At 44.7% G+C, this 57,671-nt stretch carries 50 protein-coding genes (2 of these 50 cut by a window edge); 11 read left to right on the top strand and 39 right to left on the bottom strand.

Annotated elements, in window-relative coordinates; translation table 11 throughout:
- Positions 1–709, top strand: partial view of a Trk system potassium transporter TrkA gene (trkA, locus tag A4V09_RS00495; RefSeq protein WP_065540620.1) — the 3' portion only. It extends 653 nt beyond the left edge of the window; only the last 709 of its 1,362 coding nucleotides appear in the window; its start codon lies beyond the left edge, outside the window; the stop codon is at positions 707–709.
- Between the two features lie 15 nt (positions 710–724).
- Entirely contained in the window at positions 725–2,167 is a 1,443-nt protein-coding gene (locus tag A4V09_RS00490; RefSeq protein ID WP_065540619.1) for a TrkH family potassium uptake protein, read from the top strand.
- A gap of 65 nt (positions 2,168–2,232) precedes the next feature.
- Here the strand turns inward: A4V09_RS00490 and A4V09_RS00485 are convergent, their stop codons facing one another.
- Together A4V09_RS00485 and A4V09_RS24785 are read right to left on the bottom strand one after the other, a co-directional pair.
- Positions 2,233–2,844, bottom strand: a complete 612-nt coding sequence (locus A4V09_RS00485) for a manganese catalase family protein (RefSeq protein WP_065540618.1) — start codon at positions 2,842–2,844, stop codon at positions 2,233–2,235.
- Complete coding sequence (locus A4V09_RS24785) at positions 2,844–3,263, bottom strand: spore coat protein CotJB (RefSeq protein WP_242963909.1); 420 nt, start codon at positions 3,261–3,263, stop codon at positions 2,844–2,846. The genes A4V09_RS00485 and A4V09_RS24785 overlap by 1 nt, the downstream gene beginning before the upstream one ends.
- Before the next feature lie 179 nt (positions 3,264–3,442).
- On the opposite strand from A4V09_RS24785, the gene A4V09_RS00475 reads away from it, so the two are divergent.
- Genes A4V09_RS00475 through A4V09_RS00465 form a run of 3 tightly spaced genes read left to right on the top strand, consistent with a single transcriptional unit; the run spans position 3,443 to position 5,408 of the window.
- Positions 3,443–3,796: a PadR family transcriptional regulator gene (locus A4V09_RS00475; RefSeq protein ID WP_065540617.1), complete on the top strand. Its 354-nt coding sequence runs from the start codon at positions 3,443–3,445 to the stop codon at positions 3,794–3,796.
- Positions 3,786–4,448 (top strand): permease prefix domain 1-containing protein, encoded by a 663-nt coding sequence (locus A4V09_RS00470; RefSeq protein ID WP_065540616.1) that lies wholly within the window; start codon positions 3,786–3,788, stop codon positions 4,446–4,448. The genes A4V09_RS00475 and A4V09_RS00470 overlap by 11 nt, the downstream gene beginning before the upstream one ends.
- Positions 4,449–4,454: 6 nt before the next feature.
- Positions 4,455–5,408 carry a DUF4097 family beta strand repeat-containing protein gene (locus A4V09_RS00465; RefSeq protein WP_065540615.1) on the top strand — a complete coding sequence of 318 codons (954 nt, stop codon included), beginning with the start codon at positions 4,455–4,457 and terminating at the stop codon, positions 5,406–5,408.
- 65 nt (positions 5,409–5,473) lie between these two features.
- Here A4V09_RS00465 and A4V09_RS00460 read toward each other — a convergent pair whose 3' ends face one another.
- The 7 genes from A4V09_RS00460 to deoC form a co-directional block, all read right to left on the bottom strand.
- The gene (locus A4V09_RS00460) at positions 5,474–6,802 is read right to left on the bottom strand and encodes a sensor histidine kinase (RefSeq protein WP_065540614.1); all 1,329 of its coding nucleotides are present in this window, start codon (positions 6,800–6,802) and stop codon (positions 5,474–5,476) included.
- On the bottom strand, positions 6,799–7,473 hold the full coding sequence (locus tag A4V09_RS00455) for a winged helix-turn-helix domain-containing protein (protein WP_065540613.1): 675 nt from the start codon (positions 7,471–7,473) through the stop codon (positions 6,799–6,801). Before A4V09_RS00455 ends, A4V09_RS00460 begins: the two co-directional genes overlap by 4 nt.
- Positions 7,474–7,545: 72 nt before the next feature.
- The gene (locus A4V09_RS00450; RefSeq protein WP_065540612.1) at positions 7,546–9,315 is read right to left on the bottom strand and encodes a Na/Pi cotransporter family protein; all 1,770 of its coding nucleotides are present in this window, start codon (positions 9,313–9,315) and stop codon (positions 7,546–7,548) included.
- A gap of 354 nt (positions 9,316–9,669) precedes the next feature.
- A complete protein-coding gene (locus A4V09_RS00445; RefSeq protein WP_065540611.1) occupies positions 9,670–10,416 on the bottom strand; it encodes an N-acetyltransferase in 747 nt (248 codons plus the stop codon).
- 701 nt (positions 10,417–11,117) lie between these two features.
- Positions 11,118–11,936: a purine-nucleoside phosphorylase gene (locus tag A4V09_RS00435; protein WP_065540609.1), complete on the bottom strand. Its 819-nt coding sequence runs from the start codon at positions 11,934–11,936 to the stop codon at positions 11,118–11,120.
- Positions 11,937–11,952: 16 nt separating this feature from the next.
- Positions 11,953–12,681, bottom strand: coding sequence for a Crp/Fnr family transcriptional regulator (locus A4V09_RS00430; RefSeq protein WP_065540608.1), 729 nt, complete (start codon positions 12,679–12,681; stop codon positions 11,953–11,955).
- Positions 12,681–13,346, bottom strand: a complete 666-nt coding sequence (deoC, locus tag A4V09_RS00425) for a deoxyribose-phosphate aldolase (protein WP_065540607.1) — start codon at positions 13,344–13,346, stop codon at positions 12,681–12,683. The genes A4V09_RS00430 and deoC overlap by 1 nt, the downstream gene beginning before the upstream one ends.
- 366 nt (positions 13,347–13,712) lie before the next feature.
- On the opposite strand from deoC, the gene A4V09_RS00420 reads away from it, so the two are divergent.
- On the top strand, positions 13,713–13,946 hold the full coding sequence (locus tag A4V09_RS00420; protein WP_065540606.1) for a helix-turn-helix transcriptional regulator: 234 nt from the start codon (positions 13,713–13,715) through the stop codon (positions 13,944–13,946).
- 152 nt (positions 13,947–14,098) lie between these two features.
- On the opposite strand, the gene A4V09_RS00415 is transcribed toward A4V09_RS00420, so the two are convergent.
- From A4V09_RS00415 to A4V09_RS00390, 6 genes are all read right to left on the bottom strand, one after another.
- Positions 14,099–14,602: a GreA/GreB family elongation factor gene (locus A4V09_RS00415; protein ID WP_065540605.1), complete on the bottom strand. Its 504-nt coding sequence runs from the start codon at positions 14,600–14,602 to the stop codon at positions 14,099–14,101.
- Positions 14,603–14,632: 30 nt separating this feature from the next.
- Positions 14,633–15,157 carry a transcription repressor NadR gene (locus tag A4V09_RS00410; protein WP_065544564.1) on the bottom strand — a complete coding sequence of 175 codons (525 nt, stop codon included), beginning with the start codon at positions 15,155–15,157 and terminating at the stop codon, positions 14,633–14,635.
- Positions 15,158–15,241: 84 nt separating this feature from the next.
- Positions 15,242–16,099, bottom strand: a complete 858-nt coding sequence (gene nadC, locus A4V09_RS00405; protein ID WP_065540604.1) for a carboxylating nicotinate-nucleotide diphosphorylase — start codon at positions 16,097–16,099, stop codon at positions 15,242–15,244.
- Positions 16,096–17,409, bottom strand: a complete 1,314-nt coding sequence (locus tag A4V09_RS00400) for an L-aspartate oxidase (RefSeq protein ID WP_065540603.1) — start codon at positions 17,407–17,409, stop codon at positions 16,096–16,098. The genes nadC and A4V09_RS00400 overlap by 4 nt, the downstream gene beginning before the upstream one ends.
- Positions 17,410–17,471: 62 nt before the next feature.
- Positions 17,472–18,380 (bottom strand): quinolinate synthase NadA, encoded by a 909-nt coding sequence (gene nadA / locus A4V09_RS00395; protein WP_065540602.1) that lies wholly within the window; start codon positions 18,378–18,380, stop codon positions 17,472–17,474.
- Between the two features lie 133 nt (positions 18,381–18,513).
- Positions 18,514–19,095, bottom strand: coding sequence for a TetR/AcrR family transcriptional regulator (locus A4V09_RS00390; protein WP_065540601.1), 582 nt, complete (start codon positions 19,093–19,095; stop codon positions 18,514–18,516).
- Between the two features lie 159 nt (positions 19,096–19,254).
- Here A4V09_RS00390 and A4V09_RS00385 point away from each other — a divergent pair, with 159 nt between their 5' ends.
- Positions 19,255–20,265 (top strand): NAD-dependent epimerase/dehydratase family protein, encoded by a 1,011-nt coding sequence (locus tag A4V09_RS00385; protein WP_065540600.1) that lies wholly within the window; start codon positions 19,255–19,257, stop codon positions 20,263–20,265.
- A 282-nt stretch (positions 20,266–20,547) separates the two neighbouring features.
- Here A4V09_RS00385 and A4V09_RS00380 read toward each other — a convergent pair whose 3' ends face one another.
- From A4V09_RS00380 to A4V09_RS24055, 3 genes are all read right to left on the bottom strand, one after another.
- Positions 20,548–21,876, bottom strand: a complete 1,329-nt coding sequence (locus A4V09_RS00380; RefSeq protein ID WP_065540599.1) for an MATE family efflux transporter — start codon at positions 21,874–21,876, stop codon at positions 20,548–20,550.
- Positions 21,877–21,985: 109 nt separating this feature from the next.
- Positions 21,986–22,693 carry a metallophosphoesterase family protein gene (locus A4V09_RS25845; RefSeq protein WP_330396482.1) on the bottom strand — a complete coding sequence of 236 codons (708 nt, stop codon included), beginning with the start codon at positions 22,691–22,693 and terminating at the stop codon, positions 21,986–21,988.
- Positions 22,694–22,879: 186 nt separating this feature from the next.
- Positions 22,880–23,020, bottom strand: coding sequence for a hypothetical protein (locus A4V09_RS24055; protein WP_157123423.1), 141 nt, complete (start codon positions 23,018–23,020; stop codon positions 22,880–22,882).
- 208 nt (positions 23,021–23,228) lie between these two features.
- Here A4V09_RS24055 and A4V09_RS00370 point away from each other — a divergent pair, with 208 nt between their 5' ends.
- Positions 23,229–23,381, top strand: a complete 153-nt coding sequence (locus A4V09_RS00370) for an ATP-binding protein (RefSeq protein WP_242963908.1) — start codon at positions 23,229–23,231, stop codon at positions 23,379–23,381.
- On the opposite strand, the gene A4V09_RS00365 is transcribed toward A4V09_RS00370, so the two are convergent.
- Together A4V09_RS00365 and A4V09_RS00360 are read right to left on the bottom strand one after the other, a co-directional pair.
- Positions 23,369–25,114 (bottom strand): hypothetical protein, encoded by a 1,746-nt coding sequence (locus tag A4V09_RS00365; protein WP_065540598.1) that lies wholly within the window; start codon positions 25,112–25,114, stop codon positions 23,369–23,371. The two genes, A4V09_RS00370 and A4V09_RS00365, sit on opposite strands and share 13 nt — an antisense overlap.
- Before the next feature lie 166 nt (positions 25,115–25,280).
- Complete coding sequence (locus A4V09_RS00360) at positions 25,281–25,970, bottom strand: YoaK family protein (RefSeq protein WP_065540597.1); 690 nt, start codon at positions 25,968–25,970, stop codon at positions 25,281–25,283.
- A gap of 180 nt (positions 25,971–26,150) precedes the next feature.
- Here A4V09_RS00360 and A4V09_RS00355 point away from each other — a divergent pair, with 180 nt between their 5' ends.
- On the top strand, positions 26,151–27,065 hold the full coding sequence (locus tag A4V09_RS00355; protein WP_065544563.1) for a LysR family transcriptional regulator: 915 nt from the start codon (positions 26,151–26,153) through the stop codon (positions 27,063–27,065).
- Here the strand turns inward: A4V09_RS00355 and A4V09_RS00350 are convergent.
- The 18 genes from A4V09_RS00350 to rplM form a co-directional block, all read right to left on the bottom strand.
- The gene (locus tag A4V09_RS00350; RefSeq protein ID WP_065540596.1) at positions 27,040–29,739 is read right to left on the bottom strand and encodes a translation factor GTPase family protein; all 2,700 of its coding nucleotides are present in this window, start codon (positions 29,737–29,739) and stop codon (positions 27,040–27,042) included. The genes A4V09_RS00355 and A4V09_RS00350 overlap by 26 nt on opposite strands.
- A 214-nt stretch (positions 29,740–29,953) precedes the next feature.
- Positions 29,954–30,175 carry a hypothetical protein gene (locus tag A4V09_RS00345; RefSeq protein WP_065540595.1) on the bottom strand — a complete coding sequence of 74 codons (222 nt, stop codon included), beginning with the start codon at positions 30,173–30,175 and terminating at the stop codon, positions 29,954–29,956.
- A 194-nt stretch (positions 30,176–30,369) separates the two neighbouring features.
- Complete coding sequence (locus A4V09_RS00340; protein ID WP_065540594.1) at positions 30,370–31,851, bottom strand: RNA-binding domain-containing protein; 1,482 nt, start codon at positions 31,849–31,851, stop codon at positions 30,370–30,372.
- A 14-nt stretch (positions 31,852–31,865) separates the two neighbouring features.
- The gene (gene pglZ / locus A4V09_RS00335; RefSeq protein WP_065540593.1) at positions 31,866–34,433 is read right to left on the bottom strand and encodes a BREX-1 system phosphatase PglZ type A; all 2,568 of its coding nucleotides are present in this window, start codon (positions 34,431–34,433) and stop codon (positions 31,866–31,868) included.
- Positions 34,434–34,454: 21 nt separating this feature from the next.
- The gene (gene pglX / locus A4V09_RS00330) at positions 34,455–38,075 is read right to left on the bottom strand and encodes a BREX-1 system adenine-specific DNA-methyltransferase PglX (RefSeq protein WP_065540592.1); all 3,621 of its coding nucleotides are present in this window, start codon (positions 38,073–38,075) and stop codon (positions 34,455–34,457) included.
- A 14-nt stretch (positions 38,076–38,089) separates the two neighbouring features.
- The gene (brxC, locus tag A4V09_RS00325; RefSeq protein ID WP_065540591.1) at positions 38,090–41,719 is read right to left on the bottom strand and encodes a BREX system P-loop protein BrxC; all 3,630 of its coding nucleotides are present in this window, start codon (positions 41,717–41,719) and stop codon (positions 38,090–38,092) included.
- A 20-nt stretch (positions 41,720–41,739) separates the two neighbouring features.
- Complete coding sequence (locus A4V09_RS00320) at positions 41,740–42,321, bottom strand: DUF1788 domain-containing protein (RefSeq protein WP_065540590.1); 582 nt, start codon at positions 42,319–42,321, stop codon at positions 41,740–41,742.
- A complete protein-coding gene (locus tag A4V09_RS00315) occupies positions 42,318–42,938 on the bottom strand; it encodes a DUF1819 family protein (RefSeq protein WP_065540589.1) in 621 nt (206 codons plus the stop codon). Before A4V09_RS00315 ends, A4V09_RS00320 begins: the two co-directional genes overlap by 4 nt.
- 20 nt (positions 42,939–42,958) lie before the next feature.
- Positions 42,959–43,177, bottom strand: a complete 219-nt coding sequence (locus tag A4V09_RS00310; protein WP_065540588.1) for a helix-turn-helix domain-containing protein — start codon at positions 43,175–43,177, stop codon at positions 42,959–42,961.
- Between the two features lie 342 nt (positions 43,178–43,519).
- Positions 43,520–44,287 carry a helix-turn-helix domain-containing protein gene (locus A4V09_RS00305; RefSeq protein ID WP_065540587.1) on the bottom strand — a complete coding sequence of 256 codons (768 nt, stop codon included), beginning with the start codon at positions 44,285–44,287 and terminating at the stop codon, positions 43,520–43,522.
- An 83-nt stretch (positions 44,288–44,370) separates the two neighbouring features.
- A complete protein-coding gene (locus A4V09_RS00300) occupies positions 44,371–46,422 on the bottom strand; it encodes a DUF4118 domain-containing protein (protein WP_065540586.1) in 2,052 nt (683 codons plus the stop codon).
- 106 nt (positions 46,423–46,528) lie between these two features.
- Positions 46,529–47,176 (bottom strand): potassium-transporting ATPase subunit KdpC, encoded by a 648-nt coding sequence (gene kdpC / locus A4V09_RS00295; RefSeq protein ID WP_065540585.1) that lies wholly within the window; start codon positions 47,174–47,176, stop codon positions 46,529–46,531.
- Positions 47,177–47,189: 13 nt separating this feature from the next.
- Positions 47,190–49,256 (bottom strand): potassium-transporting ATPase subunit KdpB, encoded by a 2,067-nt coding sequence (gene kdpB / locus A4V09_RS00290; RefSeq protein ID WP_065540584.1) that lies wholly within the window; start codon positions 49,254–49,256, stop codon positions 47,190–47,192.
- Between the two features lie 27 nt (positions 49,257–49,283).
- Positions 49,284–50,999, bottom strand: coding sequence for a potassium-transporting ATPase subunit KdpA (gene kdpA, locus A4V09_RS00285; protein ID WP_065544562.1), 1,716 nt, complete (start codon positions 50,997–50,999; stop codon positions 49,284–49,286).
- 94 nt (positions 51,000–51,093) lie between these two features.
- Positions 51,094–51,171, bottom strand: a complete 78-nt coding sequence (locus A4V09_RS26630; RefSeq protein WP_408606846.1) for a potassium-transporting ATPase subunit F — start codon at positions 51,169–51,171, stop codon at positions 51,094–51,096.
- Positions 51,172–52,845: 1,674 nt separating this feature from the next.
- Positions 52,846–53,286, bottom strand: a complete 441-nt coding sequence (locus A4V09_RS00275; protein ID WP_065540582.1) for a hypothetical protein — start codon at positions 53,284–53,286, stop codon at positions 52,846–52,848.
- Between the two features lie 548 nt (positions 53,287–53,834).
- Positions 53,835–54,227, bottom strand: coding sequence for a 30S ribosomal protein S9 (gene rpsI / locus A4V09_RS00270; protein WP_065540581.1), 393 nt, complete (start codon positions 54,225–54,227; stop codon positions 53,835–53,837).
- A gap of 16 nt (positions 54,228–54,243) precedes the next feature.
- On the bottom strand, positions 54,244–54,672 hold the full coding sequence (gene rplM / locus A4V09_RS00265) for a 50S ribosomal protein L13 (protein WP_065540580.1): 429 nt from the start codon (positions 54,670–54,672) through the stop codon (positions 54,244–54,246).
- 561 nt (positions 54,673–55,233) lie between these two features.
- On the opposite strand from rplM, the gene A4V09_RS00260 reads away from it, so the two are divergent.
- A complete protein-coding gene (locus A4V09_RS00260; protein WP_065540579.1) occupies positions 55,234–57,150 on the top strand; it encodes an OPT family oligopeptide transporter in 1,917 nt (638 codons plus the stop codon).
- Positions 57,150–57,509 (top strand): PqqD family protein, encoded by a 360-nt coding sequence (locus tag A4V09_RS00255; protein ID WP_084043372.1) that lies wholly within the window; start codon positions 57,150–57,152, stop codon positions 57,507–57,509. The genes A4V09_RS00260 and A4V09_RS00255 overlap by 1 nt, the downstream gene beginning before the upstream one ends.
- Before the next feature lie 93 nt (positions 57,510–57,602).
- On the opposite strand, the gene A4V09_RS00250 is transcribed toward A4V09_RS00255, so the two are convergent.
- Positions 57,603–57,671, bottom strand: the 3' end of a protein-coding gene (locus A4V09_RS00250; RefSeq protein ID WP_065540577.1) for a rhodanese-like domain-containing protein. It continues 369 nt past the right edge of the window; only the last 69 of its 438 coding nucleotides appear in the window; its start codon lies beyond the right edge, outside the window; it ends in the stop codon at positions 57,603–57,605.

Below are 57,671 nucleotides of genomic sequence, written 5' to 3'. Positions count from 1 at the left end.
CAAGCGAATCGGCATTCATACCCACCAGGTCAAGAGTACCATGATCGTGGGCGGCAGCACCCTTTCCTTTTATCTGGCTAAGCTGCTGCTTGCTATGAAGATCCGGGTATTGATCGTGGAGGCCAGCCAGGAGCGCTGCGAACAGTTGAGTGAACTTCTTCCTGAGGCCACAATCATTAACGGCGACGGCACCGATAAAAATCTTCTTCTGGAAGAAGGCCTGACACGTGTTGAATCCTTTGTAACACTCACTAATCTGGACGAGGAGAACATTCTCCTGGCTCTGTTTGCCAAAAAAAACAGCAATGCCAAGCTGATATCAAAAGTAAACCGTATCGCTTTTGACGATATCATTGAAGGCCTGGACATCGGCAGCGTTATATATCCCAAATATCTGACCGCTGATTACATCCTGCAGTATGTGCGGGCCATGCAGAACAGCATTGGAAGCAATGTGGAAACTCTCTACCAGATCCTGGACAACAAAGCGGAAGCCCTGGAATTCTCTGTACACGAGGACTGCACCTTCTTAAATATACCGCTTGCCGACCTGAATATCCGGGACAACCTGCTGGTCACCTGTATCAACAGAAAAGGAAAAATCACCATTCCCCGGGGACAGGACAGTATTCAGCTGGGGGACACTGTGATCGTGGTCACCACTGTGAAGGGGCTGCACGACATTAAAGATATACTGAAAAATAAATAATTTACGAGGGATGAAATGAATTACTCAATTATTTCCTATATTATAGGATGGATCTTAAATTTTGAGGCACTTTTTATGCTCCTTCCCTGTATTGTCGCCATGATATACAAGGAATCCAGCGGGTGGGCTTTTGTGCTGGCCATGCTTCTGTGCCTCCTCATCGGCATACCTCTGACTCAGAGAAAGCCAAAGAACAAAATATTTTATACAAAAGAAGGCTTTGTCACCGTAGCGCTGAGCTGGATCGTGCTCAGTATCATGGGAGCGCTGCCGTTTATATTCAGCGGCTCCATTCCCAATGTTATTGATGCTGTTTTTGAAACAGTGTCCGGCTTTACCACCACGGGAGCCAGCATTCTGCCGGATGTGGAATCCCTTCCCTACTGTCTCCTGTTCTGGCGGAGTTTTACCCACTGGATCGGAGGTATGGGTGTACTTGTATTTCTGCTCTCCCTGCTTCCTCTGACCGGGGGCGGCTACCATATGAATCTTATGAAAGCGGAAAGCCCGGGCCCCTCTGTAAGCAAGCTGGTTCCAAAAGTACAGTCCACCGCTAAAATTCTGTACGGCATTTATCTGGCCCTCACCCAGCTGGAGATTCTTTTCCTTCTCTGCGGCGGTATGCCTGTGTTCGATGCACTGACCACCGCTTTCGGAACGGCAGGTACCGGTGGATTTGGTATCAAAAATGACAGTATTGCCAGCTATTCCACCTACATTCAGGTGGTTGTCACAGTATTCATGATATTATTCGGCGTCAATTTCAGTGCTTATTTCCTTATAATAAGCGGCAAGCTTAGACAGGCTCTCCATATTGAGGAAGTGCGCTGGTATCTGGCTATTATTGCAATTTCCATCATTACTATTACATTTAATGTATACCACATTTACGGAAGTATCGGTGCATCCCTGCAGCAAGTGTCCTTCCAGGTAGCTTCCATCATCACAACCACCGGATTTGCCACCACGGACTTTAACACTTGGCCGGAAATGTCCCGAACGATTCTGGTCATTCTGATGTTTGTGGGGGCCTGTGCCGGCAGTACCGGAGGGGGTGTGAAGGTATCACGTTTTGTCATTCTGATGAAGACCATCCAAAAAGAACTGCGCCAGTTCCTGCATCCGCGCAGCATCAAGAAGATTAAAATGGATGAAAAACTGGTTGAGCATGAAGTAGTCCGCTCCACCAATGTATTCATGATCGCCTATGTACTGGTGTTTGCTTTCTCTGCACTGTTGATAAGTTTTGACAATCATGATCTGATAACCAATTTTACCAGTGTTGCCGCTACTTTGAACAACATTGGACCTGGGCTTGAACTGGTTGGTCCTACCCAGAATTTCTCTATCTTCTCCGGTGGAGCCAAATTGATCCTGATTTTTGATATGCTTGCGGGAAGGCTGGAATTATTCCCCATACTCCTGCTGTTTACCAGGGACACCTGGAAAAAGTTCTAAAAAAGGCCGTTATCTGATAACCTTAAATGTTTCAGATAACGGCTTTTTTTATTGTACTAATCTTATTAGTTCTGAAGAAACTTCTTATCGAACTCCGGATTAAAATAATAATAATTATTGGAATCCAGTCTCTCTTTTGTCCTCTCCAATGCCTCTCCGAAACGCTGGAAATGCACAATCTCTCTTGTTCTTAAAAATTTCAGCGGTTCTCTCACTTCCGGGTCTGTTATCATGCGCAGAAGGTTGTCATATACTACCCTGGCTTTCTGCTCAGCCGCCAAATCCTCTGTCAGATCCGCAATGGCATCACCCTTTGACTGAAATTCTAAGGCAGTGAAAGGAACGCCTGCTGCTGCCTGAGGCCACAGGGCTTTTGTGTGGTCAATATAATAGGCGTCAAAACCCGACGCCTGGGCCTGCTCCACTGTCAAATCCCTGGTAAGCTGATAGACCATGGCACATATCATTTCCATGTGGGCCAGCTCCTCCGTGCCGATATCGGTCAAAAGTCCGCCCACTGACTTGACTGGCATGGTGTAACGCTGCGCCAGATATCTCATGGAAGCGGATAATTCTCCGTCAGGACCGCCATACTGACTGATAATAAGCTGAGCTGTTTTGGGGCACGTTTTCGTGATCTTCACCGGAAACTGCAGTCTCTTCTCATAAGTCCACATCAGATACACGCTCCTTCCCATGGCATTGGGCCTTCTCCCCAACACCCAATACAGTCTTTTGTCAGAGCATAGTATTTCTCATCAAAATCTTTCAAAAGACTCTTTCTCTGTTCAATGAGGTTTTTCCTAAGTTCCATAGCCTCTGCGGATTCCGGATGGGTATCCAGATACAGGACTGTGTCATCCAGGGCAAAACTCAGCGCGCTGATTTCCTTCATCAGCTTCTCTCTCTCCTGCTGCTTGGGTGACGCATTTTCGTCAGGTTTAAACCCTGTCTCAAACGGGGTTTCTTCCAATACATAGAAAGGTTTGTTCAGCCCCGGAAAAATAGTTCCAGTTGCTAGTGCCTGTTCCCAATCGTATAGAGTCTCCCAACTCTGCATGGGAACGGAGGCAATTGCCAAGTGCTGCTGTTCCATATCATCGTCTCCTTTCTGATACAAAGACATTGTTTGACAAAAACTATCAAATTTTCTCTGCATTGTTAGTATGTGCAGAAAAAATCGTTTCACAAAGGTAGTTTTTTCAATTTTAAATATACCTTGACAGGCGATGTATATTTATGTTTAAATGTAACTAAGAAAGGGAGGTATGCTATATGTCAATCGCTTCTGATTTGATCCGCGGCCATACCGATACTATTATTCTGGCACATCTGCTGGAAGGCGACAGCTACGGATATAAAATCAATAAAGAGATACAAAGAAAGACAAATCAACAGTACGAACTAAAAGAAGCCACCCTCTACACTGCATTCAGACGTCTGGAAGAGGCTGGCTGCATATCATCCTATTGGGGCAATGAGCTGACAGGTGCCCGTCGGCGATACTATTCCATCACCCCTGAGGGAGAACGGACATATGAACGTCTGAAAGAAGAGTGGGACACCGCGAAACAATTAATTGATGTTCTGATCCAAGCAAAAAAGGAGGAAGTAAAAGATGGAAAATAGACTCAGGGAATATATGGACAATTTATTCGGGGAAATCCCCCCCACCAAACAGGCAGTGGAGCTGAAAGAAGAGATTCTTCAGAACCTCATAGACAAATACCATGACCTTCTGGCTGAGGGCAAAAGCCCGGAAGCAGCCTTTAATATTTCTGTAGCCAGCGTAGGAGACGTGGATGAGCTGCTGTCAAATCTGACTGCCGGCTACAATCCCCACCCCTTCCCTGATGAAGAAAGCCATAAAAAACAGAAGCGCAAATCCGCGATCCTGTTCTCCTCAGCCATTATGCTTTATATCACATGTGTGGTTCCTGTTATCATAGCGGATAGTTTAGGCCACGATACCGTAGGCGTATGCCTTATGTTTCTAATGATCGCCGCTGCCACCGGTCTGCTGCTCTTTCACAATATGACCCGCCCCCGCGATACTGCCAATGACGGCACTATCGTAGATGATTTCAGAGAATGGCAGGAATACAACGCCGGCAGCCGCCAGACTTTCCGGGCAGTCAACAGTGCCTTATGGAGTCTTGCCACTGTACTGTATTTGATTATCAGCTTCAGTACCATGCGGTGGAATGTAACCTGGATCATTTTTCTGATAGCCGCTGCGGTACAGTCTATCATCCGAGCAGCCTTTGAGCTGAGAAAGTAGGTAACCATGAATAGAAAAACATCTGCCGTTATACGCATAGTTTCCTGGTCTATTGTGGCTGTTATTCTGACAGTTGTACTTATTATGGGCGTTTTAGGCAACTGGAGTGTCACCCTGTTTCCTTTTGGCAATCACACCACTTCCGGAGGCTGGACCTACGCGGAAAGCGGCAAATACACTGCCGGGCCCGCCGAACTGCCAGCGGATAAAATAAAAAACATAAGGGTAAACTGGTTAGACGGCAGTATCACTTTGTCTGCCGCAGATACCGATCAGGTCATTGTTAAAGAAACATCTTCACAGAAATTAAGCACCAAAGAACAGCTGCACTATTACCTGAAAGGTGACACGCTTCTGATCGAATACCGCGGTGCTACCAAAAATATCATAACCGCTTTTGCCAACGGTCTTTCAAAAAAGCTGGAGATCCAGATTCCCAGGAAATACGCGGACTCCTTCCAGGAAATTCTTGTGGATGGTGTCTCCTCAGATATCAACCTGGATAATTTGAAAACAAAAAAATTGTCCCTGGATAATGTGTCCGGAGATATCAGTCTTAAAAATGTGGAGTCTGACACTCTTTCCGCGAACACCACCAGCGGCTCCCTGAATTCCACAAATCTGATCGTCAGCGAAAATGCAGTTACCAATTCTACCAGCGGCGACGTTATCCTGGATGGTTCTCTGACTGCTGTGCAGCACGACAGTGTATCGGGAGATTTACAAATCACCTCTGCTGCCTGCCCTGAAAATATCCAGGCAGGCACCACCAGCGGAAGCGTAACCCTGAACATCCCCGCTAATTCCGGTTTTACATTGGAATATGACACAGTAAGCGGCGACCTGGAGAGCGACTTCCCGACTACCGGTTCTGACTCCCGCCGCACCTACGAGTCCGGCAAGAGCCACTTCCGGATCGACACGGTAAGCGGCAGCATGAAACTGAGCAAAACAAAATAATATTGCGCTAAAACAAAATTGAGGAGCCCGCCAATACAGGCGGTCTCCTCAGTCTTTTACATCCACTAAAATCTCAATACTATCTTACTGCCCTTCCCAGGCTCACTGTTCAGCACAATCTTGGCATGATGCAGCGCGGCTCCATGCTTCACAATGGAAAGCCCCAGTCCTGTTCCCCCGGTCTTTCTGGAATGGCTCTTGTCCACACGGTAAAACCTCTCAAAGATTCGCTCCTGCTCCTCTTTCGCTATACCGATCCCGTTATCCTCCACGCTCCACCGCACCCCGCCTTTTTCCCGGGCGAGCAGAACCTTCACGTATCCACCTTCTTTATTATATTTAATGGCGTTATCCACAAGGTTATACAGCATTTCATATAACACGTGCCTTACCCCCTGAATTGTCATGTTCTTTCCTTCCATCAAAACTGTCACCCGTTTCTTTTTGGCCGGAAGCATAAGGGTCTGGCAGATATCCTGGGTCATCTCATACAAATCCACCTCTTCCAAAGGCATATTCCTGCTCTCATCCAGTTTTGAGATTTCAATAATGTCCTGCACAAGGCTGGTAAGCCTGCTTGCCTCATCGTAAATCCTGCCTGCAAACTCGGGCACATCCTGAGGCTGTACCAGCCCGTCACGCATGATCTCCGCATAACCTGAGATGGACATGAGCGGGGTCTTCAATTCATGGGAGACATTTGCCGAAAATTCCTTTCGCACCAGCTCCGCCTGTTTCAGTTCCTCTACCTGCTTGGCGATCTGCACATTCTGCTCATCCACCCGATCCAAAAGAGGCCGCAGTTCCTCATACGCCACATTTTCCAGCGGATGCTCCAGATCCAATTCATTGATGGGCGCGATCAGCCTTCTGGTCTGCTTCTCGACTACAAAAAAAGCCAGCGCCAGAATCGCGATCAGCAAAAGCCCCAAAAGCGTGAAGCTTGACATCATGGTAGACAAAACACTGTCTGTTGTCTTAGCCACCCGCAGAATATTTCCGTCATTCAGTTTGACTGCATAATAAAAGGTCTGTTTTGACAGCGTCTGGGAAAACCGTACCACTTCCCCGGTCCCCTTTTCCAATGCCTGGATGATCTCAGGTCTGTCCTTATGGTTCTCCAAATCAGATGCATCTTTTTCTGAATCATACAGGATCGTCCCGTCAGGCCTTGCCAGGGTAATACGGCTTGTAGTCAAATCACCTGTGGTTTTGTTCAGATACTCCTCCCCCGTATTCTCCACCGCGTAGCGGATGTACTGGACTTCATTCCTGACATCCTGCTTCATATAATGATTGTATTTCCCGTACATAACAGCACTGGCCGCGAAAAAGGTCAGTATCACGGAAAGAACCACCATGATCCCTACGTGGTTCAGTATACGTTGTTTCATCTTCCATCTCCAATCCGATAGCCCACTCCCCGGATGGTCTCAATCAGGTTTCCGCAGTCTCCCAGCTTCTGCCGCAGTGTCCGGATATGTACATCCACTGTCCTTGTCTCACCGTCAAAGTCATATCCCCAGATATGTTCCAGCAGTCTGTCACGGCTCAGCACGATTCCCTGATTCTCCATCAGATAGCGGAGCATTTCAAATTCTTTCAGTGTCAGTTCCACTCTCCGCTGCCCATCCAGCACTTCATGCCTGTCCACATTTACGGAGAGATCTTCACAGCGCAGGATTTTGTCCTGATACTGCTTTTTACTTCTGCGGAGCACTGCCCTGACCCGGGAGATAAATTCCATCATACCAAAGGGTTTGGTAATATAGTCATCCGCCCCGCCGTCCAGCCCTCTCACCTTATCGTATTCCGCCTCCTTGGCAGTTACCATAATAACAGGGATATCTCTGGTTTTGTGCTCTTTTTTCAATTTTTCCAGAATCTCATACCCGTCGTCACCGGGCAGCATAATATCCAGAAGTATCAGCTCCGGAATCTCACCCTCCAGTGCTGCAAACAGTTCTTTTCCATCACATAATCCCTTTGCCTGAAATCCGGTAGTGCCCAGTGTATATACAAGAAGTTCCCGAATATTTCTTTCATCCTCCACACAATAAATCATATGCGCTCCCTTCTCCTGCCATCCTATTCTATAGACAGTATACGCATTTTTCAGGGAGCGCACAAGAAAAATTTATGGAAGCTGATAATGACTGCGGGAAAGTTCCATTACCCGCTGGAACTCGGAGTTATCCTCACGCTTCATATGCTCCAGATAGCTGTGGGTATCAAACGCATCATCCGGAACCTGAGTGATACAGACTGCAATGTTGGAGCAGTGGTCTGCAATCCTCTCCAGACTGGTTGTGATATCAGAAAGGACAAAGCCCTGTTCAATGGTACATTTGCCTTCCCTGAGCCTGCGGATATGGCGGGCTTTCAGCTCCATATTCAGCTCATCTATTACCTGTTCAAGGGGTTCCACACTTTTTGCCAGCTCCTGGTCCTGCCCTGCAAATACTTTGTAGGCAGAATCAAAGATATCCTCAACAGCCTTGGCTATCACGTGCAGTTCCTGTATTGCCTTATCTGAAAATTTCATGTTTTTTGCATACATCTCCTTTGCTGACTGCATAATATTTACCGCATGGTCAGAAATGCGCTCAAAGTCACCGATGCAGTGGAGCATAATGGACAAGTCATGACTGTCCTTCTGATTCAGGTCTTTCTGGCTTAATTTTACCAGATACGTTCCCAGCGCATCCTCATAGCGGTCCACATGGTCTTCCAGGCTGACCACATCCTCCGCCCCATTCTCATCGTAATTATCAATCAGAGACAGGGCTTTGCGCAGGGACTCCTGTGCATCTCTCGCCATACTGTCCACCACGTGGCGGCTCTGCTCCATGGCAAACGCTGGTTTATCAAGAAAACGCACATCTAAAAGCTGTGTCTGAATATCCTGTGGGGATGCTTTCGCCTCCTCCTCTTTGTCCCGGATCGTAAGGGTGGCAAGCTTTTCCAGGCCTCTGGAGAATGGCAGCAGGACCAAAGTGGCAAAAACATTGAATGTGGTATGCACGATCGCAATACCTGCCGCATTTGCCGCATGTCCCATAAATCCAAAATGGATAAAAGAGTTAAGTGCATAGAAAAGGATCATGAATGTAACCGTACCGATCACGTTAAAGTACAGATGTACCATAGCCGCACGTTTAGCATTCTTTTTAGCTCCCACAGCGGAGAGAAGCGCGGTCACACAAGTACCGATATTCTGTCCCATGATAATGGGGATGGCAACGTCAAAGCTCACCGCCCCTGTCACACAGAGTGCCTGCAGAATACCCACAGACGCGGAAGAACTCTGGATAACTGCTGTGAGGACCGTACCTGCGATCATGCCCAGGATCGGGTTGGAAAACTGTGTCAGAATACCGGTGAATTCCGGTACGTCCGCCAGTGGCTTCACAGCGCTGCTCATACTCTCCATACCAAACATAAGTACAGCAAATCCAATAAATATCATGCCAATATCTTTTTTCTTCTCACTTTTGGCAAACATAAGGAAAGCTACACCCACAATAGCCAGGACGGGTGAAAATGTTGATGGTTTGAAAAGCTGTATAAAGAAGTTATCACTCTGAATTCCGGAAAGACTCAGAATCCAGGATGTAATTGTTGTACCGATATTGGCACCCATGATAACACCCACTGCCTGAGAGAGCTTCATGATGCCGGAGTTAACGAATCCTACAACCATGACTGTTGTTGCTGATGAAGACTGAATGACCGCAGTGACAGCGGCTCCCAGTCCCACGGCTTTTAAGGGGTTTGAGGTCAGTGTTTCCAGAATCCTCTCCATCTTGCCGCCTGATACCTTGGCCAGACCGTCACCCATGACATTCATTCCGTATAAAAACAAAGCCAAACCACCGACTAAGGTTAAAATACTAAAGAAATCCATACTTTTTCTCCTTTTCCTTTTGTAGCAAGGCAAACTTCGTTACGGTTCACTCCGTTCTCAGCAGCACGCTTCGAGGGATCGTGGCAGTGAGCAGTAACAACATATTACCTTTTATTCTGTCCTTATTGTAGGGGAGGTATGTAAAATCTTTTATTGGGGTTTTGTAAAATCTATGTAAAATTTTCTGACGCCAGAAATACAGGCTTATAGATTCACAAACCGCTGCCTCAAACCCCGGCAGCGGCCCTTGAACTGACTATTAGAATTGACGATCGCCATGGGCAATGGGATTTTGCCTGGCTGTTGGACTTGTTCTCACGGTCAGCGCAGTAAATACGATGACCAGCGAAGTCGTTACTCTGCAAGAATCTTTTCAAATTTCTTTTCAGATAAAATTTCATTTGTCAAAAAAGCTCCATTATAAAAAAGGCTGTATGACGTAAAAGGTGCCGGGGCATTTTGTGCCTGCTCTTTCGTCTTAAAACGTATAGCCTGGAATGGCACCCCTTTGTTTTGTGCCAAATTCTCAATGAGCGGTACATATTTTGCGGTAAAAGGACATTGATGCGTATAATATAGAACAAATCCCTCCTGCTCTGTGTGCGGGGATTTTGACTGTTCCCTAAACTGTGGCTTTTCCGCATTCTCCTCAAAAGGCAGATAAAGCAGCTCATAATACGGCTTAGCCGTATCCGCAGTGATAAATCCTTTATAACGGAGATAGCCGGGATCAGACAAGTATGGCATTTTTTTAGGGGAGGAGAGAACTGCCAGTCCCTTTTTTCCTTTTGCCTTGCTGTCCCTGATGCATTCGTCCAAAAGGAGATTAGAATACCCTAGCCCCTTGAATTTTCCTGAAACCCACAGACAGTCAATGTACATGTAATCCTCTGCCAAAACCGGAGCCCACGCGTTCTCCGCAGGAATGTATTCAATAAAACATTTCCCCCGCACATCACATTTTTTGAACATCAAACCAGCATCCAGCTGCTGGGAGATCCATTCCTTCTTTGCCGCCACCTGACAGTCCTTATTGTTGGAGATCGCACAGCAGATATGCTCCTTTTCCAGGTTTTCCTTTGTAAGTGTAATAATATCCATATAATTTTCCCATTTCCTTTCTGAACTAATGCCAGTATAACATATAAAACATGACACGGTATGTCATATTTTTATGGGAGACAAACTTATCTGCTTAAAAATTCGGCCGGAAAGGAGGGGCAGTTACCAGATATTCTCCTTCAGGATCCCCCAAGACCGTCAAAAAGAACTCAATCAACTATTAACATCCCATACCCTGGTCCCCACAACCAGCTACGGCCTTCAAAACTGCTGCCAACGCATCCGCCTCCACTACGGTCCCGCCTACGCCTCCAAATAACCAGCACCCCCAAAGGCACCCTAAACCACCCTAACCCTCCCCCCCATCCACCCCTAAGGGCGGCACCCTGTCCCCTCCGCAGCCTTACGTTCCGCACTCCAATCCCTATCCTTTAGGCAGCCTTATGTTCCGCGTTCCAACCCCAGGCAGGCGAGGCGGCGCTGCAGGGGCGGGAGGCAGAGATACAGGCTGGCGAGTGTCAAGCGGAGCGAGCCGAAGATCCACTTGCCCCAGCTGATTAATGAGGAGGCCATTGCCGACGAATTTAGCAGCTGGGAGCAAGTTAGCTGAGGGGAGCGCAGCCAGGAGCCAGGCTGTATCTCTGCCTCCCGCCCCTGCAGCGCCGTCTCGCCTGCCGTCCGCCGTCCGCCGTAATCCATACGCCGTAATCCGCCCCACAACATTCCCCCCCTCACAATCCCTAAATCCCCCCAATAACCTCCGTAACCAGCCCCGCAAACTCCCGCGAAACCCTATCCGCCGTCTCCTGCACCTCCGCATGATCCAACTTCTTGCCCATCCCCGCAGCCTGATTCGTAATACAGGAAATCCCGCACACTTCCATCCCCATATGCCGTGCAGCCATAGCTTCACATGCGGTACTCATCCCTGCCGCATCAGCCCCCCACACTCTGCACATACGAATTTCCGCCGGAGTCTCATAATTCGGTCCGCTAAACTGCATATAAACCCCTTCTTTCAGAGAAATCCCCAGCTTACATGCCGCCTCCTTCACCACTTTCTGCATCCGGACACTGTAAACCTCACTCATATCCGGAAATCTTGGCCCCAATTTATCCATATTTCCCCCGATCAAAGGACTGGGCACCGCTGTGGTGATATGGTCACGGATCAGCATAAAATCCCCGGGTTCAAAATCAAAATTCACTCCTCCTGCCGCATTGGTGAGAATCAGCTTTTTCGCCCCCAAAAGCCCCATCAGTCTCACAGGAAGCACCACATCCGACATGGGATATCCTTCATAATAATGCACACGTCCCTGCATGATCACCACAGGCACCTTCCCCACATATCCGAATACAAATCTTCCCTTATGCCCCTCCACTGTGGAGGTCGGAAATCCCTCAATATCCTTATAATCCACGGTATCCCCGATCCGGATCCCATCCGCATAATCTCCCAGTCCGGATCCCAGTACCAGCGCCACCTCCGGCTTAAATCCTGTCCTCTTCTTAACACTTTCCAAACACCTGAATAACTTTTCCTCTGCCTGATTCATAATTTCACCCTTCCTTTCATTCCTGTTCAACCACGGAGGAAACCATGGCCTGCATCCTCTCATACTGTTCTCTGCTTATCAAAATAGAATTGCCTTCCCTGGATATCAGTCCCTCTTCCTGAAACTTCTTAACTGCCCGGTTGATCGTCTTCACACACAAGCCCGAAGCCTCTGCCAATTCCTGCCTCGTGCTTCTAATCCGGTAAACATCCTGCTTCGCATAACGCTGATACCGCTCTGTAAAAAGCATGGCAAGCCTGTCAGCTCCCTGCAGAAACAAATACGCCCTGCTGTTCCGCCCCTGCTCCAGCAAATACTCTCCCATAAGCTTTGCCTCCTGTTTCAGGGCACGGATATCCGTTTTCAGCCATCGCTCAAATTTCGCTCTGGGAATCTTTATCACCGTGCACTCTGTCACTGTCTCCAGTGTTGTCCGGTATTCACTCAGATCCATGATCACTTCCATTCCGCCCATGGCATACACACCGTCAAACCGCATAAAATCATAGGCAATGCCATAGATCCGGTAATCCACTGCCCGAATACTTCCTTTCCCCACAATATAAACCGTATCCACAGGTGTGTTCTCCCTGACAAAAGTAATGCCCTTTTCCAGCACCTCTATCTGAAACGAATCCATGAGCCAAACCGGAGCCGTCTCGAAATACGCCTCAAAAAGTTCCCGCCTTCTCTTATCCAGCTCCCGCAGAAAAGGCAGCGCCTGATACAGATACTTCTGCTCCATTAATATCCCTTTGTCTCCTGCCCCTGAATCAATTTGACTGCAGAGCTCGTTCCGATCCTGTCACATCCTGCTTCCAAAAATGCCTCCATGTCCTCCACACTTCTCACTCCTCCGGCTGCTTTTATTTTTACATTTCTTCCAATGTGCTCTTTGAAAAGCAGGATATCCTCCAGAACCGCACCCCCGGTTCCAAATCCTGTGGAGGTCTTGATATAATCCGCACCTGCCTTTGTCACTGCATGACACATGGCTGTCTTCTCTTCTTTTGTGAGATAACAGGTTTCAATGATCACTTTTAGGATCTTTTCACCTGCAATTTCTTTTAATGTGCGGATTTCCCTCTGCACAGCATCAAAATCCCCGTTCTTAACATCCGTGATATTGATAACCATATCCACCTCTGCCGCACCGTCCTGAAGCGCCTGTTCCGTCTCCGCTGCCTTTGCCTTTGTGGTACTGTAGCCCAGGGGAAAACCGATAACGGTGCAGATATTGATCTTCTCCCCGTAAGTTTCATGAATTCTTTTTACATAACAGGGTGGAACGCAGACCGAGGCAGTATCGTAGCAGACAGCCTCATCACACAATCTCTGTATTTCCTCCCAGGAAGCATATGCTTTTAAAAGCGTATGATCCACATGCCTTAAAATTTCTCTCTCTGTCATTTTGCTTTCCTCACTTTCACTATTGCCGGTATACTGACACAATGGCTTACAGGCAAACCTGTTTATCCATATTACTGCAAAGTCTTACCGGAAATTCATCCTGCCGGTACCGGTACATCTCTCAACAGATAACCAAATCCCAAAACTCATCCTGCTGCATAAGTTACGGGATGCCCTTCAGGGTATATTTCATATTATAATGCATTTTCCACTCCAGAAAAAGGACTAGAGTCTTTTTTACGTTTACTTTTGGTTTTATGCCTATATAAAGTTCATTTCATATTAATATTCACATTCTTTGACCTCCTGTCATATTATGAAGTTAGCTTCATACGAAGCTTACTTCACATAGATGGTGGGTGGAATATGAAAACAAAAGTACGGGAATTACGAATATCCAGAGGATTAACCCAGCAGCAGCTCGCAGAGCTTGTTCATGTGTCGAACCGGACGATCATTTCTATTGAAAAGGAACAATACAGTCCGTCCCTTATGCTTGCCTACCGAATGGCCCAAGTATTTGGCACAACGGTCGAGGATTTATGCTGTCTAAAGGAAAATAAAGAAATGGAGGATTTGGAATATGAAAATAAAGAATAGTCGTGGATTTGCTACAGGTATTATAACTTTCTTACTGGGTATGGCAAATATCATCGTTTATGTCATTTCAAACGAACAGAGATTTTTCTGTTGATCGTCTGGTTTATCATTACCGATCAGAAAAAGGCCGGCCCTCGATTGGCCGGCCAGCCTTAAAAACTCCTGATCTGGTCATCCTCGTCTTCTGTTGTCTTTACAATAGATTTGATCACCACCGGATAACTCACCGTGTCATTGACCTTCACCATGACCCGTTCTCCCTCCCGGTGACCCCGGATGGCTTTTCCAAGAGGCGATTCTATACTGATCTTATTGTCAAGAGAGTTGCCCCGGATGGACGTTACCAGTTTGTATGTCTCCGTCTCGTCCTCCTCCTCATAGAAAATTTCCACCACATTGTTGATACCCACCTCATCACTTCCGGAGTTGTCCTTTACAATAGCGGCTGTCTTCAGCATTCTTTCCAGATACCGGATACGGCTTTCGTTCTTATTCTTGTCTTTCTTTGCCGCATAGTATTCAAAATTTTCACTCAGGTCTCCCTGTGCCCTGGCCTCCTTGACAGCCTCTATGGCTTCCTTTCTGACCACCAGCTTCCGGTATTCGATCTCCTCCTGGATTTTCTTTACATCACTCTCAGTGAGCTGTTCGCGCATATCTCTCTGCCCCTTTTCCTGTATTCCCGGTTATGATATTTTTGTTCCCGCCTTAGCCAGAAAACCGCGTTTCATAAGTTCTGCCCCTATCTCGTCCAGAGTCTGCTCACTGTCCGCAAGAACCGTGTGATAATGATAGCCGGATGTTATGTTCTTCAAAGGACTGGATTTTCCGCCCTGAATGCCTTTTACAAACTCTGCAGCTTTTTTTCTGGAGTCAACAGACAGTTCAGCCCGAAGCTGGCCGTAAACCTCATGGCATATGAACACATCCTCCACCTTGCCTCCGCAGTCTACGATCAGATTCAGCTCTTCCATAATCTCACTGTCCTTATGGCATACATAAAACACACGGCTCGCAAACACCGGTGCGTGAAATACATACCCCCGGTGTGTGGAAAGAATATCCTGATCCTGTGCCCGTAAAAGTGCAATATCCTGCACGATCACCTGGCGGCTGACCTGGAACCGCTGTGCCAGCTTTGTGCCGGAAACAGGTTCCGGGCTGCGCCTGATATATTCTAAAATTTCCTGTCTGCGTTTTTCGCCGTTCATCCTCCACTGATCCTTTCTCGCTGTCCTTATCATATATCTTTTCCACATCCTGTAATTCCATACTCCCGGGCAGCACTCGCCGGCTTAACAGGATACAGGATGCAGGTTTTTCAAAGAAATGTCCAGGATAGGCGCGGAATGGGTCAAGGCCCCGCTGGAAATATAATCCACGCCGATAGATACCAGCCTCTCCACATTTTCCCTGGTCACATTGCCGGAACACTCAGTTTCCGCTTTTCCGTCAATGATCCGGATCGCTTCCTTCATCATCTCCGGAGTCATATTGTCAAGCATGATGATATCAGCCCCTGCTTCCACGGCCTCCTTCACCATATCCAGATTCTCCACTTCCACCTGGATCTTGCGCACAAAAGGAGCATACTCCTTTGCCATTTCCACGGCTTTTCTCACACTCCCTGCTGCCCCAATATGATTGTCCTTTAATAAAATCCCATCAGACAGGTTGTATCTGTGATTATAGCCGCCGCCCACTTTGACTGCATATTTTTCAAAGATGCGCATATTCGGCGTTGTCTTTCTGGTATCAAGGAGCTTTGTCTTGCTTCCCGCAAGCAAATCAGCAATCTGTCTTGTGTAGCTGGCAATCCCGCTCATTCTCTGCAGATAGTTCAAAGCCACACGTTCCCCGGAGAGAAGCACACGGATATCCCCGTGCAGTGCTGCCATAAGCTGGCCGCTCTTCACCCGTTCTCCGTCTTTTACATAGAATTTTACTTCCGTCTTTTCATCCAGCAGCTCAAATACCCGTTTAAAAACATCAAGTCCGGCAACCACTCCGTCCTGTTTACAGATAAGTTGTACCTCGCCCGGACACGCTTCCCGCATCACCGCATTGGTGGTAATATCCTCACTTGTGATATCCTCCTGCAGAGCCTGCATAATAAGATGGTCTGCATTTAATTTCATTGTAATCTGATTCATCCCGCTTTTTTCACCCTTTCGATTTCTTTCAAAACACTCTCGCCATACATTCTCTGAAGCTCTTCCTGCCTTGGAAAACCTTCTCTCTCTGCTTTTGTCAGAAGCATAGCTGCCCTTTCCTGGCACATCTCTCCATTTTCCTGTACTTCACGGGCAGAAATTCGCAGAGCCGCACGTTTTGCGAATACCAGGCTTTCCAGCAGGGAATTACTGGCCAGACGGTTGGCTCCGTGAACACCGTTACAGCTTGTCTCTCCTGCTGCGTAGAGATTTTCCATCGTGGTCCTGCTGTCCAGGTCCACTTTCACGCCGCCCATAAAATAATGCTGTGCAGGCACCACAGGAATACACTCTTTCCTCACATCGTACCCTTCCTCCAGGCACCGTTCAAAAATATTCGGAAAATGAGACGTGATCTCTTCTTCCCCAAGAGGGCGCATGTCCAGCCACACATAAGGCTTGTGGTCTATTTCCATCTGTCTGTGGATGGCGTCCGCAAGGACATCCCGCGGCAGAACCTCATTGGCAAAACGTTCCATATTGGCATTGTATAATCTGGCACCTTCCCCGCGCACGGATTCGGATATAAGGAATCGGCGCCCCGGTTTCCTGGAATATAAGGTTGTAGGGTGAATCTGCACGTAATCCGGATGCTCCAGCTCGATACCATGTTTCAGTGCTATTGCCAGGGCGTCACCGGTCAAGTGTGGGAAATTGGTGGAATGCTCATAAAGTCCGCCGATTCCCCCGCAAGCCCAGATCGTATCCTGGGCAGTGACTCCAAACACACTGCCGTCTTCTTTCCGGGCCACAATACCATAACACCGATTATTCTCCTCCAGTATATCAATCATGGTTGTCCGTGTCAAAATTTTTACATTGGGGAGCTTCTGAACAGCCTCCAGCAGTCTGGTGGTGATCTCTTTTCCTGTGATATCCTTGTGATACAAAATCCTGGGCTGGGAATGGGCGCCTTCTCTGGTATAGGCAAGCTCTCCTTCCCTGCGGTTAAAATCCACACCGCAGGCCATCAGTTCCCCGATCACCGCTCTGGAGGAACGTATCATCACATCCACGGATTCCCTCCGGTTCTCATAGTGTCCGGCCTTCAGGGTATCCTCCATGAACAGATCATAGTCATTTTCATCCCGCAGGACACAGATGCCTCCCTGTGCCAGAAAAGAATCACTGTTCTCCAAGTCATCCTTTGTCAGCATCAATATCTGTTTCTCTTTTGGCAGATGAAGGGCTGCAAAAAGTCCCGCAACACCTGTGCCGACGATCACGATATCTGTTTTTTCTCTTTTCATTTTCTCCTAGACCTTCTTTCCTTCCGCAGTCAGTCCCTCCTGAAAGGACTAACGGGTTCCATCTACTTTGCAGTCTCCAGCATCCGGTTCAACGGCACATTTGCCCGGCTTCGGAGGCTGTCATCCACGCTTACCTCTCCCTTATTATATTTCAGGCAGTCACGTACCTTCTCCAGCGTCACCTTTTTCATTGCGGCGCAGGTCTGTCCGCCGGGAACGGTATAGAACTTCTTGTCCGGATTCTTCTGCTGCAGTTCATACAGCACGCCGTTCTCTGTTCCGATCATAAATTCCTTTCTTTCACTCTTTGTGGCATAGTCAATAATACCTGATGTGCTTCCGATATGATCGGCAAGCTCCAGGACTTCCTTGGTGCACTCAGGATGCACTAAAAACTCCACACCGGGATGCAGGCGTTTCATTTCCTCCACCTGCTCTTTCTTCACTTCTTTATGTACATAACAGTAACCGTCATTGAGAATCACATTTTTTTCCGGTACCTGCTTCGCCACATAACTTCCCAGGTTTTCATCCGGAATAAAAAAGATATTTTTGTTAGGCAGCTTCTTTACAATCTCCACTGCGTTGGAGGAAGTCACACATACATCCGAATATGTCTTTAACGCGGCACTGGAATTGATATAGCAGACAACTGCCAGATCTTCATATTCTTCTCTCATATTTTCAATCTTATGAACATCCGCCATATGGGCCATAGGGCAATCTGCTGTAGTATCCGGCATAAGTACGGTCTTCTTTGGATTCAGTATTTTTGCACTCTCTCCCATGAAGGTCACACCGGCAAAAACCAGGGTGCCGGCTTCCAGCTTTGTGGCAATCTTGCTCAGATAAAAAGAATCTCCGATATAATCTGCACATGCCTGCACCTCTCCCGGCACATAGTAATGGGCAAGGATCACTGCGTCCTTCTCTTTCTTCAGTTCCTCGATTTCCCGATAAATGGAATCCACGGTTTCTCCTCCTCGATTTTAAGAATTTTTAACATTATACAACTTTCCTTTACATCTGACAAGACAGTTGTAAAATTGTACTGTAATTCATACAAAAAGAGACTGCACCGTGTACAATCTCTTCCTTAACATATTATCCTTTTTTCAGGCATCCAACCCCATACATCATCATATCCTCAGCCATGGCCGCGATCTCCTCTGCCTCTGTCACCATGCCCTCTCTGAGCCATTCCTCCAAAAGGCCGATACACCCGGCACTTGCAAATGCATAGAAATACTCTATTTCCTTAGGTGTGGCCAGAGCAAAGAAACGGGAATAAGCTTCCACGCATTTCTCCCGTCCCAGACTGAGCAGCCGTACCGCAAAGGTTTTATCCCCGTAATCTCCCAAAGTCACAGTGCATAAATCCGCGTTTTCCTTTAAGCAGCGGAAAATTTCCGTAGTGATCTTCAGTGGGGTCAGTTCCTTATTTTCCTCTGACAGAAGCGGTTCCAACGCTTTTTCAATCTCTCTGGTCATCTCCTTCTCAATCTGCTCCAGCAAATCATAGATGTCTTTATAATGGGTATAAAACGTACCCCTGTTAATGCCGGCGATCCCACACAACTCTCTGATGGAAATGCTTTGTATGGGTTTCCTGCTGAGAAGATCCATAAATGCATTTCTGATGAACTGTTTCGTCATTCTGGTCCGCTGGTCGCCTGATTTTCCCATAGAAAGACCTCCTTTTTATCATATCCGACACTTTCGCCAAATCTGTTCAATAACTATCCAAATGGCCGAAATCTGCCGATTGTTTTCCTGTTATCCACTCATTATAATAAATAGTAGAAAGAGATACAATATCTGTATGTAAAAAGGAGATGTTTCCTTATGAAAACACTATATCTTGTCACCGGGGCGGACGGTCACCTGGGCAGTACCATTATCCGCCTGTTAAGAAAACAAAACCGGACGGTGCGGGGACTTCTTATTCCCGGAAAAACCGCACCGGATATTCCCGGTGTCCGGTATTTCCACGGCGATGTAAGAGATCCGGAAAGTATGCGGCCCCTTTTTGAAGATGCCGGATGCCGGGAGCTGTCTGTCATACATACTGCCGGCATGATTTCCATTGCTGAGAATGTCACACCGGAATTATACGATGTTAATGTAAACGGAACAAAAAATATCATCTCCCTCTGCTTCCAATACAAAGTAAAGAGGCTTCTCTATGTAAGCTCCGTACATGCGATCCCGGAGCAGAATAAACTGAAAGTCCTGCATGAGACAACAGACTTTTCCCCCGATCTGGTGAAAGGAGCCTATGCCAAAACAAAAGCCGAGGCCACAAAAGCGGTACTGGATGCTGTCCAAAAAGGCCTGGATGCCGTGGTTGTCCATCCATCGGGAATCCTGGGGCCCTTTGACACCTCCGGCAATCATCTGGTGCAGATGGTTACAGATTATATAGAAGGACGCCTTCCGGCCTGTGTAAACGGCGGTTACGATCTTGTGGATGTCCGGGATGTAGCTGCCGGGTGCCTGGCAGCACTGGAACGGGGAAAGAAAGGAGAATGTTACATTCTCTCAAACCGCCACTATGAGATAAAAGATGTACTTAGAATGGTTAAAATGCTATGCGGCGGCAGACGCCTGCCGGTCCTCCCTATGTGGATGGCAAAAATAACGGCACCTCTGATCGGCGTTATCTGCCGGATCCAAAAACGGCGCCCTTTGTACACCCGGTACTCTCTGTATACCTTACAGAGCAATGACCGTTTTGACCACACAAAAGCCACCTCTGAACTGGGTTTCAAACCAAGAGACCTGTTTCAGACCATTGCGGATACCATCACCTGGCTGAAAAAGAAAGGCCACAGCGTACTGATCCAGAAAAGATAAAATTCCAATATCTGAAAAGGCGGACGGCCTTCCTAACCCCTTGGGTAGCTGCTATCCGCCTAATATCATATTGCATGGATCTCAGAGTGATCATATCTCCCGGTCGGCAAGCTGCTGCTGTGTCATCCCAATCTCTTTTCTCTTTCTGGAAATAAAACCTCCGATTTTTACACTGTCCAGCATGATGTGTTCTCCTCATTTTCCCTGCCTTGGGTCATTTTTCTGTCCTAATCATACCCCGGCTTATCCGCGTCAGCAATAACGGGATATTTGAGTTTCTTTTTATTTTTCAACCGACGGTAGAGCCGTTTTTTTATATCTTTTTAAAAACCGTGCGGTCAGCAGCAATGTGGAAATCTCCGCAGCCGGAAATGCCAGCCAGATACCGTCCATCTTCCAAATAAAAGACAGAAAAAACGCAAAAAACAGTATGGCTGCAACGCCCCTTACAAAGGCAATGGCAAAGGACTCTCTTCCCTTTTCCACTGCCCCCATATAAGCGGCTGCCACAATGTTAACACCAGCCGGGCAAAAGCCCAGAAAATACAGCCTCAGTCCCCAAAATGCAATCTCTGCCAGTTCACGATTCCCTTCCCCGTTAAAAATGCCTACCAGGTTTGTGGTAAAAGCAAACGCAGCAGCACTGAAGAAAATCCCCACAGCTCCTGCCAATATGGCGGCACGAACAAACACAGCGGCACTCTCCTTCTTCCTGCCCTCCCCGTAAAAACGGCTGATAAGCGGCTGACTGCCCTGGGAGATTCCGGTAAACACAGACACAGCCACCAGTGCCAGATTAGCAACAATCCCGTAAGCTGCCACCCCTGTATTCCCTGCCAGATGCAGGATCAGCAGATTAAACACAATGAGCACAACAGCGGAGGACAATTCATTGATAAACGCAGATATTCCCAGACTGCAGATATCACGTACCCGGCAGTACAGTGCCCCCATAGGCGAACTCCAGGTAAACTGATTTTTCCCCCTGATAAAATGCAGGGACAATAGCCCTAAACTGATAACCGGTGCAAATCCGGTTGCAAGGGCAGCCCCAAATATTCCCATATTACAGGGAAATAAAAACACATAATCCAGCACTATATTAGAAAAACTCCCGGTCAGCATAGCAGCCATGGAGAGACGGGGGCTGCCGTCGTTCCTGACAAACGCAATGAGTATGTTGTTCATAATAAAAAATGGAGCAAATACCAAAATTGTCTTCAGGTACCCCCCTGTCATTGTCTGTATATTCCCCTCAGCCCCCAGCATTCCTGCCACGGCGTCCGAGCCTGCAAGCCCAATGATCAAGAGAACTATCCCCACTGCCATCCCCGCCGCAGCCGAGACAGCGAAGACCTGGTTTCCCTTCTCTTTCTCTCCCTGTGCCCGGCAGATGGCAAAACGGGTGGCCCCTCCGATTCCCAGCATCAGCCCCAGCCCGTTAATAATACTGTATACGGAAATAGCCAGGTTCAAAGCGGTCAGACCATCTGCTCCCAGCCGTTTTGAGATGAAAAATGTATCTGCCAGAATGTAACAGGACAGTCCCAGCATTCCCAGAACGTTCAGGGATATGTATTTATAAAATTCTTTGCTTATTTGTTTCTGCATAACCTGTCTCCTTGTAATTTAAGATAAAAAAATGCCCAAATACATTCCTTCCATGACCTACCGGAATGTATTCAGGCATTTTCCCGTCTACCCGGTGGCAGACGGATGCTTATGCTATTGTATCATCAATAAGGGGGGCTTTGCAAGGGGGATTTTGTATCCGGTTGACTTCCATTTTATTCAGGATTCCCTCCCCCGTCACACCGGGGTGTGTGGTGATAATACGGCAGACCTGTTCCGTAAAACCCAAAGTACAGCCGTATTTTTCTGCCATATATTTTATGGATTCCCCTTTTTTCATACCTTTGCTGATATATTCCACGGTTTTTCGGATATCCTTTTCCCGGGGTGCATGGATGACCGGCTCCGAATGGGGGATTTCTATCCGATGTACCTCTATCTCTCTGTCTTTTAACTCCAAAACCGCCATGGTAATATCCTGGTTAAACCGCCGCTTTCCACAGCTTCCCGGATTGAGAAAAAGACGTCCGTCTTTTCGTACCTCCAGATATTTGTGGGAATGCCCAAAGACCACCACATCCACACCTGTCAAATCCAGAGGAATCTCTTTTTTGTTGTGTACCATATAGAAACCGAAGCCGTCCAGTTCAAAACGAAGGGACCCCGGTATATGTTCCGCCCATTCCTTGTCATTGTTGCCTCTGACAATATAGAGGGGCTTATCTTTAGACAGTTCATCCACAATTTTCTGCGTATTGATATCCCCGCCGTGGAGAACCACATCACAGGTATTCACAATTTCCATCACCTCAGGGCGAAGAAGCCCGTGGGTATCAGATAAAACGGCTATTCTCATTTGACTGCTCCCGATCATTTAAGCTTTTTCAACTGTGTGGTTATTTGTAAGGATTCGGCAGGCCTGCGCCTTCACTGCATGGACCGTCAGACCGCATTACAAAGTCAAGCAAAACTCCTATCGCCAAAGGCGGTTTTCTTTTATCTTATCTGAAATTCTCCTGTTTGTAAAGGACCTGCCTGCTGCCTATAAAAATTTGGTCACGCCCATCACACCAAGCAGCACTACGCCTCCGGCCCCGTAAATGCTGTGGACAAGCAGGCATATTTTCATTAGATTGTTCCTGATCTCCTCTTGTATAAGCGAAGACGGTGAAAATACTTCCAAGCAGCATTACTCCTATATATACCAATATGATCGTTTCCGCTGCAGGTGACTCCGATCCCAAGGGCTATCCACATGTTTCTGCAGATGGAAGACAAAGCTGCCATGAAAACAAGCAAAGGCAGGTGAAACCTGCAGGATCGCAGTGTAGGACAACGGTGCCGGGGTATCGGATGAGGAGCTTGAGCGGATACGGAATGTACCGCACGATATGGTTTGCGACAGGGAGGCAGGAAATCAGAGACAGGGGCTGGGGCTGATGCTGGTGAGACAGATCGCCGAGGTGCATGGGGGAGGCATGGAGGTTTCACACGGGGAATCAGGGGGATTCCGGGTTGTTATCCGGCTGCCTTATGGTATCTGACGCTTTAGTTCCTGCAGGCTTTTGGTTATGTTATTTCCATGGACATAGAGGATTTTCTGCCCTTTTTTTCTTTGACCTGTGATTTTATAGTATAATCCATGCTTCATCATGTCTGTGTTGAATACAAGATATTTTTTGCAGTATAGTACAGAATTGTCAAAATGCAGATTGTCGGAAGATAAAAACTGGCTGTGGGGGAGGTGTTGTTTCATCTTCTTCTGCCAGTTTGCATGCCCGCCGATTATAAGCATTTTTTCACCTTTCATCAGCTCTGCATACTCATCATTGCTGTGGGCCTCCTCCTGTTTTGGCTTTTCTTCTGCCTGTATGCACTGAAAAATATAGTTACGCAGACTGATGAGCTCATCCCGCTCCAGCGCATTCTTTTCCTCCGCGCTTTGGAGCCGGGTCCTAAGCTTTACTTTCTCTGTTTCGCTTTGCTCCAGATGTTTTTCCAGCTCTTTTTTCTTTTGTTCCAGGTATTCTGTCCTGCTTTGCAGGTTTTCTATTTCAATGAGCATAGTATCCTTGTCTTTTTCGGCTCTGCGCTGCAGGTAGCGGCGTTCCTCCGGATTGTGCTCTTCACATAACTGCTGCAGCCTGTGGATATATTTGCACAGGGTTGCAGTAAGTAGTATTTGTTTATAATCCTCCCATTTCATATCTTCTGCCAGAGAACAGAGAAAATCCACATCCTTCTGCTCCAGCTCAATTCCCGTCAGCATTCTCAGATTCAGATGAAAATACGCAAAGACCAACTCCAGATCCAACTCGTTTTCTTTCTCCACTGCCCCATCAAGATAATAACAGATATAGTAGGATTCCATCTGCAGGTGTTCTTTCTGAAGATGTCTGTGCAGTCTTCTGCCCCTATTATCCGTGTCTTCCAATTCCGGTGATTTTTCCAAATCCCCTTCATAAGTCAAGAGCATCTGAAGCCCCAGATAGAAATCATAATCCTCATGTACAGGAACTTCCGATTCTTCGGCCATTATCAAAAGCACCATCATCTCCGCTGCTGCCAATACCATATCATTGCTGTTTTTAACTATTTTTTGAAACATGCCGCCATCTATGTATTCTGCCTTTTTTAACTGGTTTTTCAAATTTCTGTGACCTTCTTCCAGAATTTTCATAAGACTTTTATATAGCCTGTTTTCCCTGAGTGCACAGCACTGCTGTGTCTTATATTCCTGACGTATCCGCTCTATCAGTCCGACTGCCATGCTTGCCGGAAGTCTGTCATCCACGAGAAACCAGGATGGGAAGGCGGACGCTCTAAACTTGGACTCTTTATATGCTTCATAGCATTTTTCCCCTTCCCTTTTTGCATATTCCATCAGCGTTTTTCTGCAGGCCTCATTTCTCACAACTGCATATGCCAGAAAGAGAATACTCTCCACATGGACTTCCTCATGATCCAGATTCAGCGCAGGTCCCATTGCTGCTGCCAATCTCTGGGGCACTTCCTCCTGCTGGCGCCTCAGCAGCTTTTTCCTGATAATTGCATCAAACACATGCTCTTTTTGTTCTTGGTCCCACAGTATCTGCATTTTAACAACACTGCCCATCTGGGAGGACTCAAAAAACCCCTCTCTGCTGTCTGCCTCCATCATGGCCTGTATCAGCATACCACGGGACTCTTTGGAAAATTCCATACACCAGTCAATAAATGCGGACTTGGAATGCACATAACAACGAAGCCCTTCACATACTATGTTTTTTTGCACCATAAAAAAACCTCCTTCAGATATGAATTTAGATGAATTGATAATTTGGCGAAATGCCTGATTTTATTGAAAAGATAACTAGATATTTAAGTAAGGCAGTGACACTGCCTTTTGTTGTGGACTAACAATATCATATTTTCTGAAGAAATGCAAGGATGAAATCATTTTTTTATGGCTCCGGCTGCTCTTTCATAAACATGAGTACAAAACCTGCCAGAAGAAGACACGCGGCTGTCCAGATAGCGGGACTGCCAAGAACTGATGTGATCAGTGCTCCTGCAGTTGCACCTATGGCGAAAATCAGGATCACAAAATAATAGTGGATGCTTTTCCGCCTTAGTGTTTTGTCTTTTGTTATGTGATATCTGCAGAGCATTTCCGTGGCGCTGCGGATGTTGCCGATACACATGGTAGTGGCACAGGGCAGGCCATGAAATTTTCGGAAACTGTTGACCTGCATGGCACAGGCAAAGGACATAAGGGCATTGGCACTTATATTCAGGGTCTGCGGAAGAAAACCGGTAATGACCAGCAGGAGCGATTCTATCAGAAGAATCACCTGCCTCCAGTGGATTTTTTCGTTTGCTCGGAAACGGTGGTGCACACGTTCTGTGATGTAGACACCCAGAAGGAATGCGCAGAGAGGAATAAAATAGTGAAATGCTGCTCTCCAATGGCCCTGAGCCAGGTTTTGCCCCAGCAGGACAATGTTTCCGGTTTGGGCATTGGCAAAGACCCTGCCGCGGCAGTTGTAGGAATAAGCATCCTGGAAACCGCCGGCCAGGGTTAGAAATATAGCAAGGGGCATGGACTCTGACATTTGACGGGGTTTCACCGCTGGTTTGACTGCTGGTTTCATAGTTCCTCCTGTAGACTGCTGCTGGTTTGCATTGTTTTTTGTTCCTATTTATATTATACTTTTGAGGAGCAAGATGTAAAATATATATATGGTATTATTTCTATATCATAATTATATATCAGATGAGAATATTGTCTATTGCAGCAGCGTTTGGCGGAAATGGGCAGTGGGGGAAAGATAATGAATGTGACTTATGATTATTATAAAATTTTTTATTATGTGGTTAAGTATCATAGCTTTACAAAGGCGGCTTCTGTTCTGATGAATAGTCAGCCGAATATTACCCGGTCTATGAATAACCTGGAGCACGAACTGGGATGCAGGCTTTTGCTTCGCTCTAACAGGGGCGTTAAGCTCACACCGGAGGGGGAGAAGCTTTTCAGACATGTAGCCTTGGCTGTGGAACAGATCCAGGCCGGGGAGGAAGAATTGAGAATGGAGCAGACTCTTAAAAGCGGCCAGGTTTCTGTTGGAGCCAGTGAAACAGCACTGCATGGACTGCTTTTGCATAAGCTGGGGGAGTTCCACAGGGAATACCCCGGCGTAAGGATACGGATATCAAATCAGACAACACCTCAGGCCATACTTGCTTTAAAAAATGGTACGGTAGATTTTGCGGTTATCACAAATCCGTCTGGTATCCGCAGACCTTTAAAGGAGACACCACTGAAAAAGTTCAGGGAAATCCTTGTGGGCGGACCGCAGTTTTCCGGACTTTCAGAAAAAACATGGAATCTTGGAGATCTGAAATCTTACTCTTTTGTCTGTATGGATAAGAAGTCCAGAAGCTATGAATTGTATGGGGACTTTTTTCTGGAACATGGGCTGACCCTGGAACCGGATCTGGAGGCGGCTACTATGGATCAGGTACTCCTGATGGTAAAAAACGGCCTTGGGATCGGCTTTCTCCCTGAGGAATTTGCCAGAGATGCATTGGATAAAAATGAAATTTTCCGGATCCCTCTGCATGGGGAACCGCCGAAACGCTCCATATGCCTGATACAGGATATGGAGCGCCCGCTCAGTGTTGCAGCCAAAAAGCTGACAGAACTTTTGTGCAGCCCGGATACTACAGCTTCTTCCTCCCCATTCTGACGTCCTCCATCAAGCCCTGCAGTTCATCTGACAGATGGTCAAATAAATAGTTTTTCCCATTCTGGCCCTGGTTCAGATAATTGCTTCTGATTTCAATATCTGCAGCCCGGATTTCCTCTTTTAGTCCTGCGGCTGAAAGGCGGCTTGCGCCTTGTCCCAGAATGATGATCTGCTCCAAGGCGTCAGAGGTTGCTACTGTGACCCGGTGTTTCCTTCCAATCTCGTGTACGGTCTTTTCAATATACTGGTCTGCTGTCTCCGCTTCTTTTGTGTATACCACATAGATATTGTGATATTTCATCACCTCACCTGTATTGCCTTCCACTTTGTAGGCGTCGTATACGAGAATCAGGGTATTTTTCTTATATCCCTGATAGTTGCTGAGAATATCCATGAGTTTGTTCCTGGCAGCTTCAATGCCGGCATTGGCTAGGTCTCTTAATTCTTCCCACGCAAATATAATATTGTAGCCGTCCACCAGCAGATATTCTTCCTCCGTCCCCTGTTTTTTAGGTTTGTATTCCCTGGGGGAAGAAGTTGCCGCACTGACCGTTCGCTTTCTGTTAAATGGATCTCTCTCTTTCTTTGCAGTTCCATAGGTGCGGGTAAATATTTCTTCCAGCTCTTTTTCATCTGCCGGACCGCGGCTTTGGAACGTCTGGCGGGATGTCCGGATGGATTGTTCCTGCACGGGCTTTTCCTTTTTTTCCAGGCGAATCCCACTGTCCAGATGCATATAGTCCCGCACCTTGTCCCAGCATACCACATAACCGGCGCCGTGCGAACAAAATACAGAGCCAGTGGGATTTTCTGTGTCTTTTTCGGAATCATAGGCTTTTTCCCGGATCACTTCCTCCGCATTGTGACAGGGTTCGTACCCCTTCAGTGAGCAGGAGAGCCGTCCGTGGCCTTTGGTGTAGGCAGCCACCTCTGTCTGGTAATCCCGCATGGCAGATACAGGAGCGGTACCCGTCAGTATGGTCATATCTCCTTCTATGACCGGCCCGGAAAATGTACCATACATTTTCTGGATGTCCGAAAGTGCCCTGCCCACCTTATCGGAAGGGATTTCCAGTCTGTATTCATAGACCGGTTCCAGCAGGAGGCTGGCTGTACATTTCAGTCCATGACGCACGGCTCGATAAGTGGCCTGCCGGAAATCGCCGCCCTCTGTATGTTTCAAATGGGCCCGTCCTGTGACCAGCGTGATTTTCATATCCGTGATCTCTGAACCTGTCAGTACACCTCTGTGGCGTTTTTCCTCCAGATGTGTCAGCACCAGGCGCTGCCAGTTCCGTTCCAGGATATCCTCACTGCAGGCAGCCTCAAACTGAAGGCCGCTGCCCCGCTCCCCCGGCTCCATCAGAAGATGCACCTCCGCATAGTGGCGGAGGGGTTCAAAATGCCCCACACCTTCCACCGGTTCTGTAATGGTTTCTTTATAGACTATGCTTCCTGCGCCAAATTCCACCTCCGTGTCAAAGCGTTCCGCGATCAGACGTTTTAGTATTTCTATCTGTACCTCTCCCATGACCTGGGCATGGATCTCATTGGATTGTTCTTCCCAGACAATGTGCAGTTCCGGTTCCTCCTCCTCCAGCTGGCGGAGCTTCAAATACATCTGGTGCACATCACATTCCGGCGGGATCTGGATTTGATAAGTGAGAACCGGCTCCAGAAGAGGCAGCTCCGCCTCAGTCTCAGCGCCCAGTCCCTGACCGCAGAACGTCCTCAAAAGCCCTGTCACCGCACAGACCGTACCTGCCGGGGCCTGGCTGATGGTGCGGAAACCGGCACCGGAGTAGATGCGGAGCTGATCCGCTTTTTCCTCCCAGATCTCCTCACTGCTTTCCTTTCCTTCCCGGCGGTTTGTCAGCATCTGCTTTACTTTCAGGGTACCGCCTGTGATCTTCATATACGTCAGACGGGCACCCTGGGCATCCCTGGCTATCTTATAAACTCTGGCACCGAATTCCTCCGGATGATCCGGACAAGCTGTATAAGTATCCAGCCCCTGCAAAAACTCCTCCACCCCATCTATTTTCAGGGCAGAGCCAAAATAGATGGGGAATACTTTCCGTTCCCGGATCAGCCGGATGATTTCTCCCGGCTCCACCGCGGCGTCAGACAGGTATTTTTCCAGTACAGCCTCATCACTCATGGCTAGATTCTCGAAAAAAGCCTCTCTATCCTCATTGTCATCAAAGACGATACATCTTTCATCCAGGCGCTTCTGCAGTTCCTCCAGAAGCTTCCGTCTGTCAGTTCCTTCCTGGTCCATTTTATTGATAAACAGGAATACAGGAATTTTGTACCTTGTCAAAAGCCTCCACAGAGTCTGCACATGTCCCTGCACACCGTCCGCTCCGCTGATGACCAGCACCGCATAGTCCAGCACCTGCAGGGTTCTCTCCATCTCCGCAGAAAAGTCCACATGCCCGGGCGTGTCCAGAAGTGTCGCTTCTTTTTCTCCCAGCTTCACTTCCGCCTGTTTGGAAAAAATGGTGATCCCCCGCTCCCGCTCCAGATCGTAGGTGTCCAAAAATGCATCCTGGTGGTCTACACGTCCCGGCTTTCTGATGCTGCCTGTCAAATAGAGAATGCTCTCAGCCAGGGTTGTCTTGCCGGCATCTACGTGGGCGAGAATGCCGACTGCTAATTTATTTGTTTTCATATGGTAATTGTCCTATTTTCTGATGTATACCCATCGAAAATGCCCCTTTCTGTTGTCTATAATAATACTTTTCCAGTGACTTTTCAGTACCTTCACAGTTACAGGCAAAAATCCATACAGAATCGTTTTTGGCCATGGGATTTTTGCTTGGCTGCGGAATGCTTTCTTACGGTCAGCATAGCGAATGCGCAGACCTACTGAATAGTTACCTTTCCTACTCCACTCCCAGGGCCTTAAACACCGCATCTTCCGCGCTCTGATAAAAGATAATCTGAAAATTAACACAGTTTTTTTTAATGCAATGAAGGTTTGCAATGCCAAACTTCCTGTCATCCCAATCCCCTGTAAATCCTGGTATCCAATCATGTAATCTTTTGTCGTTGTACTTATACTTCCACTGATAGGATCGTTTATCCATCATTTCTGTTTGGCCCATTCTTCCGTCTCCATCTATAATAAATCGTTACAGTAATTGTTCAGTACCTTCACAATTACCCGTTATGTAACTTAGCGTAACTTAGATTGCAGAATCCAACATCTTAAAAATCCCGGTTTTAACCTTTTCACAGCCTTTATCCCAACTATTATCTTTATAAATCACAATTTATGAAACTTACGGTAACTTAAATTCTATGCCCAGTGTGGTATATATTTCATATATCTCGGTGCGGTCATAGGATCTACCGGTTTGATCAGGCCTGCATCTAAAGTGTCTTTAATGATTCGGAAGGCTTTTGTCTTTTCTTTCTCATCTAATCCAAACAACGCCCGGACATCCATATTCCCAATCGTACCAAAACTTACATAGGCAAGACATGCGTGCATATAACAGGTTCGGATACGGTCTTCTTTCGTTGTAAGATCAAACGGAACTTTTGCAAACATGACTACTTTTGTAAATTGATCATTCTGATTTTCAATACGCGGTGCCAACATATTGTATTTTCCCGTGATACCAACAATTTTATCATAGCCGCTTCCACGTTCTTCACAAATACCGCAGCCATGCATAAATCCTGCAATATTCTCATTTCTGGAAACTGGAACCGTATCAACAATTCGATCAATAGCAACCAATGGTGCACCTGCATTAGAAAACTCTATTCTATTAGTAAAAAGCTCTACCATTGGACTGGTTCCCTTTTGATCCAGTGCCTGATGAATCATGACGTTTGCCAGAAGTTCTCGAATTGCCACTTCTGGGTATGCAGTTTTTTTCTTTCTGATCCCGTCCACCATAATTTCTTCATGGGGAATAATGGTCATAATATATTTTACGATATCCTCAAAGGAAATGGCATATCCCAAATCGAAAGCCTGCTCATCAATTCCAGCCACCCGCGTGGTATCATGATATTGGATCACCCGGACACCACGCCTGAGTAATCCCTCGAATTTTTTCAAATCTTTGGCAAACATAAGCGCACCATAGTTTGTAATATCCCATCGGCCTGCATCATTTAATTTTATAAACTTCTCTTTTTTAAAGTCTTCTAATACCTTTTCACGATTACCTGGAATCGGCAGTTCCAGCTTGTCATAGTATTTTGTGTAATCCAAAAGCGACGTAATATCTTCCTCTGATCCATTAGAAAAGGCTGTTCGCAGTTCATAAGGAGTAGTATCAAATAGTGCCCACAACTGTGCTTCTTTTTCCCTATGGCCGGCCAATGGCATTAAGTTAGTTCCCACACGAATGTATGCCGTTTTTTCAAACCTGGTTGGCTCTGTTTCCGCAGCCGGAATTTCAATCAGCGTTACATATATTGCATTTCCGTCTTGGTCTGCCCCCATCTGTACCTCATAAAACCTGAAATTAATCTTCGGATTTATCATATGTACAAGCCAGGCTTCCAATTCCTCATTTCCTCTTTTCATTTTTCGATATTCAAGATCAGTTCCAACAATATTATGGGTATCATCCTGAATACCCCAGACAAGGTATGCCTTTGTCCTCTCTGCCAGAGTTGCTGCATTGCTAAGTCCTGAAATATATTTTGCAATACGTTCCGGATCTTTGTTGTTACATTTAAATTCAACCCACTCTACTTCAGTTGGAAGCTTCGATAGCTCACGAACCAGGCTCTCTAAATATTCTACTGAACGTGCCATGCCAAATCTCCCTTCTAAAATCCATAATCCCCCGTAAATGGCAGATCCATAATCACTTGCCGGCTCATGCTTTCTGCTCCGGTCTTATCATTTACAATTTTCAGGAAATAGTTTCGACCACTGCTATAAGATTTCCGCTTAATATCAAAACTGATGGTATAAATCCGATTCCCTGGCTTCTCTTCTTTACTGTTTACATCCAGAAGGACTTCATTAGAAATAATTTCTCCATCATCTGCTTCAAACTTCAAACGGTATATGGTAGACTTTACTGTATCTGTCACAGTCTTTTCCTGGAAAAAGTCTAGCTTCACTTTAAGATTGGTAATCTTTCTCAAATCTGTGATCAGATTCAGTTTCACATCTTCGGTTGCTACAACCCCCCGCTGCGTTTTTACAAACAGGGATGGAATAATCAGTTCCTGTGGTGACGAACCCCCATGCACATAATTCATACCACCACCACATTTGAACACGCTCATCCCTTTGGCACACATAATATAACGTTTCAGCGCATTGTTCATTAATGCAGCCTTCATTGGAACAGCAAATACTCCGTCTACGGTAAACTCCCTGTCATCTATAATGAATCTCCGATCCACAAAAGCAGCTTCCGTTGCCTCATGCTCCAATTTATCAGTCGCTTCCAGTTTCTTTCTGGAATAAATGTAGCCATGATCTGCTGTCACCAAAAAACGATATACATTTCCACTCTTTGAAAATGTCTTGATGATACTAAAAATCTCATCAATCGCCTGTTCTGTGGCCGCTAATGCACTATGCTCCGTTCTGGCTGTCTCACCTGTTGCATCAATGCGATTATGGTAAACATAGATGACTTCCATTCCCACTGTAAATGCCTTTAACTCTTTTGCACTCATTTCAGCTATTTTTTCATATAATTCAGCTGCAGAATTTTCATTCTCTTTTTGGAGGATTTTTCTTCTTTGCTCCGTTGTGGCACAAGCGTTTCCATCTAATAAGACGGTATGTTCTTTATCTTCTGTCATGGATAATTCCTTATGGGGAAGTAATGCTGCCATACCAACCGCTGTATAAGAGGGCAAGGTTCCCATCATGGTGTCCATTCTGATCTCACAATTCTGATCCTCCTCAAATCTGTCCGCCAACTGTTTAGCAGCTTCATAACGAAATGCATCTGAGATGATAACCACTGTTTTTTCCTTTATTTTTTTCACCTTATCCTGATAGAAATCTGATTGAAATGGCATGATGCGGCGCATATCATTTTTCACAAAAGCATTATTCCATGCATAGACTATCTTTTCTAAAAACTCCCTTTGATAGATATTTTGAATTAATATCTTTAATTCATCAAACCAACTGCTGTCCTCTAATTTATCCAGAGAGGTAATAAATGTTCGATAATTCGTATCCACTCTGTAATCAGATTTAATATATGCAGATGCGAGTTTGGAAAGCTCCTGCTCGGGAGTAAATCCTACAATTGTCAGGATTTCATAACCGGATTTCAACGCATCATACGCTGCTGTATAATAATTTCCAAAGTGAAGACGTTTTCTTATATCACAGATAGCTGGTATGCTCATGCCAGATATCATGGCGTTCTTGTCTTCTGCCAGTTCCCGTCCAATCATCCATTTGATCAGAAGTTCATCTATATACCGAAAAGAAGTGCAGCCCAGCAGGTTATCAAGGCTTACTCTTCCAAAAGCCTTTTCGACATCCAGCACTGTCTCTGCTGTCTTGGATATTTCATCAAATGTATCCTGGTAGATGACATTATTCATCATATTGTCCAGAAGGACACTGATATTTGTTGCTTTACTTTTCACACTATCTTGTAAAAATAATTTCCATGCATCTGGAACAGCATCCTCAAATTCCCTGCAGGCATGAACAGCGAACAGAGATAACAGCAGCCGCAGTAAGGATGGCTCACTTTCTTCATATCCAAAGTGATGGCTGCACAGTTTCCAAAATGCATCGGCAACATCCGCTTTCTTAAACTCTGTGATAATTTCCTGTTTTTCAACTTCTCCAGCAGCAAAGATAGCGTACATCAGGTCTTCCACCGTGACATTTCTGGCTTTGGAAATAACACATAATGCCAACAAATCAATCATATCCGATTCCGCCGATGGTAAATCCACCTCACTGGCACGTTTGATAAAATCGTTGATACGCTTTACTACTTCCTTCGTATTTTTCCGGCCAATACCAAAGAACACAGATCGTTTCTTTAACGGCACACGGAAGCGGTCCGGAAGGCCTATATCTGCTGCGATCAAAGACAGACGATCCGCATGGAACTGTTTAGAATATAACAAGATATCTTCTAAATGATCATGTTCCACGTCAGGTTTTTCAAAAGGTGCATAAATCAGATATTTTCCTTCCTTGTCCTCATGTTCTATCAAGATTTTAGTTCGGAAAGTGTTGCGATCCGTTAAATGCAAAATTTCTACACCCTCCAGCTTTAATCGATCCACAGTGTCCTCAAAAGAAGCATCTGCATCATACCAAAAGACAATCCGCTGCCCAGCTTCAAATTCTATATTTAACTTTTTTTCTATTTCCTGAATATTCAATTCATCCATATCCCTGTCACATCTCCAACTTTATTTTATCGGGGCAAGAATCTGATACTTCATACCATCACGATCTGTCTGAACCTTCTCGTAATTTACCTTCACCCCATCATCAAGGTCTATCTCTATCTTCTCTGCTGCAAGATGATCCAGCTTTTCATCATATTCTTTCACTTCTGCTATCTGCTTCAAAAGCTTTTCTTTTCTCTTTTCCTCTATTGCAATCTGCCTCTGGTCAGTCATATGCAGTGTCATCGTGTCAATGGCACGCACTTCATTCTCATATTTTTCCTGTATACGATGTAAATAAGAAACCCGTACACGTCCAATCGTATCTGCATGATAGCGATGCATGTAAATCAAAGCCTTAAATCCATTTTGTTTGCCGCTGTCGAAGAGCCAGTAAATCGGACGTTTTCCAGATCCGGTTACAGAATAAGCTGCACAGTGATCCTTGAAGAAATCCTTTAGGAAATAATTGCGGATAATATCTCTGCTGTCCGTTCCCTTTGTTCCCAGTGCTTTAGCCATAAAATCAAGATTTTCTTCCAGTGTTTCTTTGCCATAAACAACGGTGAGCCATTTGATGAATAATTCTACAATATCATCGTCCAGGTAACGTGCATCGGTGATTGGGATCACATTGTCTTTATCTGGAATGAAAGAGAAATATTTAGTTGCATCCCATTCACCGCCGGCGTAGGCAAGGCCTGGGGTGTCAAGGGAATAGCGGCCGAACATACAGCCTACGGCATAGGAGATCAAACTACCAATATCTCTTCTCAAATCTGCTTTGCGTACAGTTACATCCTTGTCATCTACTTCTGGTGTTAATTCATCTTGCAAGCCATAAATGTCAATGAAAATACGGTTCAGTTCTTCCTCATTGGATTTTAACTGGTTAAATCGTCGCTTGATAAAATCTTGATATAATAAAAACGATCCCTCAATAGAATAATTCACTGACTTTGAAAAATCAGCCTTATCATCAGAATTATAAAATATATCTTGATTTCTAAATGAAATCAGAGGGTGTCTTTTGAAATCCCATGAAGTTTCAAAGGAATCCCAGTCCTGCCGTGATAATTCAATACATAAACTCGATAATTCATTAATCAAACTATAGTTTTGATACAAAATAGGAATTTTTTTCAAATCCCCTACTTGTAAGTTAAGCGTTGGATTTAGAATATTCAAAATATACTTTCCTACTTTACTATTTATTAACGCTAAAATATATTTAGTATTCACCCCTGCCATTATTGATGGTGCACCTGAATCAAATAATACATTTTTCTCATAATATCGCATAGAAGTTGACTTAGAGCTTACTTTTGTACTGCCACATACACATTGGAAATACATATCCTGTCCTTGCAATCCCGAATTAAATGACTTTTTAATTTCTTCACCATCAGACTCCCAATTTATTACCCATTCTAAATTCCCATACCATTTGCGAAATTCTCCACCTTTATGATGTGGATACCATTTATATTCTTTACTGATTTTAGCCATAGAGAATTTTTTTAAATTAACTTCAAACCATAAACGAAGAAAATATTCATTATTACCTGTTTTTATCCCCTCAGATACTTTTGCTGTTAATCCAATACTTTTACCTTGTTGAAAATCTCTAAAAAGATTTTTGGAAACCCAATATGCAATCGGTGATCCTGGTATCTTCAAAAAATTATCTTGCTTAACTTCATAGTGATTATCTCCTCCAAGAAACATCTTTTCTTTACCTACTTGAGTTGTCGGCTCAAGTAACCTGTAATATATGCCTTTATATCTTGTAATATTAGCATTCCTCACAACAAACGCCGTCGTCTGCACTACTTCACCGCCAATTTCTTCAAAAGCCCTTGCTCCCAAATGAGCCATATTCACAATATCCGCCTGGAGCATTTTTTTTCGCAGCTTTACAAAACTTGAAAGAAACATCCACGCATGCTGTGTAATCATTGAACGATATCCATTTCTTTTAATCATCTGTCCGCATTTCTCAATAAACACAGCAAATAAATCTGATTTGCTATCCGGATAATGCTTTTTTACATAATCATTCAGTTTTTTATTTCCATTACTGATTCCCATATAAGGTGGATTTGTACATGCAACGTCATATTTCCGTGCCAGGTTTTTAGCGTTGTAAAGAATAACCTTTAACAACTTTCTCGTCTCATCTATCCCAACAGTCTCAAAATCCATCTGCATATCATTTACGATCGAACCGACAAATCTATCAAGCAGTTCCCAATCATACTGTTTCACATTTAAAATAGAACCATATTCCTTTGCATCTTTAAATGTATCCAACAGTTCATTCATCTGCTGTAATGCATCCTTCTTCTGTATTTCTTCTAAATCAGCACCAAAATAATTTAACTGATTACGGTTAATTCCGTTACTTTCCTGTATCGCATACACCTGCGGCGCAATCCCTCTTTCCAATATCCTGGTATCATACTCTCTTGCCTTCATCATTATCGAAAAATAAGCAAGCTGATAAGCCCTGCCATCAATATCCAATCCGTACAGGTTATTTTTTAATATGGATCGCACCGCATCCCGCTTTGTATATCCCTGTGATTCATAAATCTGCATCAATACATCAAATGCATAGACTAAAATATGCCCGGACCCCATACAAGGATCAATGAATGTCAATTCTTCCGGTGTCAATTGACCATATTCTTTTCTGATTTCCTCCAGTTGGGCCTGTACCTCTGGCTCCTGTTCTGCTTCTTCCAAATAGTATTTCCATTCTGCTTTCAGTACGTCGTCCGGATGTCCTTCCAGCCATATTCTCCCCAATGCGTTTTCTACCATATAACGTACAATCCAATCCGGTGTAAACAACTGTGTGGCCGATGGTATTCTTTCTTTGCTGATCTTCTTGCCCTTTTTCGCCTGTGCAAACGTCTCGTCCTTTAATTCCGAATTATAATATTGGTAAATCCACCCAATGATCTGGACCTGCTCTTTCCAGTCTTCTTCTTCAATGTCATGCACCAGATGATAGATGATCCCATCCTTATCAACAAAAGAAAAGTGCATCATAAGCTCAGATGCATCTCCTTCTTCTTCAAATAATCCAGGCAGGCATTCATGGAGCTGATTGCAGCGTTTTTTCAGCAAAAACCGGAACAGGCTGTCACTTTTTCCATTTGTCTTCCATTCAATGATCTGCTCCCGTTCTTTCTCTGAAAACTCCAAATCTGAACTAAATGGTAGGGATACAATATCCGGATCCCTCGCCCCTTCTTCTGTGGAGGACAACACACGCAGATTATCCGGAAAGTATTCATTCACTTCCATAAAACGTATAGCGATCAGACGATTGAACCAGTCATATGCATAATCTTCTATCATCTGGTTATAAATTTTTTTATAATCCCCATCGTTTTGTTCTGTTTGTTGTTCTAACTGTCTTACCAGTTTTTCTCTTTCCCTTAATTCCTTACCTGTTACAGATATAGGCTGTGCAGCTCCTACATCAAAATATTTGATTTCTGATGTAGATGCCGGTAATGGCTCTGCGATTCCACCTTCAGCAATTCCTACAAATCCTGCTCTCGTTCTGATTTCTTCTCTCAATTTGTTACGTGCCCAGACGGCAAAACTTTTTATTGCGGTTTTATTCATCGTATTCCATCCCTCTAGAACTGCAATTTCACAACATCGTTTTTATCCAATTCATCCTTAATCTGTTTTCTTACCTTTACCAGATAATCATCCAGATCCTTTTCGCTGGTTATCACCCAGGTATCCGAAGTAATATCACGAGCCATTATGTTTTTAATACGTTTTGGCGCTGGTTTCGTCATATCCGCAGGCGTTTTTACCTCCCCGCCTGCCGACGATGTATCCGGCAGTGAAGGCGCCGCCATATTTGCAAATTTATCCAGATAAGTTTTACACAAGCTATCCGCCTTATCTTTAAAACCAAGCATATTGGAAATATCATTTTGCGTTGATGCACGCTTTATAAGTTCCTCAAATGCCTGGATCACTTCTGCCTTATATTTATCCTCATAAAACTGACCGTTGATATAATTTAATACATTCTTCTTATCCTGTTCGATAACTTCTAACACAGGTGCCAGTTTTTCATCCAGCACTTTCCCATAAATTTCCATGAAAGACTGATACAAGGCCGGAAGATTTTTTATCAAATGGTAAGGCGTCTTATGATATACGATCTTTTTAATATTTTCCATGACTGTATCCAATTTCTCACTGTTGATATGTTCCTTGCTGTTATCAAAGAAACGAATGGCTCTAAGTCCATTTTCGTTAAAAATTTTCTGCTGCGTACCACTGGTGTAGAAAGTTCTCACTGGTGACAGATCATCGGCTAAATCAATCAAGTCTCCTTTTTCTTCTGCTATCTTTTTATAAAAAATAGTTGTATCATCGATTACTGAAATCTCCGTCAACATCTTCGCTGTTTTTTGTAAGACCTCACTGCCTGGGTACTCTTTTACCTGTAAATTCTCTTTCAGCATCACATTGCATTCATTAATTGTGTCTTTTGCATGCTCCTTAAAGGATTCCATAATCTTATCTACATCATTGTCTGTCTCTGTGCGATTGAAAAATGCCTTGATCACATCTTTACAGGCTTTGATTTTAGCAGCATCAATGTTTTCTTTCGCACGGAAAAGAAGTTTTTCTTCGTATTTCCGTGTAGTGAAATACATTCCCAGCTCCTCTGGTTTTCTATTAAACAGCGTAATTGGATCTTTATCTACTGTTGCAGATGCTGCCCCATCTTTGAATGCTTTAGCCACCAGCCATTTCACATCCGCCTCCACATAACCATATGGTGCGATCGTAAAATGATCCATCAAGCTTTTCATAGAAATACTGCTATAGGAAGAAGAGGTCAGTCGGATATACTCTTTCACTTCCCGGACTGCATTGCTGTTTGGTTCCTTTGCCCCATCCAGAGACAAAGCCACCTGCTGGCTTTTTACAAAAAGTGCTTTAATATCTCCATCATCCTTTGGGCTGTCAATGTATGTCAGCTTGTAATAAATATTTTCTATCAGTTTTTCAAGGGTGGCTCCAATTTTTGCAGATGCTTCACGGGTAGTGATATCTGTAATCTTTTGTCCGTTAATGAAAACTTCTGCCTTTCCTATGGCTTCTTTCAAGGATTTTACCGCTGCATCTTTGCTCTTGCCGGATTCCTGCATTTTAGTAGCTCGAATTGCAGTTGATTTTCCTTTTTGGGGATCAGCCACATTGCGTATGTAATCGTCAATTTTTAAGGCATTGAGCAGTTCATTATAATAATCAACATGATCCATGGGCAGTTTCAAAATAACCTCACGATTTCTGGCTGACATCATGCTAAGCGAAGTATCATCCAAACTCCCTTCTGCACTCACGTACCTTGGAGTAATCAAACGAAGCCCGATTTCATTACTCTGGTTATTCTTAAATGGTACCGTGTCCACGGTTTGGTTAAATGCAAACGTGTATCTCCCATTGAATTTTGGCACACGGTATCTGGAATTATTATAAATAGAATCAAAGGTTGTCCTTGCTACTGCTCTGATCACATCATTGCTTGACACATTACGATCTCTGATGGCACGGTTAATGTCCTGCTCCTCATCCGTCAGGAACTCATAGGTATCCTGGATCTGTGATACCAGCAGGTTTCTGGTAAGAAGCTGCAAAGATTCCTCTACCTCTCTTCGGAGTTTTGTTCGGTCATCATGAATGTTTGTAATCATCAGGCTCACAATATTTCCCACAGTCAGATCCACGCCATTGACATATTTCAGAAGGAATAACGTCTTTAAAACATTGATGGTAAAACAATCCTCATCATGCATTGGATTCAGTCTCTCATTATCATAAGCTCTTTGTATAACACCTGCATGGGTATGATCCAGAAACTTGATCAGATCATCATAGAAACGGTAGAATGGCACTAATACGCCTTCTTCCTGTTCCATAACAAAAATAGCCGCTTTCTGATATGCGCCAAGCATGGAGCGCTCGCCTTCCGATAAATGTTTGCCTGTGGAACTGTTCAAACGAATGGCATTCAGTACATCTGCCAAAAGATTAAACTGATATGGAAGAAATGGATACACATTGGCAAACTCCTCCGCATTTTTTATTTTTTTCATTTCAATGGCAGCCCCTTTGAAATCAACCACATTTTGAATCGTTGTCTCCTGTGTCTCGTATAGGGCTTTTAATGTACTTTTTCCTGTGTCATTCTTTTTCAGAATTCTTTCTCTGATCACTTCATCCGCATTGACGGAGGACAGAGAAAGTCTGGTTTTAAAACGTCCCTGTATCTTGGAAAAATCATTGGAACGTTCCTGCATATTCTCTGTCATAGAATCAATATCTTCCTGTGCAGTCACGATCACCCACACTTTACCCTTACAGCGAACACCTAATTCCTCTGTGATCGTCTGCAGGTTTAGCATTAACTGTGAATCCTGACTGATAAACTGTCCAATTTCATCTACAAGAAATACGACTCTTTTTCCAGTACGTTCCACATATGATTTTACGCGCTCAGCAAAATCTTCTATGGCGATCTGATAACCCTGTGTGGAAGATTCCTTTACCCACAGACCTGCATCTTCTGCCGACATATAGCCCATTTCCACAAGCGTCTTTTCTACCCTGCCACGCATGATTTTAAATTTGTGTCTGGTTTCCAGCCAAGCCTTCCCGGTTACCTTTAAAAAGGTATCCTGAAACTCCTGATATTTTCCCTCTTCATCTAATTCTCTTTCCAAGTCTGCAAGAGCCGGTATGGAACCAATGTATCCAAGTTTTTCATTGAAGACCCGATTGAATACCATGACAATGGCATTACTGTCTGATTTGGCAGAGGCTGTACTTTTAGAATCCACATTAAATAAAATTGCTTCTGTTGGTGTCTGAGCTGCCAGTTCCATATTTGCAAGCAGCATGGGATCAGATTGTAATGACTGATTATTTTCTTTCAAATATTCCCAGGCATGTTTTCCTGCTATCACGGCATTATCTAAATCATAGGACAATATTTTCAAGAAATGTGATTTACCACTTCCAAAGAAGCCAGAAATCCACACTCCCATCTCATCCGTTGGGTTTTGAATACTTCTTGTATAATGATCGAAAAATTCTCTGAAATGCTTTGTCAACTCTCTTGTAACCACATACTCCTCTAATTCCTGCTTTTTATTATATTCTTCTATCTGACCTACTTTTATGACTCCTGTAATCGGTCGGTCAATGTCCTTCTGAAACATATCACGAATCTTCATTTTTCTTTATCCTCCCGTACTTATCTTTCCACTAACGGAAATGCTCTATAATAATTGTCTTCCTTTAATTCTCCAAATACATTCAGTGAATCACCATTGTATTTTCCCGGATAGAATAGAATCACAGGACAATGATCCATTACCTGATGCAGATTATTCAATATCTTGTGTGACCTAAGAATCGGGAAGCATTTCCCCACACCTGTCAAAAATACAACGCTATCCGCTGGTGTATGTTCTAAAATATAATTTACGATCAGGCTGTCTTTGTCATCAAATTTCAAAATATCACCTATACATCCGAAAACATATTCCGTTCCTTCCTCTTCTTCCAATTCCTTTAAATCCTCTAGTGCATCCTCTTCTTCCAAAAGTTTTAGAATAAGTTCATACAGGTCATATATGATAAGCTGATAGCCAAACTTTAATTCGGTATTTGTATTTTCCAATTGTTTGATCCGTTCCCTGACTGTGAGTTCCTGATATGCCTCATAATCAAAAACATAATATCCCACTTCATTACCAAGACCTTTATTGGTTCGGAAAGATTCCGCGCGCATCTTTTCCTCCAGAATATCTAAACGCTTTTCTATTGTCTTCATACTCTTTCTCCCACCAGTATTCCCCGAATTCTATCCATGCCATTTTCATTTAAGTAATCTGTAACCTCCGGGGACAGAATTGGCCTTATAATATTTCGATTCTTCAATTCTTTTGGTATTAACTCTGCATCCCTTAAAATCATAAGATATTGACTGCGCAGTTTTTTAATCCCACCGTCTGTCCATTTTGCAGCCCTCTCATCCCTTGTTTGAATATCGTGGATAAAACCAATCACATCTGCATCCGAAATGTGCAAATCTCCTATTATCAGCTTTTCCTTAAAAATATTATCCATAAATTCATAAAATGTTCGATCTGTCAACATGATCAAAACAATACTCATCAATTTCTGCATCTCTGAGGATGAATCTAAATATACAATTCTAAATTCATCCTCCACAGCAGCATTTCTTCTTGCCAATGCTGTCCAAATATTACCAGCCCGATTCACAGATGCTGCATTAAAGATATTCTCTTTTTCAGCCAATTCTTTGAATTCAGCAATTGTTTTTTTTTCATTGACCAGCAATTCAAACATCTGTCTGGTTTCACGTGACCATAATAAATCTTTTGTTCGGCAGTAATATGGTTCTTTCAAAATATTCACTTCTATCATACTCTACACCTCTCCGGCTTCTACAGGTCTTCCTGCTTATTATTAACAATACTGACAATGTCTCCGATATCACACTGCAATGCCAGACAGATTTTTATCAGAACTGTCATAGCCACAAGCTCACTTTTGCTCATCTTCGCTATAGTGCTTGTGCTGATCTTGGCAGTCTTTGCCAGTTCTCCTTTATTCATCTTTTTATCTATCAGTAATTTCCATAATTTATCATAGGACACATACATATTTTCACCCTCGTTTTACTTATGTATTTTTCTTTTATTCTTATTTACCATGCATGTCTTATCATACCGCAGAATCAGCTAAGTAACAATACAAATTTTCGAGTTCTCGGAAATTTTGGTACAAAAATAGCCGGACGACCTTCGCAATGAAAACCAACCTGCTATGTTATATTCGATATTCTATTTTATGCTGCCTCCTCCCACAATCTCTGTACATCGCACTCAATACATGAAAACACCATATGATTCAGGTTTATGGGAAATCTGTAGTTATCCCTTATTCGTCATAACAAAAGAATCCCCCGGAAAAGTCCCTGGAGATCCTCTGTCCTTGAATCTTTCTTATTCATTTTTCTTTGCCGCCGCAACAATGGGGATAAAGGTACACAGTATCACTGCCAGGCTGACATATCCCCCGTATCTCTCCCACCATGCTGTCCCCAGGATTTTTAACAGCAGAAAGCTGAATAAGGGATTGAAAACCACAATTCCCATCATGACGATTCTGCCCGCCCTCAATACATGAAGCCAGTTTTTGTTATTAAAATGCACCCCTGCAATATGTATCCGAAACGGACCCTGACTGTAATAATTGATCTTATTCTCATCATAAAAAGACGGGAGTGTCTCCCTTGCAAATAATAAAAACCATGCTCCGAACAATAGACACATCCCCTCAATGGTAAAAAATTCTGTAGAAAATATCTCTTTTCCACCACCTGTGCTCATCAAACCCCATGTCTCCAAGGCCGCAGCCGCTGTGCAGAGGAGAAAACAAATCATGCGTTTTCTCTGTCTTACCCTTTTTTCTTCCTGCTCCTCCACAGATAAATGAATGGAACCTGACACCAGATCATCAACCTCCAGCTTTGTCATGGTTTTTTCCTCACTGATGCGGCGGGCCTCCAATAATTCCGTAACGGTCACGTCAAGGATCTCTGCCAGCGGGCCGAGAAGGGTAATGTCCGGAAGACTCAGTCCCCGCTCCCACTTGCTGACCGCTTTATCAGAAACAAATACTTTCTCGGCAAGCTGTTTCTGGGTATACCCCTTTTCTTTCCGCAATTCTAAGAGAAATGCTCCAAATCGCTCTTTATCAATCTCAAACATATTATCAGCCTCCTGCTCTCTTATGAAAAGCTTATCTTAAAATGCCTGATTTTGCCATCGACTGACAGTAGAATCTTTCATTCTCAGTGGTGAAGTGTGTGTTCAGATATGGATTTGGTCAAATCCTCCATCTTCTGGATCCGCTCCAGCACAAGCGCGGCCTCATCCAGCATAGCAGATATGAGATTGTATTCAAATACGGCGATTTCCCTCCGCTCTTCCAGCACCATGCCCACCACGGCAGAAACCTTATCATCCTCCATGACGGGAAGATAAATAGCCTTGGCATTTGGAAGGGTATGGGTGGTACATCCGGCTCTGTGGCCGTTTTCAAACACCCACTTGACCACCGCCTGCTCTGCCCGGGAGGTATAGTCTGCCCTCAGGCTTTCCTCCCCGCCATTCTCAATTCCGCCGCGCAGATATATGGAAGGCATCTGTATCACACCATCTTTCTTCATATATATGATCACTGTAAACTGCATCAGCTTTTGTATCTGGACAGCCAAATCATCGCTGACCTGCTGTCTGGATTTGGCACGCCTGAGTTTTTTGCTGTTCACCAGCAGAATTTCCGTTCGGTAAGCCCGCTTGGCATTTTCCTCATTCTGCTTTTGTATCTTTGACATATTCCAGGATGTGAGTAGGCTGACTGTGAACATCATGGCAAATGTCACCGGATAACTTGCGTCATATGCCTGAAGGCTGTGGACCGGCACGGTAAAGAAATAGTTGAACAATATCACACTGAGGAGGGATGCCAGAACAGAACACACATACCCCTGGGTAAAGATTGCAGTCAGCATCACCCCCAGCAGGTATGCCATGATAATATTGGCTTCTGTCATCTGAAAATGTGCCAGCAGTGAACCGCCCGTTGTGCTGACTGCCATCATGCCCAGCATGATCCAGAAATCGGTTCCTTTCATACCCTGCAGAAATTTCCCGGCTTTTATTATGGTATAGGGCCGCTGACCGATACCGCTCTGCAGATCAGGTATGACATACACATCGAGATTGGGGGCATATTGATTCAGGCTCTCAACCAAGGTTTTTCTTGTCTGCCCAAACAAAATCCGGTGAGCCGTTCTGCCCATAACGATTTTTGTCACATTGCTGACCTTTGCGTATTCCGCGATCTGCCTGGACACATCCTCTCCGTTCACTGTGGCAACCTTTGCCCCCAGGCTTCTGGCAAGCCGCATATTTTCGTCCCTTCGTTTTTTCACCTTTTCATCAGCATTCTGCAGATATCTGGTTTCCACATACAGCGCAGTGAATTCCGCATGAAACGCATAGGCCAGACGGGCTGCTGTGCGGATCACCTTTGCGTTGGAAGGTGCGGGCGAAATGCAGGTGAGAACATGCTCACCGGTAGAGTATTCTCCTGCGCCAAAGATTTTTTTCTCCTCCTCCGCCAGATGGTTCACACGGTCAGCCATACGGCGCAGGGCAATCTCCCGAAGGGCGGTCAGCTTATCTCTGGTAAAAAAATTCTGAAGAGCCCTCTGTGCCTGTACCCCCTGATAGATTTTCCCTTCCTTCATGCGCTCGATCAGCTCTTCCGGCTCGATATCCACAAGCTTCACCTGGCTGGCCCGGTCAAACACACGGTCAGGTATGGTTTCCCTGACCATAATGGAAGTGATACTCGCCACATTGTCATTGAGACTCTCCAAGTGCTGGATATTGACGGTGGTGTACACATTGATTCCGTGTTCCAGCAGTTCCTCAATATCCTGGTACCGTTTACTGTGTCGGCAGCCCTGGATATTGGTGTGCGCCAGTTCGTCCACCAGGATCACTTTCGGATGACGCTTCAGGGCAGCATCCAGATCAAATTCCCGTATTTTTACCCCCTTATAATCCACCATCAAAAATGGAAGCTGCTCCAGACCCTCCAGCAATGCCGTGGTTTCCGGCCGCGCATGGGGCTCCACATATCCGGCAACTACATCTATATTCTGCTTTTCCAGCTCCCCTGCGGCCTGCAGCATGGCATATGTCTTCCCTGTGCCGGCTGCATATCCCAGAAATATTTTGAGCTGCCCCAGCTCCTTTTTCCGCGCCATTTCCTCCTCCACCCGGATCTTTTCAAGCAGTTCCCGGGGACTTGGCCTTTCCTCTCCTCCCATGGCATACTCCTTTCCACACGCAAAGAAACTGACAGCAGTCCAAAGCGGAACTGCCGGCAGTTTCCCATACGGCAGTTTTCTGACTGCCGCATCTTCTGTTTACATCTTATATTTCTCCAATGGCTTTCGCAATCTCCAGATTGCACTTCAGGACATTGACTCTCTCATGTCCAAACACCCCAAGAACTCTGCCGTCTGTGTTGTTTTCAACGATTGTTCTCAGTTCTTCCTCACTCAGTCCTGTATTTTCAGATATGGCAGGAATCTGGATCTCTGCTGACTGAGGTGTGATATCCGGGTCCATACCAGAACCGGAAGCGGTGAGCAGGTCAGCAGGAATATCTCCCTTTTCCACACCTGGATTCTTCTCCAGAAATTCATCTACAGTCTTTTCCACGCGCTCTTTCAGCTCTTCATTGGACGGGGCCAGATTGGAGCCGCCGGAACCAACACCGCTGTAACTTTTATCCTTCTTTTCTTCCTCTGTATAAGTGTTATAGTTCACTCCGGATACACGCCCCTGAAAATACATGGGATTTCCCGAAAAATCCTGTCCTACAATGGCAGAGCCTGCCGCCTTTTCCGGTTCTGTTGTCTTCTCTCCCTCTGCGGTGATCAGACTTCCGTTTGCCTGGTGCGGGAACATAAACTGCCCCAATCCGGTCAACGCAGCCGGATAGGCAAACCCACAGAGGATCAGCATAAAAACAGTCAGGACCAGGGCACTCTTAAAATATTTTAAAAATGATCTCATTAAATCTTCCTCCCTACATTCCCAGCACTGCCAACAGCGGTGCCACCAGACAGTCAATGATCTTAATTCCTGCAAATGGTACGACTATGCCGCCCAAACCATAAATGCCCATATTTTTCAGAAGCATACGCTCCGCGCTCATGGGCTTATATTTCACGCCCCGCATGGCAATGGGAATCAGGCACGGGATTATGACCGCATTGAAAATAAGTGCTGATAAGATAGCGGACATAGGTGTTGCCAGCTTCATAATATTCAAAATCTGCATCTGGGGGATCACCATGGTGAACATGGCCGGTATAATGGCAAAATACTTCGCCACATCGTTAGCTATGCTGAATGTGGTAAGAGAACCTCTTGTGATCAGAAGCTGTTTTCCTATTTCCACCACTTCCAGTATTTTTGTGGGGTCAGAATCAAGGTCCACCATATTTGCAGCCTCTTTTGCCGCCGCTGTACCGGAATTCATAGCCAGCCCCACATCTGCCTGGGCAAGAGCCGGGGCGTCGTTAGTACCGTCACCTGTCATGGCTACCAGTTTTCCCTCTGCCTGTTCTTTTTTGATAGCCCGGATTTTATCTTCAGGCCTGCATTCAGCAATAAAACCATCCACACCGGCTTCTTTCGCAATGGTGGCTGCTGTCAGCGGATTGTCGCCGGTACACATAATGGTCTTGATCCCGATTTCCCTAAGTCTCTGAAAGCGTTCCACCAGCCCCGGTTTTACTGTGTCTTTCAAATAAATAACACCGTAGATCACAGCATCTGCTTCCACCACAAGGGGAGTTCCTCCAAGGCCCGCGATCTGTTCCACAATGGTGTCCAGATCATCCGGCACGCTGCCTCCATTTTTCAGGACTCTCTCCTTGATGGCATCTGCAGCTCCTTTTCTGATCTGAGAACCGCCTGTCAGGTTTACCCCTGACATTTTGGACTGAGCTGTAAATTCCACAAACTCCATCTGCCCTGCAGTACTGTCATCTATTCTGCTTCCCATACTTTTTGCCAGTTCTGCCGTTGATCTTCCCTCAGGTGTAGGGTCACAAAGAGAAGAAAGCGCTGCATAGTCCATTAAATCCTCTTTGCTTTTTCCGGCAACAGGATAAAACTCCGCTGCCAGACGGTTTCCAAAGGTAATGGTACCTGTCTTATCAAGTATCATGGTGTCCACATCCCCGCAGGCCTCTACTGCTTTTCCCGACATGGCGATCACATTAAACCTGGTAACTCTGTCCATTCCCGCAATACCGATGGCGGAAAGCAGGCCGCCGATCGTAGTTGGAATCAGGCAGACCAACAGGGCTATCATTGTGGAGACAGGTATCTGCACCCCTGAATAAGCAGCAAAAGGATACAGGCACACCACAACAATGAGGAAAATAATCGTGAGACCTACCAGCAGGGTGTTCAACGCGATCTCATTAGGTGTCTTCTGGCGGGATGCCCCCTCCACCAGGGCTATCATTTTATCCAGGAATGACTCTCCCGGTTTTGATGTGATCCTGATCTTCAGCCAGTCGCTGACCACCGTTGTTCCTCCTGTGACAGATGAAAAATCGGTTCCCGCCTCACGTGTTACAGGCGCGGATTCCCCTGTTATGGCCGATTCATCCACAGACGCGATTCCCTCTATGACTTCCCCGTCATTTGGGATTATCTCCCCCGCTTTTACCAGAACCACATCATCCATTTTCAGGTCAGAAGCATTTACGGTCAATTCCGTACCGTCTTTGTCTATAAGGCGTGATCTTGTATCCTGTTTTGTCTTTTTCAGTGTGGCAGCCTGGGCCTTTCCCCGCCCTTCTGCTACAGACTCCGCAAAATTGGCAAATAATACGGTTATAAAAAGTATTACGCACACGATTCCGTTATAGACTCTCAGATATCCCAGTGATGCATCATCCCCAAAAAGAGTTGGAACAATGGTCATCAGCAGCGTGAGCACAAAACCCACCTCCACTACAAACATGACAGGATTCTTCACCATATATTTGGGGCTTAGTTTCTGAAATGCACCGATAATCGAACTTTTTAAAATGTCCTTTGTCACGAACTTTGTTTGTTGTTGTTTTTTAGACATTCCTCTTTTACATTCCTTTCTCAAATTTTATGAAAACCACAAGGTCAGATGCTCCGCCATAGGCCCCAGAGCCAGTGCCGGGAAGAAGGTCAGCGCTGCAAAAATATATACAATGAAAATCAGTAAAATAGTAAATATTGTATTATCTGTACGCATAGTACCAACTGACACTTTTGTTTTCTTCTTCGCAAACAGGGACCCGGCAATGGCAAGCTGGGCTATAATGGCAATATAACGGCCAAAGAACATTGCAAGTCCTGTTGTGATATTCCAGAAATAGCTGTTGTCGGACAGCCCCTCAAAACCTGAGCCATTGTTGGCTGACGCGGATGAGAACTCATACAGCACCTGTGACAACCCGTGAAAACCGGGGTTGCTTATGCCCTCCAGGCCTGCCTGGGTGGAAACCGCCAACGCGGAAAATCCCAGGATCAGCAGCGGATGCACGATCAGCACCAGAGCTACCAGCTTCATCTCTTTTCCTTCTATCTTCTTGCCCAGATACTCGGGTGTACGGCCGACCATCAGTCCACAGATGAACACTGCCAGGACTGCATACATGAGCATATTCATAAGGCCAACACCTTTACCACCGAAAACACAGTTAAGCATCATATGTAAAAGCGGTACCAATCCTCCCAGAGGCGTCAATGTGTCGTGCATGTTGTTGACCGTACCTGTGGTGAAGGATGTTGTAACCGTGGTAAACAGGGCCGATTGGTCAATGCCGAATCTGACTTCCTTGCCCTCCATACTTCCCATGTCCTGGCTGATTCCCGCCGTCTCCAGAACCGGATTTCCCGCCTTTTCCGACACAAAACACAGAGTCAGGCCAATAAGGAAAATAACGGACATAGCTGCAAAAATGGTTCTTCCCTGTTTTCCGAATAATGGTTCTTTTGTTTTACCTTCCTCTTTTCTTCTCTCCTGGCACATCTTGCCAAAGGTGAGTACACATGCGCCCGGGAGGATCATCATGGAAATCAGTTCCACTATATCCGTGATCACGGTTGGGTTCTCAAAAGGTGTGGAAGAGTTTGCTCCAAGAAAACCGCCTCCGTTTGTTCCCAGATGTTTGATGATCTCGAGGGCAGCTATGGGACCCATGGCAAAATCCTGAAGTTTCCCGTGGATGGTCTCTACCGTAATATTCGAGCCAAAGGTTTCCGGGCACCCCTGCCAGATCAACACCAGACCGAATATCAATGACCAGGGAATCAGAATACGTGTGGTGATTCGCACCATATCTTCGTAGAAATTCCCCAAATCCTTACTCTTTCCTGCAAGCCCCCGGCAAAATGCCATACAAGCTGCATATCCGGACGCCGCGGAAGTAAACATCATGAAAATAATAACCAGCATCTGGCTTAAATAGGAAAGACCGGATTCTCCGGAATAATGCTGCAGGTTAGTATTTGTCATAAAACTAATTATTGTATTGAAGGAAAGCGTTGGCTCCATTCCATCAATTCCATTCGGATTCAGAAACAGGCCATGCTGTAATCTCAACACCAGATATCCCACAAAAACCATAACTGCATTTGCCATAAGAAGGCTCAATGCATATGTTCTCCAATTCATTCCTTTTCTGTCAATACGGCAGATTTTGTATATCCCATTATCCACCCTGTCAAAAAAAGGGTCTGCAAAAGTTTTCTTTTTGGCTGCTATGTGATACATATATTTCCCCATAGGGATAACTGCCAAAATGAAAATTGCCAAAGTCAGCGTTATCTGTAACATGACTTTCATATCCTCCTGTCATCTTCTTTATTCCTGTTACTGATTTTGTTATTGCTGTTCACAGATGATCCTGCAAACGGCAGCATTTTGATCACTATAATTTTTCGGGATAGACCAGAGCATAAAGTAGATAAGCCGCTGTCAGCAAAATTACAATTCCCAATATTATCATATTGTCCCCTCCTGTCATTGTTCTGCATTGTTCTTTTACTCCTTATTCTCGTCGCTGCCTGTATCCACCTGCCTGCTGCACCATCCGGTAAAAAGCTTCATGAATCCAAAACAGGAAAGCAGAACAGCCACCATAGCTAAGTCCATCATATCAGGTCCCCTCCTTTATCTTTCAGGATGTAACTGATGTTACCACGTAATATCCTAAATGCGCATAAGGGAAACTGCTTTTGTATTAAGATTCAGTTAATGACGACAGGATTGGTACGAACCGCACGCTTTCCATCTGCATCTTCAACCCTTTTATACCTCAGCTTCCATTACGGTCGCATACTATATGCGGCTGGATCAAGCACCTGTCACCTATTAAAATAGCTGGGGCGGAATCTGTGACACTTATGTACTGTCTTACATAAGACACAACAAAACTTTTACTATTTGTTAGTTATGTGTCAGTTACCCACAAATTTCTTTATTTGTCACTTACGTGTTCGTTACCTGTCAGTTCCCCCCTATCCTTCCATATCGTTTTATGGTTCTTTGAGAATTAAAAGAATCCCTGAAAACATTGCATTTTCAAGGATTCTATCAATTCTCTTATTAAATTTCTTATTATCGTTTGCATAACTCCAAACACCCAAATCACGCCATTATTAAGCCATTTGTCAGTTACGGTTTAATTTCTCAAAATTTTATTGAATTTAATATCATGTTATGTTATATTATAGATAGAAAAGGAACAACCGCCCACAAGGGGTTGACCCATAAGTTTAGTTAAAGAACCGCCCTTACTCGCCAAAGTACAAGGGCGGTTTTGCTATGTAGAACTACTTACAAAACGAAAAAACGAATGTAAGTAATGCCAAAAGGAACAGACCAAAAGTCATTATATCCTTAAAATCAAAATGATTTTTCATAAGCATCACCCCCATTCTATAAGAATAGGAGTCAACTCACCCTGCAACACGATTGTCCTTGCGTCCATTTTATCATATGGAGTATCTCAATACAATCTATAAATTGTATTGAGATACCCGCTATTCTTTTTGCCCAGACTTCAAAACACCACGAATCAAATTTATTTATGACAAATCTTTATTGACGCTTGTTGATCTACCACCATATAAGTCTGCCCGCATTTCTTTAATTAAGTGGGTAAAGATTTGAAAGCTCATATAATGAAGACAAAACCGTAGGACTTGCAACAATGGTCAAGTTATTAAAAGCATGGTTGTACCTTTTTGTTGCTTCATCATGTCCAGAATTCATATTTAAGCTTAATGCATGTATGAACTCTAATTAATACTGCTCCTTTAATTTCCGTTCCTCAAATTTAAGCTACTGTTTTTGCTCAAAAAATTTGTGATAATGGCTGTTACAATAGCAGTAAATGTCGCTAAAAGTGCAACAATTATTGTTGTATTCATTTTTATTTCACCTCTTGCATACTATACCGCTCATCTCAACAAAAGTCTATTTGTATCATACAAATGATTTTGTCTTTTCTTATATCTCAAATACCCATTTTGTTTGTCTGTTATGTGTCAGTTACTTGTCTGTTACGAACATGTTTTCATAACTTTTCAGGCTTTCACATAATTGCTTTAGACATAGAGAAACCCTTGGAAACACTGGATTTTCAAGGGTTTTAATAATTCTCTTATAATATATCTTATTATCGCTTGCTGAACTGTGGACACCCAAAACACGCCATTCCCAAGCCATTTGCATACTCTTCTTGCTTGACTGTCGTTTGCCCTATTTTTATTTCTGTATTTGTTTTAGTGCTACCCCATGAAATAAAGGGAACTTCTTTCACTGAAAATGCCCCTTTTGAAACGTCATCCTGCATTAATGTAACTCTGCCTGAATTCTCTCCGCCTTTGCTTTTGACCTCTAAAGATTTTTCCAATAATTTTCTGCTATATTCCATCTTAACTAATTGTGTAAATAATGGTTCATATACCTTTGCAAGAATTTCTGAATGAAAATCTCTATTCTTTTCTTTGAAATATTTGTATAATGTCCATACTCCACCAATCACTACAGTGACGCATGTAATAATGGGTAGGGCATATGACACTATGTTCTTCAATACTGGTAATAAATTATCCATTGAAATCAGTCCTTTACAAACCACCTTTTTAGTGGTATATTTTAAGTAGAAAAAGAACAACCGCCCACAAGGTGGTTGACCGATTATGAAGATAGCAAAGCCACCCGAACCGACCAAGTATCAGGGTGGTTTTTGCTATGTATAGCTACTTACAAAATGTAAAAACGAAAGTAAGCAATGCCAAAAGGAACAGACCAAAGGTCATCAAATCCTTAAATCAAAATGATTTTTCATAGGCATCACCCCCATTCTTTTAGAATGAGGTCAACGCACCCTGTAACGCGATTGTCCTTGTGTCCATAATATCATAATCAACAGCTCCATTCAATCTGCTTTTTCCTAATAAACATTATTGAATCCGCCATGTACTGTCTTCCACAAGACATAACAAAAACTTTTCTATTTGTCAGTTACGAGTTAGTTACTTGTCAGTTACCCATATAATTCCGCAGCATTTTAGGTTACTTAATGATTATTCAAAATATAAAAAAACCCTTGAAAACACTGCATTTTCAAGGGTTCTAATACGTCTCTTATAATACTTCTTATTATCGTTTGCTGAACTGCGGTGCACGACGAGCTGCTTTGAGACCGTATTTCTTTCTCTCTTTCATTCTCGGGTCACGAGTCAGGAAACCAGCAGATTTTAATACTGGTCTATACTCAGCGTCTGCTTCCAGTAATGCTCTGGAGATTCCGTGGCGGATAGCACCAGCCTGTCCTGTAAATCCACCGCCATGAACGTTTACTAACACGTCAAATTTGTCTGCTGTCTCAGTTGCCACTAACGGCTGACGAACAACAACTTTCAGTGTCTCTAATCCAAAAAATTCATCAATATCTCTTTTATTGATGGTGATCTTACCTGTTCCCGGTACTAAGTAAACACGAGCTACAGATGATTTTCTTCTTCCTGTTCCATAGAATTTTGTACTAGCCAATGTTCTCTACCTCCTATTAAAATGTTAATACTTCTGGCTTCTGAGCTGCATTCTTGTGTTCCGGTCCTGCGTAAACGTGCAGCTTTTTGATCATGGATCTTCCTAAAGGTCCTTTCGGAAGCATTCCCTTAACAGCGAGTTCAAGAACCTTTTCCGGTTTTTTAGCCATCATTTCTCTCAATGTGGTCTCTTTCATTCCGCCAACATAGTCAGAGTGATGATAATAAATCTTCTGGTCTAATTTCTTACCAGTTACGCTTACTTTCTCAGCGTTAACGATGATTACATAATCACCTGTATCAACATGAGGAGTGAAAACTGGTTTGTTTTTTCCTCTTAAAACTTTAGCTACTTCAGATGCAAGGCGGCCTAAGGTTTTGCCTTCAGCGTCCACTACATACCATTTTCTTTCAATCTTATCCGGATTAGCCATATAAGTGTTCATGGTTTTACCTCCTAATTTTCAGCATATACAGTAATATTCAAATTCATAAATTTATAATGAAAAATACCATACCGGGGCTTTTGGCTAGGTATTTTCGCACTACGTCACATTGAGATATTATATTACACTTATCCGGGCATGTCAACAGGTTTTCTCGAAAATTTTGGCAAAAAATAAGCCATTTATAGTGCTTCCTGTCTAAAGGGACAAACCCGGCAGATTCATCCGTCTGTGGTGCCGGTACTTTCTACCTATTATATTGTTTACCAAAATCATAATTTAATAATCTGAGTATACACCATCCAGACCTACACACAGTGTCCCCTGACTTGGCCCACACAATTTTTTTCAGTGCCCTTAACGGCCCACCCTTTTTATTCTCCTGCATTTCATCATGAATTTCTATTGTTTTTTATACATTATATTTGCAGGATTGTGTCATTATTTGTCATATTTATCCGTAATTTACTGGTATTTACTCTGAGAACTCTTTTCTTTATTGCAGTTTTTTATATTTTTCGATATAATAGGAGAGCATAAAATATAAGGGAGAGAAAGACTATGAATGAACAAAAAGAATTCAAGCCTTATATTCCGGCCGAGCGCGTAACGCCGGAATTAACCATTACCTCCATTGTTATGGGTATCATTTTGGCCGTCGTTTTCGGCGCTGCCAATGCTTACCTGGGGCTTCGTGTAGGTATGACAATCTCCGCGTCCATCCCCGCAGCCGTTCTAGCCATGGGAGTCATCCGCGTTATCATGCGCAAGAATTCCATCCTGGAAAGCAACATTGTACAGACCATCGGTTCCGCCGGTGAGTCTCTGGCTGCTGGTGCCATCTTTACTTTACCTGCCCTGTTCTTATGGGCTGCTGATGGCAAAATGGAAACTCCGAGTATTCTGGAAATCACTTTGATCGCCCTGCTGGGCGGCCTTCTGGGTGTACTTTTCATGGTACCGCTGAGAAATGCCCTGATCGTAAAAGAACACGGCATTCTTCCTTATCCGGAGGGAACTGCATGTGCGGAAGTCCTTCTGGCAGGTGAAGAAGGCGGCGCAAACGCGTCCACTGTATTTGCCGGTATGGGATTTGCGGCAGTCTTCAAATTCGTCATTGACGGTTTGAAAGTAGTTCCAAGTGAAGTATCCCTGAGAGTAAAGGGCTTTGCAGGTGAGATCGGAACGCAGATTTATCCGGCTGTTATGAGTGTGGGTTATATCTGTGGTCCCCGTATTTCTTCTTATATGTTTGCCGGCGGTCTGGTAAGCTGGATGGTTCTGATTCCGGCTGTTGTGCTTTTCGGTGCTGACCTTACTCTGTATCCGGGAACTGCCCCCATCGGTGAAATGTTCGCAGAAGGCGGCGCAAGTGCTATCTGGGGAAGTTACATCCGTTATATCGGTGCAGGTGCATTGGCAGCGGGCGGTATCATCAGCCTGGTGAAATCCCTGCCCCTGATCATCCGTACATTCGGTGATGCCATGAAGAGCCTGAAAGGCAATACAAATACCAATACAACCCGAACAGGACAGGATTTGAATATGGCTGTCATTCTGGGCGGTGTGCTTCTGATCACTATTGCTATCTGGCTGGCTCCTCCGATTCCGGTAACCTTCATGGGTGCCATTATCGTAGTAATCTTCGGTTTCTTCTTCGCTACCGTATCTTCCAGAATGGTCGGTCTGGTAGGAAGCAGCAACAACCCTGTTTCCGGTATGGCAATTGCCACGCTGCTGATCGCCACTATCCTGCTGAAAGCAACAGGCGACAGCGGAATCCACGGAATGCAGGGCGCTATCGCAATCGGTTCCATCATCTGTATCGTGGCTGCCATTGCAGGCGATACCTCACAGGATTTGAAAACCGGTTACCTTCTGGGTTCCACTCCTAAGAAACAGCAGATTGGTGAGTTCATTGGTGTATTCGCTGCTGCTCTGGCAATCGGCGGTGTTTTATACCTGCTGAACGCTGCATGGGGATTTGGTTCTGAAGAACTGGGCGCACCTCAGGCCATGCTGATGAAGATGATCGTGGAAGGTGTTATGGAAAACAACCTGCCATGGACACTGGTATTTATCGGTGTATTCCTGGCCGTCGCAGTGGAAATCGTGGGTATCCCGGTACTTCCATTCGCAATCGGTGTATATCTTCCAGTCCAGTTAAATGCCTGCATTATGGTTGGCGGACTTGTTCGCCTGGCATTTGACAAAATGAATATGAAAGATAAGAAGAAAAAAGATGCCATTGTCAATGACGGTGTGCTTTACTGCTCCGGTATGATCGCCGGGGAAGGTCTGGTGGGCATTCTTCTGGCTGTCTTTGCAGTCTTCCATATTGATAAAGCCATTGACCTGTCCAGCAAACTCAATCTGCCGGCAGCAGTATCCAATATCGGAAGCCTTGTTGTATTTGCACTGGTGATCCTTAGTCTGCTTAAATTTTCTCTCTGGAGAAAACGTAAAGAGAACAAATAATGAAAAACAAAGAAAATGTAATTGATAAGAACTATCTGGAATTCATTCCTGAGAAAAATACACTTCTCACCTGGAAAACAGACAAAAAGGGAGTTGTAACCCTGGATGTGGAAAACACCGGATTTTTCAACCGGTTAGCACAAAAATGCTTTAACCGCCCGAAATACACCCATGTCCATCTGGACAAGCTGGGAAGTTTCGTCTGGCCTTTGATTGATGGTAAGAAAAATATTATTGAACTGGGCAAAGAGGTGGATGCGCATTTTGGTGAGGAAGCCGCTCCTCTCTATGAGAGGCTGGCGAAATTCTTTCAGGTACTGGAAAGTTATCATTTCATTAAACTGAATAAGGATGTATAAAAACCAGCGCACTGTGGAGAAAGAAATCCATGGTGCGCTGGTTTTACATTGTATGAATACCTGACAGCTATGAGGACATCAAATTACTGTTTTTTATTTTTCTGTATCATAGTGCCAGTCAGTGATCCCCCCGAAATCGTATACCCGGGTGTATCCTGCCTC

Source organism: Blautia pseudococcoides (genome assembly GCF_001689125.2).
In the GTDB taxonomy this organism is placed as follows: domain Bacteria; phylum Bacillota; class Clostridia; order Lachnospirales; family Lachnospiraceae; genus Blautia; species Blautia pseudococcoides.
Note: the sequence above shows the minus strand (reverse complement) of the source record. Positions and strands in the feature narration are given on the sequence as shown.

Bases quoted from the DNA above. Each gene is read 5' to 3' on its own strand.
- A4V09_RS00460 (WP_065540614.1), bottom strand. From the start codon at position 6,802: ATGAAACAACGTATACTGAACCACGTAGGGATCATGGTGGTTCTTTCC.
- A4V09_RS00470 (WP_065540616.1), top strand. From the start codon at position 3,786: ATGGAAAATAGACTCAGGGAATATATGGACAATTTATTCGGGGAAATC.
- A4V09_RS26630 (WP_408606846.1), bottom strand. From the start codon at position 51,171: ATGATAATATTGGGAATTGTAATTTTGCTGACAGCGGCTTATCTACTT.
- A4V09_RS00490 (WP_065540619.1), top strand. From the start codon at position 725: ATGAATTACTCAATTATTTCCTATATTATAGGATGGATCTTAAATTTT.
- brxC (WP_065540591.1), bottom strand. From the start codon at position 41,719: ATGAAGATTCGTGATATGTTTCAGAAGGACATTGACCGACCGATTACA.
- nadC (WP_065540604.1), bottom strand. From the start codon at position 16,099: ATGAATCAGATTACAATGAAATTAAATGCAGACCATCTTATTATGCAG.
- A4V09_RS00415 (WP_065540605.1), bottom strand. From the start codon at position 14,602: ATGCGCGAACAGCTCACTGAGAGTGATGTAAAGAAAATCCAGGAGGAG.
- A4V09_RS00340 (WP_065540594.1), bottom strand. From the start codon at position 31,851: ATGGCACGTTCAGTAGAATATTTAGAGAGCCTGGTTCGTGAGCTATCG.
- A4V09_RS00320 (WP_065540590.1), bottom strand. From the start codon at position 42,321: ATGAAGACAATAGAAAAGCGTTTAGATATTCTGGAGGAAAAGATGCGC.
- A4V09_RS00410 (WP_065544564.1), bottom strand. From the start codon at position 15,157: ATGAACGGCGAAAAACGCAGACAGGAAATTTTAGAATATATCAGGCGC.
- A4V09_RS00255 (WP_084043372.1), top strand. From the start codon at position 57,150: ATGAAAAACAAAGAAAATGTAATTGATAAGAACTATCTGGAATTCATT.
- A4V09_RS00310 (WP_065540588.1), bottom strand. From the start codon at position 43,177: ATGTATGTGTCCTATGATAAATTATGGAAATTACTGATAGATAAAAAG.
- pglX (WP_065540592.1), bottom strand. From the start codon at position 38,075: ATGAATAAAACCGCAATAAAAAGTTTTGCCGTCTGGGCACGTAACAAA.
- A4V09_RS24785 (WP_242963909.1), bottom strand. From the start codon at position 3,263: ATGGAACAGCAGCACTTGGCAATTGCCTCCGTTCCCATGCAGAGTTGG.
- kdpA (WP_065544562.1), bottom strand. From the start codon at position 50,999: ATGTTACAGATAACGCTGACTTTGGCAATTTTCATTTTGGCAGTTATC.
- A4V09_RS00400 (WP_065540603.1), bottom strand. From the start codon at position 17,409: ATGAAAAGAGAAAAAACAGATATCGTGATCGTCGGCACAGGTGTTGCG.
- A4V09_RS00455 (WP_065540613.1), bottom strand. From the start codon at position 7,473: ATGATTTATTGTGTGGAGGATGAAAGAAATATTCGGGAACTTCTTGTA.
- A4V09_RS00355 (WP_065544563.1), top strand. From the start codon at position 26,151: ATGAATGTGACTTATGATTATTATAAAATTTTTTATTATGTGGTTAAG.
- A4V09_RS00435 (WP_065540609.1), bottom strand. From the start codon at position 11,936: ATGAATCAGGCAGAGGAAAAGTTATTCAGGTGTTTGGAAAGTGTTAAG.
- A4V09_RS25845 (WP_330396482.1), bottom strand. From the start codon at position 22,693: ATGAGAATAGCCGTTTTATCTGATACCCACGGGCTTCTTCGCCCTGAG.
- A4V09_RS00420 (WP_065540606.1), top strand. From the start codon at position 13,713: ATGAAAACAAAAGTACGGGAATTACGAATATCCAGAGGATTAACCCAG.
- A4V09_RS00485 (WP_065540618.1), bottom strand. From the start codon at position 2,844: ATGTGGACTTATGAGAAGAGACTGCAGTTTCCGGTGAAGATCACGAAA.
- A4V09_RS00370 (WP_242963908.1), top strand. From the start codon at position 23,229: ATGGTTTGCGACAGGGAGGCAGGAAATCAGAGACAGGGGCTGGGGCTG.
- A4V09_RS00315 (WP_065540589.1), bottom strand. From the start codon at position 42,938: ATGATAGAAGTGAATATTTTGAAAGAACCATATTACTGCCGAACAAAA.
- A4V09_RS00360 (WP_065540597.1), bottom strand. From the start codon at position 25,970: ATGAAACCAGCAGTCAAACCAGCGGTGAAACCCCGTCAAATGTCAGAG.
- kdpC (WP_065540585.1), bottom strand. From the start codon at position 47,176: ATGAGATCATTTTTAAAATATTTTAAGAGTGCCCTGGTCCTGACTGTT.
- A4V09_RS00430 (WP_065540608.1), bottom strand. From the start codon at position 12,681: ATGGAGCAGAAGTATCTGTATCAGGCGCTGCCTTTTCTGCGGGAGCTG.
- rplM (WP_065540580.1), bottom strand. From the start codon at position 54,672: ATGAACACTTATATGGCTAATCCGGATAAGATTGAAAGAAAATGGTAT.
- A4V09_RS00305 (WP_065540587.1), bottom strand. From the start codon at position 44,287: ATGTTTGAGATTGATAAAGAGCGATTTGGAGCATTTCTCTTAGAATTG.
- A4V09_RS00385 (WP_065540600.1), top strand. From the start codon at position 19,255: ATGAAAACACTATATCTTGTCACCGGGGCGGACGGTCACCTGGGCAGT.
- pglZ (WP_065540593.1), bottom strand. From the start codon at position 34,433: ATGGATGAATTGAATATTCAGGAAATAGAAAAAAAGTTAAATATAGAA.
- A4V09_RS00260 (WP_065540579.1), top strand. From the start codon at position 55,234: ATGAATGAACAAAAAGAATTCAAGCCTTATATTCCGGCCGAGCGCGTA.
- A4V09_RS00450 (WP_065540612.1), bottom strand. From the start codon at position 9,315: ATGGATTTCTTTAGTATTTTAACCTTAGTCGGTGGTTTGGCTTTGTTT.
- kdpB (WP_065540584.1), bottom strand. From the start codon at position 49,256: ATGTCTAAAAAACAACAACAAACAAAGTTCGTGACAAAGGACATTTTA.
- A4V09_RS00380 (WP_065540599.1), bottom strand. From the start codon at position 21,876: ATGCAGAAACAAATAAGCAAAGAATTTTATAAATACATATCCCTGAAC.
- A4V09_RS00300 (WP_065540586.1), bottom strand. From the start codon at position 46,422: ATGGGAGGAGAGGAAAGGCCAAGTCCCCGGGAACTGCTTGAAAAGATC.
- A4V09_RS00465 (WP_065540615.1), top strand. From the start codon at position 4,455: ATGAATAGAAAAACATCTGCCGTTATACGCATAGTTTCCTGGTCTATT.
- A4V09_RS00390 (WP_065540601.1), bottom strand. From the start codon at position 19,095: ATGGGAAAATCAGGCGACCAGCGGACCAGAATGACGAAACAGTTCATC.
- deoC (WP_065540607.1), bottom strand. From the start codon at position 13,346: ATGACAGAGAGAGAAATTTTAAGGCATGTGGATCATACGCTTTTAAAA.
- A4V09_RS00275 (WP_065540582.1), bottom strand. From the start codon at position 53,286: ATGGATAATTTATTACCAGTATTGAAGAACATAGTGTCATATGCCCTA.
- A4V09_RS00365 (WP_065540598.1), bottom strand. From the start codon at position 25,114: ATGGTGCAAAAAAACATAGTATGTGAAGGGCTTCGTTGTTATGTGCAT.
- A4V09_RS00350 (WP_065540596.1), bottom strand. From the start codon at position 29,739: ATGAAAACAAATAAATTAGCAGTCGGCATTCTCGCCCACGTAGATGCC.
- A4V09_RS00475 (WP_065540617.1), top strand. From the start codon at position 3,443: ATGTCAATCGCTTCTGATTTGATCCGCGGCCATACCGATACTATTATT.
- A4V09_RS00345 (WP_065540595.1), bottom strand. From the start codon at position 30,175: ATGGGCCAAACAGAAATGATGGATAAACGATCCTATCAGTGGAAGTAT.
- A4V09_RS00445 (WP_065540611.1), bottom strand. From the start codon at position 10,416: ATGGATATTATTACACTTACAAAGGAAAACCTGGAAAAGGAGCATATC.